Consider the following 57,671-nt stretch of genomic DNA (forward strand, 5'->3'; position numbering starts at 1 on the left):
TAACTTTCCCTTGCATAAGTGTTCATCTTTTTTTGTTTCGCAAAAACTAATTTACAAAACTTGGATGCTTATGCACTTTTACAAACATACAGCCTCTCGGGAGCTCCCCTCGCGAGGGGAGCAAGCTCTGATTATGCTTTTGTTTCATTAATGCCACTGTCCTGTCTTTGTAAAGTTTTCCCCTTTTGAGGGGAAATGGGTAAATAGTTACCTCGCATTTCTATTGCAGTCAAAATTTACTGACGTACCAATTTGAAAAGCTTCGATTTTCCGGCCCAGTTGCCGCTGGGGAAAACCATGGTTGGATTACTCAATATAAAATCGAATTCCTACCTGAAGCTCATTCTATGGTTTTTAAAATTATGAGTTAGTCGATATCATCTCAGCAATTTCAGGGCGAGTTTTTTCAATCCTGTTCGGATCAAGTTGAAGTCCGAGTGGCTCGTACACCCTGGCAAAATATTCATAAATTCCTTTCACTGCTTCAAAAGGAGCCATAACCGACTGTGCAGCAGTGGCACCTGAATTATTTACTACGGAAGTATCGATTCCTTTGTTTAATAATGCTTTAACTATTTCGGTTCGGCAGAAAAAAGCAGCGGTGTGTAAAGCCGTAGAACCATCGTTATTGGTTACGTTCAGGTCGGCACCGGATTCTATCAATACTTGGGCAATTTCTGTTTTCCCGAATACACAGGCCGTCATTAACGGGCTTGAACCACCGGCAGGTTCTTTTTCATTCAAGTCGGCTCCCGATGCAATTATGGCTTTTACAGCTTCTACATCACCGGCAATTACTGCTGCATGAATACTGTTCCCGCTTTGAGGTGCTGGGCTTGTTTCTGTTGTTTCTGTTTGCTGTTCTTCAGTGTTTGTTGTTTCGGGATAAGCAGTAAAGGCAGCCATTACAATTACTAGCGATAGTATTGCAGTAGCAACGGTTTTTGTGTTAATCTCGCGCTGACGAATGGTTCGCCACGAGTAAATAAGCAGGTTTGAAAGGCCAAAAGTCAATATTGTAACCATCAGAAATTTTACCATGGGCGGAACAGGTAACGCCATTAGCGAGAGTGCAACCACTCCCAATACAATAGTATGAATGATATAAACCGAGTAAGAATTGCGGTTCAGTTCGTCCATTAACACATACCTTTTGTTTAGGCTGTGACGGAAACCATAAAGGAATATATACAGCAAAGTAAATTGCGAAGCCAGGCCAAAAGCATAATATGCAACGCGGTCGGCAAACTGCGAAATAAAATAGTAATTACGTTGCGGATCGATAATATTGAAAAAGGTATTCAATGCAACGGCGGTAAAAATTCCCAGAGTGAATGTCAACACAACATTGGCAATAATATAAAGTCGTTTGTTCTTTTTAGTTGATTCGAACACCTTTAGTTTGTAGCAAAGTGAGCCAAGCAAAAACGACATAAAGTAAACCAGCAAACGCTCGCGTTGAAAATGCAGAATAGCGGAATCGTACCAGCCGTTAAGGCCCAGTTGAGCAATGATTACACTTGATACTACACCAACCACAAACATTACTATGACCGCTGTTTTCAGATTTATTTTTAACAACAGCACTTTGGTTTTTGCCAACGCCAAATAAATCACCTGAAACATAAAAAGGACAGGCAAAAACCACAACCAGTTCTGTGCCGGGTTGTTGGCATAAAAACTCAGGTCGCTACCGGCCCGTTCAAAAAAGTGGAAGTACGAAAACCATTCTTCCTGTGGTAAACCACGTGAATATAAAAAGATGAATTTATAAGCCGGTATCAAAGTAAAAACGGCGATTACCCACGGTATCAAAATACGTTTCACTTTCGATTGAATAAATTCGATTGCTGTTTTCGACTTCAGCGACATCGGAACCAGATAGCCGGAGATAAAGAAGATCGTAAACATTATAAAAAGGTCGAGATACAAACGGATCATTCCGATTGAATTTGCTTTTACAGGATCAACAACGATCCATGAGTTTTGCAAAACATGTTCATAAACCAATCCTGAGTGTAAAACAACAACCAGGAAAATCATCAGAGTTCTTAAATGGTCGAGAAAATAAATTCGTATTTTCATGATTTTTATTTTGCCGGACAACGGAAGCCCGAAGTCCGAAGTTTTTCGTTAGTGTAAAGGTCGGGTGAAGCGCGATGCAAGTCTAATGAACTATGCAGCCAAGAATATGAAGTTTGCTGAAGGCTTAAAACTTATGACGCAAGCCTGTAAATTATGATGCAAAACGTGACGCAAAGCCCTGAAAAGCCTGCTAATGCAATGTATTTAGTAGCACATGAAAGCATCGAGAGAACACGCTGCAGAAAATAGATTATGACCAAAAGAACGATTGAAATAGGCAACAAACAAACAGTTTTTGTATTTTTAGAATCGTAATTATCCGCAGCTGACAACTATGCCAAATCTTAACACCGCAGAAAAAAAATTTCTAGACCAAATTACTCAGCTTGTTGAGGAGAACATATCCAACGAGCAGTTTGGTGTTTCGGAGTTGGCCGATGCGGTTGGAATGAGTCGCTCGAACCTGTTACGAAAAATCAAAAAATTAACCGAATTGTCGGCCAGCCAGTTTATTCGCAATGTGCGTTTAAAATATGCCGCCGAGTTGCTTCAGGAAGGCTCGTACACCGTTTCGGAAATTTCGTATAAGGTTGGTTTTGGCAGCCCCTCGTATTTTATCAAATGCTTCCGCGAATTGTATGGTTACCCTCCGGGCGAAATGGGCAATCGAAAGGAGCTGGAGGAAGAACAAGAAGTGGAACCTGAGCAGGAATTACAGGCACCCGTTCCGAAAAAGAAGTTTCCGTTTTTATTACTCTCTTTTTTGGCAATTGCCGTTATCGCGGTGGTGTTGTACTTTGTATTGCGCCCTGCTTCCGACACTGGTAATAAGGTAAAATCAATTGCCGTGCTACCCTTTTTAAACGACAGCAACGACACCACAAACGTTTATATCATTAACGGACTGATGGAGGCAACGCTGAACAACCTGCAACAAATAAAGGATCTGCGGGTAATTAGCCGAACATCGGTTGAGCAGTATCGCAACAATCCGAAACCAACACCCGAAATTGCACGCGAACTAAATGCCACCTACCTGATTGAAGGCAGCGGGCAGAAAATTGGCAACCAGATTCTGCTGAATATTCAATTGATAGAAGCTAAAACCGACAAACATTTATGGAGTCAGCAATACCGCCGCGATACGGAAGACATTTTTACACTTCAGGCCGATGTGGCAAAAAGTATTGCCGAACAAATTGAAGCAATCGTGACACCTGAAGAAATAAAACGCATTGAAAAGGTACCAACCAATAACCTGGTAGCTTACGACCTGTTTCTGAAAGGATACGATTTGCTTGGTAAACCAACCGAGGCTAACCTGAGAACAGCAATTCCTTATTTCAAACAAGCCATCCAGCACGATGAAGAATTTGCACGTTCTTATGCCGCAATTGCTATTGCCTTCTATCTTTTAGACCAAAATAAAACAGAAAAACAATTTGCCGATTCGATAAATTTTTATGCCGACCAGGCACTTTTTCACGACTCGAAATTGCCACAGAGTTTGACGGCTAAAGCGCTTTTTTATATGGAGCACAGCGAGTACGAACTGGCTCTTCCCTATTTTGAAAAGGCGTTGGAAATCAGCCCTAATTCGGATGTGGTTTTAATTTTTCTGGTTGAATTGTATGTGAACTACCTGCCCAATACCGAGAAATACCTGGAATATGCTTTGAAAGGGCTAGAAATTGATATTGTTGCGGCCTACGATTCTTCGGCGGCGAGTTACAGTTACCTGCACATCAGCAATGCTTTTATTCAATCGGGTTTTGTTGATGAAGCGGAAAAATACATCGATATTTCACTGGAATACCTTCCCGAAAACCTTTACTCGCAATACGTAAAAGCCTATATCGATTATGCGAAGAATGAAGATCTGAACCAGCTAAACCAATCATTGTTGGCTACTTTTGAAAAAGACAAAACCCGTCTCGATATTTTGCAGGAAGTGGCGAAATCATACTATTACCTGCGCGATTTTGAAACAGCGGCGGTTTATTACAAAGCCTTTGTTGAAGCCCGTGAAATGTACAACCTTGAAATCTACCGGTCGGAAAACGGCAAAATAGGCGTTACTTTTGATAAAGTGGGCGAGCAGGAATTGGCAGATAAATATTTGGAGCAATACAAAACATGGGCAGAAAATGATCCTTCCATTTACAGTAATTTTTCGCTGGCATTTTACAATTCCTATAAAGGAAACACCGATAAGGCTATCGACTATTTAAAAGCGTTCACAAAGCAGGATAACTTTCATTACTGGACGGTTCTGTTTACACCAATCGATCCGCTAATGGAGAATTTGCAGAAGCATCCGCAGTATAAAAAGGTATTTCGTGAAATTGAAGATAAATTTAATGCGAATCACAAACGGATAAAAAAATCGCTAAAGGAAAAAGGACTTTTGTAAAAAGAAAGGATCCGATCCGTAAAGTTTAGATTTACCAATCGGATCCTTATCCAACTGCTATAATTTGCTAAAATATTCTACTATACCAGTTGTACATCTTCCACAATCTCCTGGCCTTTTTTAATGGCTTCCAGGTTTAGCGGAATCAATTTATGGTAACGTTCCGGAAGCGATTTTTCCAGTCCTTTTTCCACGTTATCCAACGATAGAATTGGTCGTACTTTCAGGTAACTTCCAAAAACAATCATATTGAATACTTTTGGGTTACCCATCTCTACCGCTGTTTTTGTGGCTTCAACTTTAAAAATGTTGATATCGGTACGCGTTGGTGGATGGATTACACCATTCGGATCGTACAATAAAGTTCCGCCCGGTTTTACTGCCTTTTCAAATTTGTCCATGCTTTGTTGGTTCAGAATAATGGCTGTATCAAATTGCTGTAAAATTGGCGAACTAATGCGGGTATCGCTAACAATTACAGTAACGTTGGCCGTTCCACCGCGCATTTCGGGGCCATACGACGGAAACCAGGTTACTTCCTTGTCTTCCATAATGCCCGAATAAGCAAGAATTTTACCCATCGAGAGAACACCTTGTCCGCCAAATCCGGCAATTATCATTTCTTCTGTCATAATTTCAATGCTTTAATTCGTTAATGCTTCAATGCTGAACTTTTAATTATCCGAATGTTCACCTTTAACACTGTCTTTCAAATCGCCCAACGGATAATACGGAATCATATTCTCTTCCATCCAGTTATTGGCTTCCACCGGACTCATTTTCCAACCCGAGTTACAGGTTGAAACCACCTCTACGAATGAAGTTCCCTTTTTATCCAGCACATTCTGAATGGCTTTTTTCAACGATCGTTTGCACTTGCGGACCGTAGCTGCAGTGTGCACCGCCTGGCGTGTTACATACGATGTTCCGGGCAGCTGAGCGATCAGATTAGTAATCTTCATTGGGTAACCGTTCAAATCAACATTACGTCCGAAAGGAGTGGTAGCGGTAACCATTCCTTCCAGTGTGGTTGGTGCCATTTGTCCGCCGGTCATTCCGTAAATTCCATTATTAATAAAGATCACAAGAATATTCTCTCCGCGGTTACAGGCATGCATTATTTCACCTGCACCTATCGATGCAAGGTCGCCATCGCCCTGGTAGGTAAAAACAAAATTATCAGGATTTACGCGAACAATACCGGTTGCCACTGCCGGTGCACGACCGTGCGCTGCTTCCTGCCAATCGATATCAATATAATTGTAGGCAAAAACGGCACATCCTACAGGTGCAACACCAACGGTTTTTTCCTGAAGGCCCATTTCCTCTATCAATTCTGCCAATATTTTATGAACTACACCATGAGAACATCCCGGGCAGTAGTGCATAACATCGTCGTTCAGAACTTCCGACTTTTGGTAAACCAGATTTTCCGGCTTTATAATTTCTTTAATGTCCATAATTTCCTCCGGTTTAGTAACTACGTTTAACTCCATAACTTAACTCCCACGAAAACTTTTCTTCCAGCGCCTCAACCACCTCGTCGGGTGTTGGAATAATTCCTCCCATTCGTCCGAAATGGTTCACACGGGCATTGCTTCCGGCCTCGTAAACCGACAATTTAATGTCTTCCACCATTTGTCCGGCACTCATTTCAACCGAAAGGAATCCTTTAGCTTTGCGCGCCAGTTCCTGTATTGCTTTTTTCGGGAACGGGAACAAGGTAATCGGACGAAGCAAACCAACTTTCAATCCTTTTGCGCGGGCAATTTCCACTGCCTTTTGGCACACACGCGCCGATGTTCCGAATGCTACAATTACAAATTCTGCATCGTCGCACTGAATGGCTTCGTAACGCACTTCCTCTTCTTCCATTTTCTGATACTTCTTCTGGAAACGCAGGTTGTTTTCTTCCATTTTATCGGAATCCATCTCCAGCGAAGTAACAATATTCTTTTTGCGGTTGGCAGTTTTTCCGGTAGTAGCCCAGTCGCTGCTCATTTCCACAATCTGTTCTTTTGTCCAGCGTGGTTTTTGGTCGGCCAGTTCTACTTTTTCCATCATTTGTCCAATGGCTCCATCGGCCAAAATCATTGCCGGATTGCGGTATTTAAAAGCCAGCTCGAAACCAAGATCCACAAAGTCGTTCATTTCCTGAACCGATGCCGGTGCCAACACAATCATTTTATAATCGCCGTGACCACCACCTTTTACACTCTGAAAATAATCGGCCTGCGATGGCTGAATAGTTCCCAGTCCGGGGCCGCCACGTTGCACATTCACTATTAAACAAGGTAGTTCGGCTCCGGCAATGTATGAAATCCCTTCGGCCATAAGGCTAATACCCGGGCTCGACGATGATGTCATTACCTTTTTACCGGTTGCCGCAGCACCGTAAACCATGTTTATCGAAGCAACTTCACTTTCGGCTTGTAGTACCGTCATTCCTGTTTCGTTCCAGGGCTGGCGTGCCATTAGTGTTTCCATCACTTCCGACTGAGGTGTTATGGGATAGCCAAAATAACCGTCGCATCCGCAGCGGATGGCAGCCTCGGCCAACACCTCGTTTCCTTTCATTAATCTTAATTCTCCCATATCTAATTTTTTAATTGTCGATTGTTGATTGATTAATCCTTCATCCTTTTAATTAATCCTTTTCTAACTGGCTTTTACACGATAAATCGTTATGCACGTATCCGGGCAAACAACACCACAATTGGCGCATCCAATACAAGCATCGGGATTTTCCATGTACGAATAATGATACCCTTTGCTGTTTACCTCTTTGTGTAATGCCAATACATCGTGCGGACAAGCTTCCACACACAGACTGCAGCCTTTGCAGCCTTCCTTATCAACAACAACTGCTCCTTTTACTTTTGCCATTTTTATAAAGATTTTCTAACAAAATTAACAATCTGAACAACTTAAAAAACCTATAAAAATCAGCTTATCAGACTTTTATAGACGACGGTTTGAGTTCTTAATTTTTAATGGTTTTTTTCTTTCAGATTCGAATTTTATCACCGTAAATTATTTTGAGTTTCTACTCGATTTACAAAACTATTTTATACAACATAAAATGTGTGCAACAATAGTTGCTTTATGAACATGCATTTTGAACAGCATTTATACTTTATACCGGCTCAGGAAGTTATAAACTTTCAAGCATAAAAAAATCCGGGCAAAACCCGGACTTTTCTGATATGGTTACATTTGATTGTAAATTCTGTTATTCAAAATCACCTACATCAACATTTATTGCTTTGGTGATTTTTCCAATATTTTGCGGATCAATTATTCCACTGATACTGATCAGTGCATTGTCGTCTCCTCCTACCACAAGAATAAGATCTGATATTTTACCGTTACCGGCATCGCGTGCCAGGAAGCGAACAATTTCGTCGTCCTCAGTTACTTCCATTAACACTTCAAAATCGTTGTTTTTGAAAAAACCATCAGATTCCAATTCCTTGTAGAAGTCGAGTTTTTCATTTAAGGCGTCATCTTCCACCGACAAAATGCGAATTCCGTTTAACCCTGATAATAAATCCTGCGTGTCTTTATCGCCGGTTTCAATCTGGGCGGCAAATCCCAGTAATTTACCGGAAATATTTACGGTGGTCATTCCCTTTTGATTGGCATATTTCTCGAATAACTTGTCAACCGGGCTTTTTTGTGCAAGCACTGCCATGGGCAATACAACTGCTAAAATCAATAATAACTTCTTCATGATATTCGTTTTTTTATTGTTTATACTTTTCTGTTTCCACCCGAAACTTGCAGAATGCGCGCCAGCTGCATCGTTTCAGAATGTTTTTATCACTATTTCAAGTTGAAGCTGTTGGCTGGTTACAGGCTGTCGATATCCTGCAACGGGCTGCTTGCTTCTGCTGCTTCAATTTTTTCAATTCCTTCGTAAAACTCTACAACCGGATCGGTGGCTTTTTTTACAGGTTCACTACCTTTCCTTAACTTTTCGAACTCTGACAGGTGCGCCACTCCCTGGTTATATTTACTGCCCACAAACTGTAGCGTTTTGGCTGCGTAAGCATAAGCTTCTTCCGGATCGCTGAACGTATCGTCGAAAGGTTTTTGCTGCTCCTGGAAGAACAGGAAACCACCCAAAACAATGATTACTGACGCGGCAATTCCGGTTACAGCTTTCCACATGGTTCGGTACTTTGTTTTATCGCGGTGCTCGTTTTCCAGAATGTAATCCATCACATCGTCTTCGATGGTCGGATCATCGGCTTTTTCCGCCAACTCTGCTATACCGCCGAAAAACTCAGTGTACTCAGCCAACTCATCAGCTACCTCGCCCGACTGGAAATAAGCATTCAGTTGTTGCTCTTCAGCCTCGGTGGTTTCGCCATCAAAGTAGCGTTGCAGTAATCGTAGTATTTCTTGTGTTTCCATCATTTCTATTCATTTTTAAATATTCATCGCGCACTTTTTTTCGTGCTCTCGAAAGGTTTACCCTTATCGCATTTCGTTGAAGTCCGGTAGCCTCTTCAATCTCGTCGTACGAGAGTTGTTCAATGTCTCGCATGTGCATTATATTCTGCTGCAATTCGGGCAGTTGCCCAATCAGCATTTTAATCTGCCTGGCCGACTCACCTAGCTCAACTTTTGAATGAACGTCTATCGTTTTCGCCTTTAATCTTCGGTCGGTGTCTTCATCAATCGGAACGGTTCGGTTTGCTCTAATTACATCGAGGCAACGGTTCCGTGTCATTCGCATGGCAAAGGCCTCAATGTTTTCTACTTCGTCGAGCGTTTCCTTTCGTTGCCATAATTTCAGGAACACATCCTGAACCACATCGCGTGCCTCGTCTTCGTCGTGTAAAAAGTGCGTTGCAAAGCGAAGCAACTTATTACTGACCGGCAGTACACTTGTTTTAAAATCCCTGGCAACCATGTGCTCCTTTGTTTTTGTTTTTGCTTGTTTTCAAAGTTAAGACGCGGGGATAATAAAAGCATTACATCGTGTAGTTATTTTTTTTGAAAGATCACCCCCACCTGAAAATATATTGGAATACAGAAGCGATTCTGCCTTGCCCCCCTTTTGAGGAGAGCTCCCGTCGGCTGACGGGTGAGGGGTAAATAAAACGAGGTACTCTACCCTTTTGTCTATCGACATTTTCCCTTCAAAAGGGAAAACAGCTTCAATGATGGTTGCAGAAGGAATTGAATCCATTGATCGTCAAAACAAAAAAGGCCGCCACTGGCGACCTTTCTGTCTATCTAATCATTGAACTTATCAATACTTACATCAATCCTCTGCCTTTCAACAGTGGCTCAATTCCCGGTTCTTTTCCGCGGAACTGCAGGTACAGTTTCATCGGATCGTCTGATCCACCTTTCGACAATACATTTTCGCGGAATGAAGCTGCTGTTTCCTGGTCGAACAAACCGTTTTCTTTAAACGTCTGGAAAGCATCTTTATCCAATACCTCGGCCCACAAATACGCATAGTAACCTGAAGAATAACCTCCTGAGAAAATATGCGAGAAGTAAGTACTGCGGTAACGTGGTGCAATTTGCGGAATCAATCCGTATTTGTCCATCGATGCTTTTTCAAAAGCTGCAACATCCATGTTCGGATCCACTTCATTTAAAGTATGGAAATCCATATCCAATAACCCGGCAGCCAAAAATTCAATAGTTGCAAATCCCTGGTTGAAATGAGATGCATTGTTGATTTTCTTCACCAACTCCTCAGGAATTACTTCGCCCGTTTTGTAGTGTTTGGCGTACAAAGCCAGCATTTCAGGTTCGAAAGCCCAGTTTTCCATAATTTGCGATGGCAGCTCCACAAAGTCGCGTGAAACCGAAGTTCCCGACAATGTATGTGTTTCGCATTTCGAAAGCAAACCGTGCAAGCCATGACCAAACTCGTGGAACATTGTAGTTACCTGGTCCAGGCTTAACAATGAAGGCATATCCTCAGTTGACGCCGGGAAGTTACAAACGTTTGTAATTACCGGAATAACGTTTTCGCCATCCACCATTTCCTGTTTGCGGAACGAGCTCATCCACGCACCACCGCGTTTGCTCGAGCGGGCGAAATAATCGGTGTAAAAAATACCGATTGTACTTCCATCGGCTTCTTTCACCTCAAAAACTTTTCCGTCTTTATGGTATTTTGGTAAATCAGTTCTTTCAGTAAAAGTGATTCCCCAAAGTTTATTGGCCAAAGTAAAAATTCCCTGTTGTACGTTGTCAACCTCAAAATAAGGTTTAACATCTTCTTCGCTCAAAGCATATTTTGCCTGGCGAACTTTCTCGGCATAGTACCACCAGTCCCAGCCTTCAATTTTAATATTTGCGCCTTCTTTGTCGGCAATTGCCTGCATATCCGCCACCTCTTGTTTGGCTACCGGAAGTGCTTTTTCCCAAACCTGAGTTAAAATATCGTACACATTTTCAGGATTTTTTGCCATGTTTTCAGCCAGAATATATTCGGCGTGGTTGTTATACCCAAAAAGCTTTGCACGTTCGCTGCGCAATTCCACAATACGGGCTACAATTTTATTGTTGTCGTATTCGTTGCCATTATCACCTTTCAAAATGTAACCTTTGTACAACTTCTCACGCAATTCGCGGTTTGGCGAATAAGTAAGGAACGGATACAAACTCGGGCGGCTAATGGTGAAAATCCATTTTCCTTCCTGCCCTTCTTCTTTTGCAGTGGCAGCAGCAGCCGAAACAGAAGATGCCGGCAGACCTTCCAGATCAGCCTCATCTTCAATAACCAGTTTAAAAGCATTGTTATCTTTTAAAACGTGCTCGCCAAATTGTACCGAAAGCGTTGCCAATTCGCCGTTGATTTCGCGCATACGCGCTTTTTGATCGGCCGGAAGTTCAGCACCACCGCGTACAAACGACTTGTATTTTTTCTCCAGAAAACGAGCTTCCTCAGTCGTCAGGTCAAGGTTTTCACGTTGCTCGTAAACGGCTTTCACGCGTTTAAACAAACCTTCATTCAGGTTAATGTCGTCGTAGTGGGCTGATAGTTGTGGCTCAATTTCTTTTTCAATGGCCTGAATACTATCGTTGGTATGTGCACTGCTTAAATTGCTGAACACATTACTTACGCGATTTAAAAATCTTCCCGACTTGTCGAGCGCAACCATTGTATTTTCAAAAGTCGGCGCTTCCGGATTGTTTACAATTGCATCAATTTCTTCTTTGTGCAAACGCATTCCCTCTGCAAAAGCAGGGCGAAAATGTTCGTCTTCAATCTGATCAAACGGCGGAACACCAAATGGTGTGTTCCATTCCTTAAAAAACGGATTCTCCATGTTACTTGTACTTTCCTTTTGCTGTGTTTGGCACGATGTGACCACCAAACCCAGGATAAAAACAAAAAATAGCAGTCTTTTCATTTTCTAATTATTTGTAATTGTTTCGTAATAAGTTGCGCAAGATAATACTTTTCGCTCCATTCCTAAATGACGGAATTCAAGTTTTTCAAGTGATTAGCATGGCTTTTATCTGATTTTCGGAAAGAACACTGCATCTAGTTTTAATTCTTTGTGATTAGCAGAAAGCTGCTTATGTATATGTAATAAAAATCAGTACTTTTGTGCGATTCAAAAAAAATTGACAGAAAAATCATTATAAGATGAAAATTTCATATTCCTGGTTAAAAGATTACATTAAACTGGAACAATCGCCCGAAGAGATTTGCGATATTTTAACACAAACCGGCTTGGAAGTTGGCGGTTTAGAAGAGGTTGAAACCGTAAAAGGTGGTTTGGCCGGATTGGTAATTGGCGAAGTGATAACCTGCGAGCAACACCCCAATTCCGATCATTTAAGCAAAACAACAGTAAATGTTGGCACCGATGAAGTGTTGCCAATTGTTTGCGGTGCGCCCAATGTTGCTGCCGGACAAAAAGTGGTTGTAGCTACCGTTGGAACTACACTTTATGATGGCGACCAGGAATTTAAAATTAAAAAATCGAAGATCCGCGGCGAAGTGTCGATGGGAATGATTTGTGCCGAAGATGAAATTGGTTTGGGACAAAGTCACGACGGGATTATGGTTTTGGATCCGCACGCCAAAGTGGGAACACCGGCCAAAGATTATTTTAATGTCGAATCGGATTGGGTTATTGAAATCGACCTTACTCCAAACCGTATCGACGGAGCTTCATTAATTGGAGCAGCACGCGATTTGGCCGCTTTCCTGAAAAAAACGCAGGACATTGAATATACAAAACCATCGGTTGAGGCTTTTAAAGTTGACAACAACGACCGTGTAATTCCGGTTGAGGTTGAAAACACCGAAGCATGTCCGCGTTATGCTGCGGTAACAATTTCAGGCATTGAAGTAAAAGAGTCGCCGGAATGGTTGCAGAACCGTTTAAAAATGATTGGCCTCACACCAATTAACAACGTGGTTGACATTACCAATTATGTGTTATTCGAAACTGCTCAGCCCTTGCACGCTTTCGATGCCGACGAAATTACCGGCGGAAAAGTGATCGTTAAAACCTTGCCTTCAAAAACGAAGTTCACTACGCTTGACGAAGTAGAACGCGAACTGGACGAGAACGACCTGATGATTTGCAACACCGAAGAAGCCATGTGTATTGGCGGTGTTTTCGGAGGAATGAAATCGGGTATAAAAGAAATAAGCACAAACGTGTTCCTGGAAAGTGCTTATTTCGATCCGGTTTATATTCGCAAAACTGCCCGTCGTCATGGGTTGAACACGGATGCATCGTTCCGTTTTGAGCGCGGCGTTGATCCGAACGGACAAATTTATGCGCTTAAACGTGCAGCATCATTGATTAAGGAAATTGCCGGAGGAACCATTTCTTCCGACATTATTGATATTTACCCGAATCCGATTGAAGATTTTAAAGTGAGTGTTTCGTTTGCAAACATCACACGTTTAATCGGTAAAGACTTGGGTGCCGATGCCGTAAAAAGCATTCTTAAATCGTTGGAAATTAAAATTGAAAGCGAAAACGAAACCGGTTTGGAACTGCTGGTTCCGGCTTACCGTGTTGATGTAAAACGCGAAGCGGATGTTATTGAAGAAATCCTGAGAATTTACGGCTACAACAACATTGAAATTCCTACGCAGGTAAAATCGTCGTTGCAAACGGCCGACAAACCAAATCCTGACAGCGTTAAAAACCTGGTGGCAGAAATGCTGACTTCGCAGGGATTTAACGAAATCTGGTCGAACTCGTTAACAAAATCGAGCTACTACGAAGGTTTGGAGCAGTACAAAGATGAGCAATCGGTAAAAATGCTGAATCCGCTGAGTGCCGACTTAAACGGAATGCGCCAAACCTTGTTATTCGGTGGCCTTGAATGTATTGCTTACAACGCCAACCGCCAGAATAAGAACCTGAAAATTTACGAATTCGGGAACACCTATTTTTATAAAGGAACGCAGTTAAAAGACCAGCCTGCCAATAATTACTGGGAAGAAAGTCATCTTGGACTGTTCGTAACAGGTAATAAAGAAGCTGAAAGCTGGACGATGAAAGAAGAAGCTGCATCGTTCTACGGCTTAAAATCATACGCTGAAAATATTCTGAAACGCCTCGGTTTATCTGCCGAAAACATGCAGGTTGACGATTGCGAGGATGAGTTATTCAGCGAAGCACTGGCCTACACCTACAACAATAAAGTTGTACTGAAATTGGGAATTGTTGCCGGAAAATGGCTGAAGAAATTCGAGATTGAAAATCCGGTTTATTACGCCGATTTCAACTGGGACAGTGTATTTAAAGCGCACAAACAACACAAAGTATTGTTTAACGAATTACCGAAATTCCCGGCTGTTCGTCGCGATTTGGCTTTGTTGCTTGATAAATCGGTTAAGTTTAGCCAGTTAAAAGAAGCTGCCTTTAAAATGGAACGCCAACTGTTGCGCGAAGTTGATTTGTTTGATGTTTACGAAGGCAAAGGAGTGCCTGAGGGCAAAAAGTCGTACGCCGTAAGTTTCATTTTGCGCGACGATAGCAAAACGCTAAAAGACAAGCAGATTGACAAAACCATGCAAAAGCTGATTATGGCTTTCCAACGGGATTTTGGTGCAGAATTACGCTAAAAGATAAGCACATAAGGTATAGCGAGGCTGTCGCAAAAGTATTATTGTTATTACAAAACGTCACCCTGAACTTGTTTCAGGGTCTATTTCTACAAATTAAGATTCTGAATCCGTCAGCTGACGGACAGAATGACGAAAAAAGTACTTTTGAGACAGCCTTAGTTTTTAATTTATACTATGCAAAACCACACAAAGGGAATCATTTACGCTGCAATAACAGCTTTCTTTTGGGGCTTTTTAGCCGTAGCCCTAAAAGTTGCCGTTCGCAAAGTCGATCCGGTTAGCGTGGTTTGGATTCGTTTTGTGGTGGCCTTTATTATGCTCTCCATCTGGCAGGCTTATAAAACTCCGGCATCCTTCAAAATTCTTATAAAACCACCCATTCTGCTGATACTTGCCGCACTGGCACTTTCATGGAACTACATGGGTTACATGCTGGGCATCCACCACACAACTCCCAGCAATGCACAACTTTTTATACAAACCGGGCCGCTTATTTTAGCCATTGCCGGCTTTCTTATTTTTAAAGAAAAACTGCTCCGAAACCAAATCATTGGATTTTCAATAGCCCTGTTCGGATTTTCATTTTTCTACCGCGACCAGTTACAGGCCTTTTTCGACAGTGCCGACACCTACCAGCTCGGAATTCTGCTCACCATTTCAGGAGCCCTCGCCTGGTCGGTTTATGCCATTTTGCAAAAGAAACTGGTTCGTACTTATTCCGTCGAAAGCCTAAACCTTTTGCTGTTCGGGCTACCATCACTTTTATACATTCCTTTTGTTGAATTTCGGCCGTTACTCGAACTAAGCTGGGCCTGGTGGTTACTACTGTTGTTTTTAGGCGCCAACACCTTTATTGCATACACCTGCCTCGGGAAAGCCCTTAAATACACCGAAGCCAACAAAGTAAGCATCATCATCATTTTAAACCCGATGATTACTTTTATTACCATGGGAATTTTAATCCGGCTTAATGTTTCATGGGTACAACACGAGCGGTTTTCGGCCATAACAATTGTTGGTGCTGCCCTGGTATTTCTTGGCGCTGTTCTGGTAGCCCGGAAAAATAAATCACGCTAAGTACTTTTCACTCCTTATCACTCCCCGCTTTAACATCATAATTAAATATGTTTCAAATCAGATTTCTGTAACTAATTTCCCCGTTTTCGTATATAATAACACATAATCGAGCTGTTACAACGCTTTACTTATTGCATTGGGATACAATTTTTAACAAGAACAGACATGAACTATAGATTGAATAGTATTCTGGCACACATCCCTCAGAACCAAGATGGAGAAAGCATTTTAAAACAAGCTTTGTATTTTACAAATGCATTAAACATGCGTATTTTTCTTCTCGATGTAATAAAAACCGGGCCGGCGATACTTCATAACCCAAAGTCGAAACGAAACAAAATACGTCATCAGGCAGCCCTCGAAAAGTTTACAAGGTTTGTAAAAAACAGCTTAGGCACTGCTATTCCTGATAACATAATTTTAAGAATTGGCTGGGGGAAAATCATCAACACACTAATTGCCGAATCGGAACGCGGTGGTTACGATTTTGTAATGATAGACAAAAGTAAACACGCCAACAACGAGCACCTGACACCAGCCGATATTAGTCGGTATGTGAGCAAATCGTATTGTCCGGTTCTTTCGGTGAACAAAGAATATCCGATAAATGAAATCAAAACGATCGTGGTGCCGATCGATATTTCGCAGCACACAAAAAAGAGGTTGTATTGGGCAACATTTTTTGCCAAACGACTTAAAGCAAAAGTGCACATTGTTTCAGCATTATACATAAATATTGAAGAGCGAAAAAGTTTAGCCTACAAAAATGCCGAGAAGATTAGAAAGATGCTCGAAAAGCGTGGACTGGAATGTGAAGTTAAGATTTTAAAGGTTCATGACAAGGAGACCCATACAGCTGTATTAGACTACATAGAGGAAGTAAACGCCGGAATGGTAATTATTCGTACACACCAGGAATCGCGATTCACCGGAAAAAAGATTGGCAAATTTGTTTCCGCTATCGTTCACGGGTGTAAAAAACCGGTTTTTACCGTTGGCGGCGTAACCCAAAAATATGATTTGGATGCTATTTAAAATCTACAAAACCATAATCGATGACTAACCGCATTGAAGAAATAACGCAAAAAATCTATAACGAAGGCATTATTAAAGCCAAAGACGATGCCGACCAACTGATTGCTGAAGCAAAAGAAAAAGCAGATGCCATTATTCGATCGGCAAAACGTACACAGGAAGAAATTATTCGCGAAGCACAAAAACAAGCCAGCGAAGACAAAAAAAGAACGGAAGCCGAATTACAATTGGCAACACGCCAGTTTATCAGCCATTTAAAGCAACAAATTACACAGCTTATCACCACTGCACAAATCAACTCTCCGGTTAACGAAGCCTTTAACGACAGCGATTTCATCAAAAAGATCATACTCGCATTAATTGAAAAATGGGATCCAAAGGCAGGAAAAAGCATCGATCTCCACCTGCTTCTTCCATCCGATGATCAAAAAGACTTGACTGCTTTCCTGCAAAAAAATGCAACCGAAGCCATGAATAAGGGAATTGAAATTTCAACAGATCCCAAATTAAAATCAGGTTTCAGAATAGGCCCGAAAGATGGCAGTTACCTCATCAGTTTCACCGCACAAGACTTTGCAAATTATTTTAAACAATACGTTACCGACGGAACAAAAAAATTACTGTTTGATGCCGTTGAAACAGCGTAAGAACCCGGAAAGCCACATCGCAGAAGCATGATTTAAGCCGCTTACGCCGGGCTTTAACTGATTTGAGGACCATTTAAAATTCGGTTATGCTGATAAAAAGAGAATATTATTGTTTGATTGCCGGACTTCCCGATTTGTTCTTCGATGAGAACAAAATACCTGTTACCAGTAGCGTTTTCAGGGAAGAACTGCAACACCAGCTAAGTACACCCGACTTTAAGCTGGTTGAATACCTCTTTTTACCTTTCGACAACCTCAACCTGATCAACGTTTTTTTCGCACAAAACAAGCCTTACTTCTACCCCGGCAACATTACAAAGCATGAATTGGAATTTCAGTTTTCGCCCGAGAATGAAGAAATTCAACTGCCTGAGTATATGAAAACATTTATTAACTGGATGAAAGGCATGGATAAAAAACAGGCCGATCCGGAAGCAAAAAATATACTTACAACATTATTTTTCGAACACACTCTTAACTGCCCAAATTCATTTCTGCAAAATTGGTTTCGTTTCGAGCTCAACCTGAAAAATGTTTTTACCGCTTTTAATTGCAGACAATACAACTACGAACCGGAAACACATCTGCTACAAGTTCAAGGAGAAGATGCTGTCTATTCTCTGCTTATCGAAAACAAACTAAAAGCCGATTATTTCGAAGAGCTGCTCCCCTACCACGATGAACTTTTTAAGATTGCCGAATCGGACAAGGAATGGATGGAAAAAGAAAAAGCAGTTGATAAAATAAAATGGGAATACCTTGATGAGCACACCTTCTTTCACTTTTTCACCATTGAAAAGGTGTTGGCTTTTACTATAAAACTTCTGCTAATTGAGCGATGGACGAAGCTGGATAAAGAAACGGGTAAAAAGTTGCTGAACAAACTCATTGACGAATTAAAAACAAATTATGAATTCCCTGCGGAGTTCAGTCTGACTAAATAGAACAATATGGCTACAACAGGAACAGTTGTCGGAATAATATCAAACCTGGTAGTGGTTAAAGTAAATGGCCCGGTATCGCAAAACGAAATCTGCTACATTAATCACCATGCTGTAAAATTAATGGCCGAAGTTATTCGTATCGGTTCCGAAAATGCCTATATCCAGGTTTTTGAGAGTACGCGCGGATTAAAAACCGGAACTCCGGTAGAATTCACAGGGCACATGCTGGAAGCGATTCTTGGCCCCGGAATTTTATCGAAAAATTTTGACGGTCTCCAACACGATCTCGATAAAATGGAAGGCGTTTTTCTGCAAAAAGGCGACTACACCCACCCGCTGGAAGTGGATAAAGACTGGCGTTTTAAGCCGCTTGCAAAAGTTGGCGACGAAGTGGAGGCCGGATCGTGGCTGGGAGAAGTTACCGAAAACTGGATCGCCCATAAAATTATGGTTCCCTTCACTTTTGAAGGCGAATTTAAGGTAAAGAAGATTGTAGCTGCCGGCGATTATAAAATCGAGGATACCATTGCTGTATTGGAAGACGAAGAAAGCAATGAGCACAAGGTTTCGATGATCCAAAAATGGCCGGTGAAAGTTCCGATAAAGACCTACAAAAACAAACCGCGCCCGGCAAAATTCCTCGAAACAGGAATCCGTGTAATCGACAGCTTTACTCCAATAGTTGAAGGTGGAACAGGTTTTATTCCCGGCCCTTTCGGAACAGGGAAAACCGTTCTGCAACACGCCCTGTCGAAACAAGCCGATGCCGACATGATTATTGTTGCAGCCTGTGGCGAGCGCGCCAACGAAGTGGTAGAAATTTTTGCTGAATTCCCCGAGCTGGACGATCCGCGCACCGGACGCAAACTTATGGAACGTACCACCATAATTGCCAATACTTCGAACATGCCGGTGGCAGCCCGCGAAGCATCGGTTTACACCGCCATGACCATTGCTGAGTATTACCGATCGATGGGATTGAAAATATTGTTGCTGGCCGACTCGACCTCGCGCTGGGCACAGGCTTTGCGCGAAATGTCGAACCGCATGGAAGAACTTCCCGGCCCCGATGCTTTCCCCATGGATTTGCCCGCTATTATATCTAACTTCTATTCGCGCGCCGGGTTTGTACATCTGAATAACGGAGAAACCGGTTCGGTAACTTTTATCGGTACCGTTTCGCCGGCCGGTGGTAACCTGAAAGAACCGGTTACCGAAGCCACAAAAAAAGCAGCGCGGTGTTTTTATGCCCTGTCGCAAAACCGCGCCGACAGCAAACGCTACCCCGCCATCGATGCAGTGGAGAGCTACTCGAAATACCTCGAATATCCGGAGTATATCGATTATGTTTCGAAGGCCATTTCTCCGAAATGGGTTGACAATATTTTGGATGCACGAAACATCCTTGTCAGGGGACGTGAAGCCTACGAACAAATAAATATTCTGGGCGACGATGGTGTTCCGGTAGAATACCATGAAATATTCTGGAAATCGGAGGTAATCGATTTTGTAATTCTGCAACAAGATGCTTTTGATAAAATCGATGCGTCAACGCCAATAAACCGCCAGCAATACATGCTCGAAAAAGTACTCAACATCAATAAAACCCTATTTAGTTTCGAGCATTTTGAGGAAGTAAACCCCTACTTCAAAAAAATAATAAACGTACTGAAACAGATGAATTACTCGGAGTTTGAATCAGAACAATTCAAAAAATTTGAAAAGGAACTGGAAGAAATACTAAACGAAAAAGCAGTTGTTGAAACCGAACAACCATAAATGCAAAGAGAATGGAAACTACAGCTTTTCAGAAAATACATACCAAAGTTGACCAGATAACAAAAGCAACCTGTTCGTTGTATGCCACAGGTGTTGGTAACGAAGAAATGGCACTGGTAAACGATCGTTTAGCCCAGGTGGTAAAAATTGAAGGCGACCTGGTAACGCTTCAGATTTTTTCGGGAACGGAAGGAATTCCTACCAACGCCGAAGTGGTATTTTTAGGCCATGCTCCGCAACTGGCAGTTAGCGACGAACTGGCCGGACGATTTTTTAATGCCTACGGGCAGCCAATTGACGGCGGCCCCGAAGTAGATGGTAAATTGGTAGAAATTGGTGGCCCTTCGGTAAATCCGGTTCGCCGAAAACAACCCTCGGAGTTAATCGCCACGGGAATTGCAGGAATCGACCTGAACAACACCTTGGTAACCGGTCAGAAAATTCCGTTTTTTGCCGATCCGGATCAGCCTTACAATCAGGTTATGGCAATGGTAGCTTTACGTGCAAAAGCCGATAAAATTATTTTGGGCGGCATGGGAATTACCAACGACGATTACCTGTTTTTTAAAAACCTGTTTGAAAATGCCGGTGCCATCGACCGCATTATCAGTTTTGTTAACACCACCGAAAATCCACCGGTTGAGCGTTTGCTGGTTCCCGATATGGCCCTTTCGGCTGCCGAATATTTTGCCGTTGAAAAGAATCAGAATGTACTGGTGCTGCTAACCGATATGACTTTGTATGCCGATGCGCTGAGTATCGTTTCGAACCGTATGGACCAAATCCCGTCGAAAGACAGTATGCCCGGTTCGTTATACAGCGATTTGGCCAAACTTTACGAAAAAGCGGTACAGTTCCCCGATGGCGGCTCGATAACAATTATTGCGGTTACCACACTTTCGGGCGGCGATATTACCCATGCCATTCCCGACAACACCGGATACATTACCGAAGGACAGCTTTTCCTGCGTAAAGAAACCGACATAGGAAAAGTTATCATCGATCCGTTCCGAAGTTTATCGCGCCTGAAACAACTGGTAATTGGCAAAAAAACACGCGAAGATCATCCGCAGGTAATGAATGCGGCCATCCGGTTATATGCCGATGCTGCCAATGCCAAAACCAAAATTGAAAACGGTTTCGACCTGACCGATTACGACAAACGCGCCATGAGTTTTGCCAAAGATTATGCAACCGAACTGCTGGCCATCGACATTAATATCGAAATTGATACGATGATTGATACCGCATGGAAACTATTCGATAAATATTTCTCGCACGCCGAAACAGGCATTAAAGCCGAGTTGGTTGAGAAATACGGAAAACAGATAAAATGAATGATTAAATGGAGTTGTTATGGAAAACCAATTAGTTACAATCCTTAGGATTTCGACACCTCAGCTGGGATCTTTTGTAAAAGATAAGCTGGAAGAAAAAGGGATTGAAGTATTTTTCACCAACGAGGGAATGACCCCGGGTGAGCGATACAATCCCGATGAAGTGCTCCTAAAAGTGAAGGCCCGGCAATCGGAAAAAGCTATTGCCCGGCTTTTGCAGCTACACAAAGAATACGACCTCGACAAAGTTAAAGATGATGTGAGCTTTACCAACCTTAGAAAAATTCTCCTTCCGGTAAAATTAAGCGAAGACTGCATCGATTTATGCAAATATGCCATTGGGCTGGCAATAAAACAAAATGCTGAGATCAAGATTTTATACGTTTATCCCGACCCGAATTTTAATGAACCCAGCCGCCATACCACCTCGTGGGAAAAATATGTTCGGATGGAGCTGAAAGAAGCCCATAGAAAGGCACAGCAAAAATTGGTTGACTTTAGCAGGGAGCTCAAAAAGCAAGTTCCTCCGGAACTTTTTAATGCCGTAAAATTGCACTATCGCATGTTAAAAGGCACTCCTGAAAACGTAATTACAGCATCGTGCAAACGCCACAATCCCGATATAATTTTAATGGGAACGCGTGCCACAAAACATGCCGACGGTGAATTCCTGGGAAAAACACTGATTAAGGTTATCGAGCAAACTCATCACTCAGTTTTGGCCGTTCCTTTCTCTGCAGTTTTCAAAGGGAAAGAAGAGGTAAACGTATTGTACTCAACAGATTTTTACGATTCTGATAATTCATCGCTGAACAAATTACTCAAGATACTGGAGCCAATCAAGAAAAAAATCTTCTGTGTTCATTTCGACATGCAAAATGATGAGCTACACCAGCAAAAAGTGAAGGAATTAAATGCGATGCTCGAAAGAGATTACAGCGCGTACCACATCAAGTGCGAGCTTTTCGAAAGTAAGAACTTACTTAAAGGTATTGAAGAATTTGTTGACAAAAAGAACATTGATATTATTTCGCTGTCGAAAATAAAACATTCCGGATTATACAAATTGTTTCACACCGACCTGGTGGCAACATTGGTGGCAAAAGCAAATATTCCGATTCTGGTTTTTCCGGTGTAAATCGTTAAAAACAAAAAATTGGCAATAAAATTTCAATATAACAAAACAGCCCTACACAACCTGAACAAACAACTGAAGATCAGGCTTAAGGCGCTGCCTACCTTAAAAAACAAGGAAGCCGCTCTTCGTTTGGAGGTAAAAAAGGCGAAAGACCGAACCGATGTTCTCGACCAACAATTAAAAATGAGAATTAGCGAACAGGAGCTTTCGGCAGGTTTGTGGAATGAGTTTATACCCGAATTAATTAGAATTGAAAACGTTAGCATTACGAGCAAAAAAATAGCAGGAATCGCTATTCCTGTTATAAAAGAAATTGTTTTTAAGGAGAAAGATTTCAGCCTGTTTTTAAAACCCGATTGGTTTCCGGCGGGTATTTCGTTTGTAAAAGAACTGGCCGGTATTGTTACCGAGCGCGAGTTTTACGCGCGTAAAGCGGCTTTGCTCGACAGGGCCAGAAAGAAAACCACGCAAAAGGTAAATCTCTACGAAAAAGTACAAATTCCGGGTTACGAAGATGCGATCCGGAAAATAAAACGTTTTCTGGAAGACGAGGAAAACCTTTCGAAATCGGCACAGAAGATTGTAAAAAAACGTCAGCAAAAACAGAAAGCAGCGACAGTATGATTGTTCCGATGTTAAAATATACGTTTCTGGTTTTTCACAGGGAATACGAAGATTTCCTGATTGAACTGAACAGATTGGGCCTTGTGCACATTGCTGAGCGCGACGTTGAGCTTTCGGAAGAAACCACAATAAAAATTGCCGCATTAAAAAAATACGAGCAAGCCATCAACTTTCTAGAGAAAAGGGAGAATGAAACAGCGGAAAAACCTGGCTTATATTCAGCCCCGGAAATTTTGGATGACCTGACCAAAAAACAAAAGGAGCTGGAAGAACTGGAAGGCCAGCTGGAATCGTTAACAAAAGCCGCCCAAAAAGCGTTACCATGGGGAAACTTTTCGCCGCAATTAATCGAACAGCTTAAAAATGAAAGAATTCACATCCATTTTTATAGTCTCTCAAAAAAGAAATACAACGAGCTGGAACAAAACAATTTGCCCATAGCAATTATTTCTGAAACAGGCAGCCAGGTGCTTTTTATGTACATCAAACGAAACGAAGAAGACATCGAATTGGATGCCGAAGAACTGCAATTACCACCACTTCCCTACGCTGCAATTCAAAAACAAATCAGTGAAACAGCGGAACAAATTAAAGCAATTAACGAAACTTTAGACAGCTACGCCAACAACTCCGTTTATTTGCTGGAAGAAGAAAAAACGACTCTGATTCGTTCGCTGGAATTCGACAAAGTAATACGAAACACCAATAAAGAGGCTGAAGACAAATTGATGGTTCTTGAAGGTTGGGTTCCGCACACTAAAACACCGGCGCTAAACCAATTTTTAAAAGAAAGTGATGCAGTTTATTTTTCGCGCCGAGCCAAACCCGACGATAAAATTCCGGTGTTGCTAAAAAACAATCGGTTCAGTAAATTATTTGAGCCTATCGGTTCCATGTTCTCGCTTCCCGATTATGCAGAACTTGATTTAACCGTATTTTTTGCGCCGTTTTTTATGCTGTTTTTTGGTTTCTGTCTGGGCGATGCCGGCTACGGATTACTGTTTGTAATTGGCGGTGGTTTGTACAAACTAAAAGCCAAACCGGAATTTAAACCGTATTTAAGCCTGATACAGTTTTTAGGTGTTGCTACCATTTTGTTCGGAGCAATTTCAGGAACTTTCTTTGGCATAAACCTTATTGAAACAAATTTCGCGTTAACCGATCAGGTTCGCCACCTCTTTTTAGATCCGAATAAGATGTTCAACCTCTCCTTGATTTTAGGTGGTATTCAAATCATTTTCGGACTGTTTATTAAAGCCACCAACCAAACCAAACAGTTCGGTTTTAGCTACGCCCTGGCAACTTATGGCTGGCTGATAATTCTTATCGGCAGCATTGCCTATGTGTTGCTTTCCGGTGCCGGAATCATTCCTAAAAACAAAAACATTTTATACGGAGTAATAGCGCTGGGCGGATTTTTTGTACTCTTTTTCAGCGATCCGGGCGTGAATATTTTTGCACGCCTTGGCAAAGGAGTTTGGGACGTGTATTCAACCGTTACAGGCATTTTTGGCGATTTGCTTTCGTACATCCGGTTGTTTGCTTTGGGCTTGTCGAGTGCCATTCTGGGCTTTGTTATTAACGATATTGGCTTACAAATATTAGGCTCGTCGAAGCTATTGGGCCCGGTATTTTTTGTGGTTTTCCTTTTGCTGGGACATACATTAAATATTCTTATTTCATCGCTTGGTTCGTTTGTACATCCCATGCGTTTAACCTTTGTGGAGTTTTACAAAAATGCCGGATTTAAAGGCGGTGGCGAAGAATATAAACCGTTTGGAAGGATTAAAGATGAATGATTAAGGATGAATTAAATAGAAATAAACTTTAAACAACTACGATTATGACAACTGCAGTTATTTTAGCCTATATAGGTTTAGCGATAATGCTTATTTTTTCGGGAATTGGAAGTGCTGTTGGTGTCTCGAAAGGAGGAAATGCCACGGTTGGCGCTTTGAAGAAGAAACCCGACAAATTTGGTAGTTACCTGCTATTGAGCGCCTTGCCCGGAACACAAGGATTATACGGTTTTGCCGGATTTTTCATCATTAACAGCCAGGGAATTATTACAGATGAAATGACCATGCTGCAAGGAGTGGCCATAATGGCCGCCGGTTTAACACTGGGTTTTGTTGGCTTTTTCTCGGCACTTAACCAGGGAAGTGTAACATCAAACGGAATTGCCGGCATTGGCTCGGGCCACGATATTTTTGGAAAAACAATGGTACTTGCCGTATTCCCTGAACTGTATGCCATTATTGCATTTGCCGCTACTTTTTTAATTAGTATGAGTTTGTAAAAACGGGGTAAAAAAACCATAAAAAAAGGGAACAACTTTTCAGTTATTCCCTTTTGTGGGAAGAGCAGGATTCGAACCTACGAAGGCTGAGCCAACAGATTTACAGTCTGCCCCGTTTGACCGCTTCGGTATCTTCCCAAAATATTTTAAATGAGCCGAATCTCAGATTCGAACTGAGGACCCCGAGATTACAAATCACGTGCTCTGGCCAACTGAGCTAATTCGGCATAATATTTTTTTGCCAAATTTTTATTTGAGACATCAAATACTTGCTCTGGTTCCGAAACTTTGTTGCGGTGGCCAATGCCGAAAATCTTTTGGATTTTCGAGCATCCTCGATAAACTATGAAATTAAAAATTTCTGGTTTATCGGGACTGAGCTAATTCAGCATAATATTTTTTAGCCAAATTTTTATTTGATACTTCAAATACTTGCTCTGGTTCCGAAACTTTGTTTCGGTGGCCAATGCCGAAAATCTTTTGGATTTTCGAGCATCCTCGATAAACAATGAAATTAAAAATTTCCGGTTTATCGGGACTGAGCTAATTCGGCATAATATTTTTTTGCCAAATTTTTATTTGAGACATCAAATACTTGCTCTGGTTCCGAAACTTTGTTGCGGTGGCCAATGCCGAAAATCTTTTGGATTTTCGAGCATCCTCGATAAACTATGAAATTAAAAATTTCTGGTTTATCGGGACTGAGCTAATTCGGCATTATTTCATTATTTTTTTAGAACGTTGTTGTTTTAAATCAGCATCTGCAAAAGATAGAAAACCATAAAAAAAGGGAACAACTTGTTTAGTTATTCCCTTAGTGGGAAGAGCAGGATTCGAACCTACGAAGGCTGAGCCAACAGATTTACAGTCTGCCCCGTTTGACCGCTTCGGTATCTTCCCAAAATATCTTTAAATGAGCCGAATCCCAGATTCGAACTGGGGACCCCGAGATTACAAATCACGTGCTCTGGCCAACTGAGCTAATTCGGCTTATTATTCCAATCTTTTGTTAGAACGTTGCTGTTTCAAATCAGCGGGTGCAAAGGAAAGAATTAATTTTTAATTCTGCAATACCTTTTTTAAACTTTTCACCACTTTTCTGAACGCTTTTTCTTTTCGAAAAAAGTGGGTAAGCTACCTGTGTCGCACCGCTACAACCGCCTACCCTTGCTGCCTTCCGACCCTGGGGGGATTCGGCGGGAGCTGGTCGCACAGGACTTACCCGGCGACAAAAGTAGAAAATTTTGTTCTTCCGCCAAACAAAATCGTTCAGTCACGTAATTTTAAACGTCGAATAAATACTTATCAGATTGAAAATGAAATACAACTGAATGAAAATTTTTAAGCATTTTTTTACGCCACACGGGGCAATCCCAACATTTTTAGAAATTATGTGAAAAAAGCGGGCCCAAAAACCGTTGTGTAACTATACATAGTTTTACGCAAATGCTACAAAAAATCATTTATATTTGTCAAACCTATAATTAAAACAAACATCATGGAACAAAAATCTTCTCCTTTACTTAAATCATCGTTAACCTATGGCCTTTACGCGGCTTTAATCTCCATTTTCCTTAATGTAGTTATTTGGGCCGGCGGTATTATGGAATCATTAGGAATTTTTGGGTCGTTAATTGTGGCGGTATTATCACTGATAATTTCTTTTGTTGTACTATTTGTATTTGCAAAAAATTACCGTAATAAAGAATTTGACGGTTACATTAGTTTTACCGAGGCTTTTAAGTTTGTTATGTTGGTAACCATTGTTTCAACTGTAATTCTGCTTATGTACAGCTATATTTTCCACAGTTTTATTGCTCCTGATTATATGGAGAACCTGATGGCCATCATGCAGCAAAAAACCCTGGAATTTATGGAAAGCCGTGGCGTTCCGGATGCAAGTATCGACCAGGCTATGGAACAATTTAAAGAAATTCCTACTATTGCTAAAACTTTGCGCCAGGCAGCCCTTACTGGTATAATTGGCGGTGGTATAATTTCGCTAATTGTTGCGGCAATTGTTAAAAAGAAAGTTGAAGATTCATATTAATAATATACAAAAGCGTTTTTAATGGATATTTCCGTAGTTATTCCCCTGTTTAACGAGGAAGAGTCGCTGCCCGAGTTGGCAGCGTGGATAAAGAAGGTGATGGACGGGAATAACTTCTCTTACGAAGTTATGATGATTGACGACGGCAGCCACGACAACTCGTGGGACGTAATCGAACATCTTCAGAAAGAAAATCCGTGTATAAAAGGAATTAAGTTCAGGCGTAATTACGGAAAGTCAGCCGCATTATATTGCGGTTTCGATGCTGTGCAAGGCGATGTGGTAATTACCATGGATGCCGATTTGCAGGACAGCCCCGATGAAATTCCGGAACTGTACCGGATGATTAAAGAAGACGGTTTCGATTTGGTTTCGGGCTGGAAGAAAAAACGTTTCGACCCGGTTCTTACGAAAAACCTGCCTAGTAAATTATACAACTGGACCGTTCGGCGAATGAGCGGCATTAAGTTGCACGACATGAACTGCGGCCTGAAAGCCTATCGTAAAAACGTTATAAAAAGCATTGAAGTTTACGGCGAAATGCACCGCTATATCCCGGTTCTGGCAAAATGGGCCGGCTACAAAAATATTGGCGAAAAAGTGGTGGTACATGCCGAGCGAAAATACGGAGTAACCAAGTTTGGGCTCGAACGTTTTGTTCGTGGCCCGCTTGATTTGCTTTCAGTAATGTTTATTTCGCGTTTTGTAAAACGCCCCATGCACTTTTTCGGTATTCTGGGTGCACTGATTTTTATTATTGGTTTTGCCTCTGCCGCCTACCTTGGCATTCAAAAAATTATTCAGCTAAACCACGGCATAACCGGACACTTAGTTACCGACAGCCCCTATTTTTATATTGCTTTAACATCGATGATAATCGGAGCTCAGTTTTTTCTGGCCGGATTCCTTGGCGAATTAGTATCGAGAAGTTCGAGCGACCGTAACAAATATCAGATTGATGTAAAAACATTTGAGTAAAGCATTTTTTATTTCATGGAGCAAAAAGATATCCGATTTCGTAAACAGCGCGACCTAGGCGTTGTAATTTCCGATTCATTTGATTTTTTAAAACAAGAAGCAAAGCCGATCTTTCGGATGATTGGCATTTATGTTTTGCCTTTTGTTATACTATATGCCGGAGCACAGGTTTATTTTCAGCGCAATGTGTTAAGTCAGTTCGACCTTACCAATCCGGAAAGTCTTATGGCCGATATTGGCCCTTTCTACCTGAACCTGTTTATGTTCGTGTTTTTTGGCCTTTTTGTGCAGTCGCTGCTGGTGGGCACCTACTACAGCTACCTTGAAGCCTACATAAAACACGGAAAAGGAAATTTTCAATTGACCGATATCAGTTCAAAATTTTTTGCGAACAGCCTTCTGGCACTCGGAGCCAACCTCATATTTGTAATCATTGTATTTTTTGGTGCTATGATGTGCCTTCTTCCCGGATTGTATTTTGCCAATACCTTCTCGTTGGTTGTTTTCATCCTTATTTTCGAAAAGAGAGGAATTAGTGATGCACTCAGTCGCTCGTGGAAACTGGTGAATTCAAGCTGGTGGAATACACTTTTGATTAATCTGGTTGCCATAATTATTGTGTATGCTGTTGGTATTGTATTATCTATTCCTTCGATGATCATGGGCGTTTCATCCTCGATTTTATCAACTGAAATTACCAATCCGGCTGATTATCCGAACTGGTATTGGGTATTAAACGCTATTTCATCGGTGATTACTACTGTTTTATTGGTTATTCCGTTTACATTTCAGGCGTTTCAGTATTTCAATCTTGCCGAGCGCAACGATCCAACAACGCCGCTTACTCCGCTGCAATAGTCACCGGTGCTAAGAACCGCTTAATTTGGTTTTTTTGATGAAACTCGAAATACTTTTTCGATGAAATTGTAACGTGTGGCATTTTGTATCGTCTTAGTTAAAAAGCAATTAACTTTTATAACGAACAAAAGCCATAAACAATGATCAAAACAAACAAGCTCTCAAAAGTTTTTCGAACCGATGAGATTGAAACCAGTGCGCTAAACGATGTTAACCTGCATGTAAAAAGCGGCGAATTTGTAGCCATAATGGGTCCTTCCGGCTGCGGCAAATCAACATTACTGAATATTATCGGGCTGCTCGACAATCCTTCATCAGGAAAGTATTTTTTCGACAATGAAGAAGTAGGTCAACTAAAAGAACGTAACCGAACCATGCTGCGAAAAGGAAACATCGGTTTTGTGTTCCAGAGTTTTAACCTGATTGACGAGTTAACCGTTTTTGAAAACGTTGAGCTTCCACTTATTTATTTAAAAATGAAAGCCAGCGAACGAAAAGAGCGTGTTGAGGAAGTGCTGGAGCGGATGAAAATCGGTCACCGCAAAAAACATTTTCCGCAACAACTATCCGGAGGTCAGCAGCAACGTGTGGCTATTGCCCGTGCAGTGGTAGCCAATCCTAAACTTATTCTGGCCGATGAGCCCACCGGAAACCTCGATTCGAAAAATGGACTGGAAGTGATGCAATTGCTCAGTGAACTTAACCAGGAAGGAACCACCATTGTAATGGTAACACACTCGCTTCGTGATTCGGAATACGCGCACCGCGTTATCAACCTTTTCGACGGAATGGTAATTACCCAGGAAGTAAAAAAGGAACTGAGAGAAATTATGCTTTAAGCGGTTACTATACAAAAAACACTGCTCAAATTCCCTGAAACCGGATTGAGCGCCACAAAAACCAAAAACAATTACTATGTCAGAATTTAAACGTAACCTCAGACTGGGATGGCGAAACATCCTGAAAAACAAATTCTTTTCGTTCTTAAACACTGGCGGTGTAGCCATCGGAATTGCCGTTACAACGCTTATCCTATTTTGGGTGGTTGACGAGCTCAGTTTCGATAAATTTAATGCCAATCTCGGACAGATGTACCAGGTTTACGAACACCAGGAGTTTTCCGACGGACAGGATCTGTACACCGGATGCACACCTTTTCCGTTGGCTAACGAATTAAAACAAACCTACCCTGAAATTGAAAACGCCACCACTTATACCAATCTCTACGGTTTGCCCGTAAAATACGAAACCACCGAATACAAGGACATAAGCCTCACGCTCGCCGACCAGGAGTTTATGAATATTTTCTCGTTCGATCTGATTGAAGGAGATCTAAATGCAATTCAGGCTCCCGACAAAATTTTGATCACTCCTAAAATTGCCCGGTTATTTTTTCCCAATGAATCGCCAATTGGCAAAATGCTAACGATTAACGGCACGTACAGCCTAACGGTTGGAGCGATTATCGACTATCCCAAAGATCATTCATCTACTCAGTTTGATATTTTGGCATCTATAAAGTTAGCCGAACAACTGGGTGCCGATCTCACACGCTGGGGAAATAACTGGCCTTTTACCTGTCTGCTGCTAACCAAAGACGCTGACGCCAATCAACTGGAAAGCAAACTGACCGGCTTTTTGCAGGAAAAAGGACAGGAAAGTACCTCCATTTACCTGTTTCCGTATGCCAAACGCCATTTGTATAATTTCTCAGGAGAAAATAACCGCATACAATACATTTACCAGTTTTTGGCCATTGCGCTCATAATAATACTTATTGCATCCATCAATTTTGTAAATTCTTCCACTGCCAGCTCCGAAACCCGCCGGCCCGAAGTTGGAATCCGCAAAGTATTGGGAGCTACAAAAGCCAATCTAACATCGCAGTTTTTCTACGAAAAGGGACTGATGATTGGCATTAGCATTATACTGGGCGCTAGTTTAGTACTGGTGTTTACACCTCTTTTTCGGCAATTGGCCGACAAACATATTTCCTTGTCGTTACTGGGTAATAAATACCTTATTTACATGCTGATTGCCACGATCCTGACCACACTCGTTTTATCGGTGGCCTACCCGTCGTTGTACATTTCGTCGTTTGCACCGGCGCGGGTATTAAAAAAAGCTGCCCGAAAAAGTGCCAACCGAATCAGTTTCAGAAGCTTGTTGGTGGTGGTTCAGTTTACATTGTCAATCATTCTGATTATTTGCACCATAGCAGTAAATTCACAACTCAAATTCATCAATAATTACGATTTGGGGTATAACCAGAACAACCTGGTTTACATTAATCTTGATGATGCGACAAAAACAAAACACGAAGCGCTTTCGGCATCACTAAAAAATATTAGCGGCGTTGAAAACCTTACAAAAGCGGATAAACTTCCGTTTTGGGGAGGCAACTCCTCGTGGGGTTACGACTGGCAAGGCAAAGACCCGGAAAACAAAGTACTGATTTGCGCTATGCGTGTTGACCGTGAGTATTTCGAAACACTGGGAATTCCAATGGCCGAAGGACAAAGTTTCTCTCCTTCCACCGAGTTACAGGAGGATGAAGAAAGAGAACTTGCAAACGAAGTAATCCTCAATCAGGAAGCCATTCGCCGAATGAAAATGACGGATCCTGTTCAGAAATACTTTGGCAGAAATGGTGGCGACAGAGCACGAATTGTGGGAGTGGCAAAAGATTTTCATTTCGAATCGTTACGATCAGGAATTGAGCCGATGGTAATGATCCCGTTAAACGATAATCCCAATGTTCTGATCATGCGAATAAGACCCGAAAATTTTAGCCAAACGCTTGCCGCAATAAAGGAAAACTGGAAAACAATTATTCCTGACTCCAACATTGAACTCGGCTTTTTTGATCAGCGACTGCAAGAGATGTACAACTCGGAACTCCGCATCTCCGGACTGTTCCAGTACTTTTCGTTTGTTGCCATATTTATTGCCTGCATAGGTTTGTTTGGTCTGTCGGTTTTTGCCATCGAACGAAAGCGAAAAGAAATCGGCATTCGCAAAGTAAACGGATCAAAAGTTTCGCAAATTCTGGCCATGCTGAACAAAGACTTTATCAAATGGGTACTAATTTCGTTTGTAATTGCATCGCCACTGGCATGGTATGTAATGAGCAGCTGGCTGCAAAATTTTGCCTACCAAACCGAACTGCATTGGTGGATTTTTGCACTGGCCGGAATTCTGACCATTGCCATTGCATTGCTTACCGTTTCGGTGCAAAGTTATAAAGCTGCCACGCGTAATCCGGTTGAAGCACTTCGACACGAGTAACAAGAAGTGCAAAGATACTGACAAACAACGTTTCGAAAGTATCGAAGTACTCAGCAATGAGTGACGAAATCCCGATGCTTTGATCGGGATTGAGGCTTTGCGTTACGAACGTTCTTCGAATAAATAATACTTCAGGGATTTCTTGGCACTGCTTTGAAATCCCTTTTCTTTTGAAGACTTATTTTCTTGAAGTTTCTCACGAGTTATACCAGTTGAAAAACTTTTTTTTTAATTAATCCATATCCTATTAATCATTTTTGACTTTAAACGGTTTAATTGGGTAGATTTGCACCACAATTTTTAAGATGCGCAAAACCCAACAAAAAAAAGGAACCGAAGGAAAACAGCGGGCAGGCCTGTTTCAGGTGCTGGGACCATACAAAGCATTGGTAACCGCATTAATAATAATGGCACTGGCCGGTAGCGGGATTAACCTGCTTATTCCGCGAATAATTGCACGCGGAATCGACTCATTTACAGCTAACCAGTTTGATGCAAAAACGGTTATAACCGAATTTATTCTGGCGGCATCAGGCATATTTATTTTTACTTTTCTTCAGGGAGTGGTGCAAACATTAGCTGCCGAAAAAGTTGCCAAAGACCTGCGTAATAAACTGTCGGACAAGATTTCAAAACAGAGTTATTCGTTTATTTTAAAAGCTAATCCATCGAAATTATTAACCAACCTGACTTCCGATATGGATTCGGTAAAAATGTTTGTATCGCAGGCATTTGTTTCCATCATCTCGTCGTTGTTTATCATTGTAGGGGTTGCTGTTTTACTTATTTCTATCAACTGGAAACTGGCGCTGGCAGTGCTCACCATCGTACCAATTTTGTCGGTGGCCTTTTATCTTGTATTCAAAAAAGTAAAAGTGCTTTTTAAGCTTAGCCGCGAAGTTATCGATGCCCTCAACCGGGTAATAAACGAAAGTATTCTGGGCTCGGCACTTATTCGGGTTCTGAACTCGCAACAGCCCGAAATTCTCAAGTTTGCAGAAAAAAATGTGGAATCGCGCGATTTGGGGCTTGCCATTGTTCGCCTGTTTTCGGTGCTCATTCCCATTGTAACATTTGTTGCCAACTTTGCCATTGTTATCATTCTGGCGCTTGGCGGGCATTATGTGGTTTTAGGAACACTCACGCTGGGTAATTTTGCAGCATTCAACAGTTACGTTATGATGCTGATTTTCCCGATTATGATGATCGGTTTTATGAGCAATATTATCGCCTCGGCAACGGCTTCTTACGGCCGGATCAGGCAGGTTTTGGATGCTCCGCCACCGGTTGATGAGGGAACAGTTGAAACAGCTATCACCGGCAATATAAAACTGCAGAATATTTCGCTGAGTTTTGACAAAAAACCAGTGCTGAAAAATATTTCGTTCGATATAAAAGCCGGAAGCAAAACGGCGATTATCGGGCCAACAGCAGCCGGAAAAAGTCAGTTACTTTATTTGCTTACCAATCTAATTTCGCCCGATTCAGGATCGATCACCATTGACAATATTCCGGTTAAAGATTATTCCACCGAAGTTTTAAACCGGCAACTTGGTTTTGTTTTTCAGGATAATGTGATTTTTAACATGAGCCTGCACGAAAATATCGCGTTTAACGACCAGGTTTCGGATGAAGATTTAAACAAAGCCATTGCCACTGCTGAACTGGCTGATTTTATAAAAACCTTACCCGACGGCTTAAACACCATTGTTTCGGAGCGCGGAACCAGTCTTTCGGGTGGGCAAAAACAGCGAATTATGCTGGCGCGTGCACTGGCTTTAAATCCAAAAATACTTTTGCTCGACGATTTTACTTCGCGGGTTGACCGTAAAACCGAAGATAAAATCCTGGCTAATATTCATCAGAATTACCCAGAGCTTACGCTGCTCTCCATTACACAAAAAATAGCTCCGGTTACCGGATTCGACCAAATCATTCTTCTTATGGAAGGCGAAGTGGTAGCAAGTGGTAACCACGAAAGGTTGAAAGAACATTCGCCCGAATACATTCAGATTTATAACTCACAAAAAAGTACCAGCCACTATGAAACGAGCATGTAATACATTACACCCAGGAAGATTGTTAAAATACGTGCGAGTTCCATACTATACCGTTAAAAACTAACAATTTTAATAGTATGAATTATAATCTGAATCGAATACCCGATAAAAACGAGAAGAAGCTTCCGTTTCTGAAATCGCTAAAGAAACTGGTGGCGATTATTAGTGGCGAACGGCGTAACCTGATCGTCGCTTTTACAGCAATTGCGATAAATGCCGCACTAAACCTGGCTGGCGCATACATAATCGGACATACCGTTGACCATTATGTGCAAAACAAAAATTACCACGGGATTTTACTTTTTGCCGGTATATTGCTAACGATGTACGTGGTGGCATTTTTTGTGAATTACGCTCAAATGATTATGATGGGCGGCATTGGGCAACGCATGTTGTACAGCCTTCGTAATTCGGTTTTTCATAAGCTGCAGGAATTGCCGCTCGACTTCTTTAACCAAAACAAATCGGGCGACCTGATATCGCGCATCAACAACGACACGCAAAAGGTAAACGAGTTCTTTTCGCAATCGCTGATGCGTTTTATTGGCGGCATAATTACCATGACCGGTGCCGGAATTCTGCTTCTGGTAATCAATCTGCCACTGGGATTGGCAGCACTCTCGCCTGCCCTGTTTCTTTTGGTTTTCACAAGAATTATTTCGCCGTGGATACGCCGGAAAAACGAGGCCAGTTTAAAAAGTCTGGGCGACCTTTCTGCCGAAATTCAGGAAAGCCTGGCGAATTTTAAAGTGGTGGTGGCTTTTAACCGCCGCGACTATTTCAGAAAACGTTTTACCGCCGCGAACGAGGAAAATTATAAACACTCGGTTTATGCCGGAATTGCCAACAACATCCTTAACCCGGTTTATACTTTTGCCGCCAACCTTGGGCAACTAATTGTTTTGGCGCTGGGTATCTACCTCATTATTCAGGGTAATTTTAGCGTTGGTTTGCTGATTAGTTTTATTGCCTATGTAATGAACTTTTATAATCCTTTGCGGCAACTGGCCATACTTTGGGCCAACTTTCAACAAGCTTTGGCTGCGTGGGATCGCATTTCCTATCTGCTTTCGTTGGATAATAACCTGGAAGTTGCAAAGGAAACGGAAGTACAAAAAAACGCTTCGCTGGTAAACTTTAACGACGTTTCGTTTTGCTACCCAAACGGCAAAGAGGTGCTGCACAAAGTTAGCTTCGATTTGGAGCGTGGCAAAACTTACGCTTTTATCGGGCCAACCGGAGGTGGTAAAACAACTACTGCATCGTTGATTGCTCGTTTGTACGACGCTACAAAAGGCACGATCCTGCTGGATGGCAAAGACATAAAATCCTATGATCCTGCTGAAAGAACTGCAAAAATCGGGGTGATTCTTCAAGACCCCATTTTGTTCTCGGGCACGGTACGCGAAAGTATTTTATACGGAAACGAAAACATGTCGGCTTTAAGCAACGATGAGCTGCAACAATCGCTTGAAGAAGCCGGACTGGGAAGTTTGCTGCAACGTTTCGACAGTGGTTTGGAAACGCCTATACAAATGACAGGCGACGGAATAAGCCTGGGGCAAAAACAGCTGATCGCTTTTATGCGCGCCATTTTACGAAAACCGGAATTGCTCATCCTCGACGAGGCCACGGCAAATATCGATACCGTTACCGAGCAACAACTTGAAAAAATCATCAACAATCTGCCGGCATCAACATCAAAAGTTATTATTGCACACCGGCTAAACACCATTGAAAGTGCCGATGAAATTTTCTTTGTAAACTCGGGAGAAATAACTGCGGCCGGCTCGCTGGACAAAGCACTTGATTTGCTGATGCGGGGAGGAATGGAAAGTTAATATTTCTGCCAGGTAGTAATTGATTTTCAATTGCATTTTCTCATCTCCGCGAGGAATCGTATTTTTCGGAAAATTTTATTGATGAGAATTTCATTTCTGTTCCTGTTTTTGCTTTTTACGCTGGGAGGAGCCGCACAAGGCAGCAGTGTAAAAATTGCTTTGCTGAAATACAATGGAGGCGGCGACTGGTATTCCGATCCTACTGCCCTGCCCAACCTCATTGAGTTTTGCAACGAAAACCTGCACACCAATATAAATCCGGAACCATCGACCATTGAAATTGGCAGCCCCGAGTTGTTTAATTTCCCTTTTGTACATTTAACCGGGCACGGTAACATTATTTTATCGGAAAGCGACGCAATGAATTTGCGTGTTTACCTCGAAGGCGGTGGTTTTTTACATATAGACGATAATTACGGGCTGGATGAATACATCCGTCGCGAAATGAAAAAGGTTTTCCCCGATCAGGAGTTTGTGGAATTGCCTCCTTCGCACGAGATTTTTCATCAGAAATACGATTTTAACGAAGGTATTCCGAAAATACACGAGCACGATAATAAAACGCCACAGGCATTTGGGTTATTTGTAAACGACAGGCTGGTTTGTTTGTACACATACGAAACCGATTTGGGCGACGGCTGGGAAGATATCGACGTACATAACGATCCGGAAGACCTGCGGCAAAAAGCACTGAGAATGGGAGCCAATATTATCGCCTACGTATTCGGACAATAAACAATTTATCAGTTTTTCAATTTAGCAATTCAACAATTATCAATCAAATTCATGAAAGTAGTAGCCATTAACGGAAGCCCGCGACGCAACGGAAATACATCGCTATTAATAGAAGAAACATTTAAGATCTTTCAGGCAGAAGGAATAGAAACTGAAGTTGTTCAGCTGGGAAATAAACCGGTACACGGTTGTACGGCATGCGGAAAATGCCGCGAAATTCAGGACCGGAAATGCCACATAAAAAACGATCTGCTGAATCTTTGCATCGAAAAAATGATTGAAGCCGACGGCATTATTCTGGGTACGCCGGTTTATTTTGCCGATGTAAGCACCGAAATAAAAGCCCTGATGGATGTGGCCGGTTATGTTACACGTGGCAACGGCCACCTGTTAAAACGAAAAGTTGGTGCCGGAGTAATTTCGGTGCGCCGTGGCGGTGCTTTACCCACTTTCGATACCATAAACCGCTTTTTCCTGATCAACCAGATGATCGTACCCGGCTCCAGCTACTGGAACTTCGCTTTTGGCAAAAACAAAGGAGATGTTCTGCAAGACGAAGAAGGTATAAATACCATCCGAACGCTGGCGGAAAATATGAGCTGGCTGATGAAGAAGATTAAGGAAGACTGAATTAGATTGAGTTAGATTGATATGAGATTGAAGACAGATTGATATGTCAAATTGCTAAACTGCCATCTGTAACTGTGAGCCTGCGACAATTACTATTACCAAGCATTCTTAATCAATAATCCTTCCTCCCTTTTACCTTTTGCCTTTCTACTTTTTCCTTTTGCCTTTTGCCTTTTGCCTTAGCGATTACTCTTGTTTTTTAGCTTCTTCCCAAATCTCGTCCATTTCGGCAAGACTCATATCGTGCAGGCTTTTTCCCTGCATCAGGGTTTTGCTTTCGAGGTAATTAAAGCGCTTCATAAATTTTATGTTGGTACGCTCCAATGCCGCTTCCGGATCGATGTCGTACAAACGGGCGGCGTTAACAACTGCAAACAGTAAGTCGCCAAATTCGGCTTCCATTTTATCGTGGTCGGCTTTGTTGATCTCAACGCTCAGCTCGTCAACCTCTTCCTTCACTTTATCCCAAACCTGCTCTTTGTATTCCCAGTCGAAACCAACGCCCCGCACTTTTTCCTGTATTCGGTTAGCTTTTACCAGCGCAGGCATGGCAGCCGGAACACCTTCCAGAACGCGTTTATTACCCCCTTTTTCCTTCAGTTTTAAGGCTTCCCAGTTTTCGGCAACTTTATCGGCTGAGCCATCAACATCAACATCGCCAAAAATATGCGGATGACGGTAAATCAACTTTTCATTTATTCCTTCCAGCACATCGCCAATATCAAAAGCCCCTTTTTCGTCACCTATTTTGGCATAAAAAACAATGTGCAGCAGTATGTCGCCCAGTTCCTTTTTTATCTCCTGCAAATCGTTTTTCAAAATGGCATCGCCCAATTCGTAGGTTTCTTCAATGGTAAGTTTGCGTAACGACTCCAGCGTTTGTTTTTTATCCCACGGACATTTCTCGCGCAACTCGTCCATGATATCCAGCAAGCGTTTAAACTCTTCAATTTTTCGTTCCATTCTTTCGCGTTTCAAATTCCTCCGAAGTTAATTATTCAATTCTTTAACAAGAGAAAACTGATTTTAAAGTTTTACAGAGTTATTAAAGAAATAATTTTACCTTGTTAACCTAATTATTAAAATTCAGATTTATGATTTTAGGCGTATCAGAGTGGCTAAGCGGCAAATTGGGCTGGAATGTAACAACAATCAGAATTGCATTTGTAGTTGGTGTATTTATTTTTGGTGTAGGACTGGGATTGTACTTTATTCTTTGGCTCGTGAAAATGTTCTCGAAATAAAAAATATGAAAATATCTCCATCAGTCAGAAATTGACTATCAAAGCCTTTCCACATTCGATTGTGGTAATTTATTTTCGTAAATTTGCCCTACTTAAATTTTTAAGAAGATACATTGGATAAACAAATTTTACTGGAAGGAATTGATCTCCTTGAGTTTTTTGGAGTAAACAATTCGAAAATTGAACTGATAAAAAGGCTTTTCCCAAAAATTAAGATCACTGCACGGGGCCACGCCTTGTTCGTTCAGGGAGAACCAAAGGAAATAAAAGCGTTCGAGAAAAAATTCGCCCTCATCCTCGATCATTATTATCAGTACAATATGCTCTCGGAAGAAATTATTCATGAGCTATTGGATTCGGGGGTGTCATCGTTAGAAGAAAACAGCAACGGCGAACCCGATATTATTGTTTTTGGTAACAGCGGAAAACCCGTTCGTGCCCGCACACCCAACCAACGCCGTTTGGTGGAGGCCAGTGCAAAAAACGATTTGATTTTTGCCATTGGACCGGCCGGAACGGGAAAAACCTACACTGCCATTGCTCTGGCTGTTAAAGCATTAAAAAATAAAGAAATTCGCAAGATCATTCTAAGTCGCCCGGCAGTTGAAGCCGGCGAAAACCTGGGTTTTCTTCCCGGCGATTTAAAGGATAAGATCGATCCGTATTTACAGCCACTTTACGATGCGTTGCAGGATATGATCCCGCCGAAAAAGCTGGAGGAATTTCTGAAAGACGGCGTAATACAAATTGCCCCACTGGCTTTTATGCGCGGACGAACGTTAAGCAACGCCTACGTTATTCTCGACGAGGCGCAAAACACCACCGTTAACCAGCTGAAAATGTTTTTAACCCGAATGGGACTCAACGCCAAATTTATTATTACCGGCGATGTTACGCAGATCGACCTTCCGCGAAAAAGTCATTCGGGATTGATACAGGCCCTGAAAATTTTGAAGGGAATTAAAAATATTGGGAACATTTATTTCGATAAAAAAGACATTGTTCGCCACCGTTTGGTGCGCGATATTGTAGAAGCGTACGATAAACATGACGAGGAGAAAATTGAGATAAAAACGGAAGCAAAGGAAAAAAACAATCAGTAGATCAGATATTGAAGGATAAAGGTTAAAGGGAAAAGGAAAAAGGAAAAAGGAGAAATACTGAAGATCCAGTATCAAGTATCCAGTATCCAGTATCAGGCTAAACAAAAACCAGCTAAATTTGTACTAAAAGCTGAATAGCATTTTACACCTGCAATAAGTAAACTACAACAATAAATATTCAACAAAAATGGGTAACGCACTTACAAAAACAAGTTTCAATTTTCCGGGGCAAAAAAGCCACTACAAAGGTAAAGTTCGCGACGTTTACAACATCAACGACGATTTTTTGGTAATGGTGGTTTCCGATCGTATTTCAGCTTTCGATGTGGTACTGCCAAAAGGAATTCCTTTTAAAGGCCAGGTACTCAACCAGATTGCAGAAAAGTTCCTGGACGCTACTGCCGATATTGTTCCGAACTGGAAAATAGCAACACCCGATCCGAACGTAACAGTAGGTCATTTTTGCGAAACTTTCCCGGTAGAAATGATCGTGCGTGGTTATTTAACCGGAAGCTCGTGGAGATTGTACAAAAATGGCGGTCGCGATATTTGCGGCGTTCCGCTTCCTGAAGGATTGAAAGAACACCAGGCTTTTCCTGAGCCGCTGTTAACACCAACTACAAAAGCGGAGCAAGGCGCTCACGACGAAAACATTTCGCGCGAAGAGATCATCAAACAAGGACTGGTTTCGGAAGAAGATTACAAAGAACTGGAACGTATTTCACTGGCTCTTTTTAAACGCGGTAGCGAAATTGCCAAAGAAATGGGACTGATTTTGGTAGATACCAAATACGAATTCGGTAAAAAAGACGGACAGATTTACCTGATCGACGAAATTCACACACCCGATTCATCGCGCTACTTTTACGCCGATGGTTACCAGGAACGTTTTGATAAAGGCGAAAACCAAAAGCAGCTTTCGAAAGAATTTGTTCGCGAATGGTTAATGGAAAACAATTTCCAGGGCCGCGACGGCGATGTAATGCCCGAAATTCCGGAGTCGTTTGTTAACGAAGTTTCGGAAAGATACATTGAATTGTACGAAAACATCACCGGCGATAAATTCTTAAAATCAGACACTTCGAAAATTGAAGAGCGAATTGAATCGGCCGTTAATGATTTTTTGAAGCAACAAGCTTAAAAGAATAACAATCATAAACTGAAGACACCTGCTTAATTTCGAGCAGGTGTTTTTGTTTACAGTCCATATGGTTACATTAGTGCCAAATTGTAAAAAATAGCAACATGAAAAAACTGACAATATTTATTATACTGGCCTTATTCGCAATAACTACTTTTGCACAAGACGAGTTCACCCTGGTAAAAGAAGGCGACACTGCCCCCGACTTTTCCATAACATTGGAAGATGGTTCGGTAAAAAAACTCTCGGATATGAAAGGGAAAGTAGTGTGGATTAACTTTTTTGCCACCTGGTGCCCTCCATGCCGAAAAGAACTGCCGCATCTTGAAAAGGAAGTTTATCTAAAACTAAAGCAAAACGATAATTTTGAAGTGCTGGTTATTGGCCGCGAACACGATTGGGCAACAGTAAATAAATTTAAAACCGACAATAATTACACACTTCCCTTCTACCCTGATGCCGATCGTGAGATATTTTCGAAATACGCCAAACAAAACATACCGCGTAATTTTATAATCGATAAGGACGGAAAAATTGCAGTCGCTTCCATTGGTTTTAAGGAAGACGATTTCAACAAGATCATTGAGAAGGTGCATGAACTGTTGAAATAGAATTTCACTAAAATAAATTAAGGAGCTGTTTGTATTTTACAAGCAGCTTTTTTTGTTTCTACGAAAATGGAATCAACTAACACGCACGGTTTCCATAATTACCTTTTAGGAATTTAAGCTCTTTTTTGCTCTTTTTACCAAATTGTGTATTTTTGCCGCGCATTTTAAACGTAGGTAACATGTTTTTATACAACCGGGTAAATAAAGAAGAACTAAAAAAAAGGCTGGCAGAAGAAACTTTTCAGCGTAAAACCATATCATTTTATCGCTATCACATTCTTGATAATCCGCAAGAATTCAGAGACGAGCTTTTTCGCGATTGGTTTCCGTTGGACTGCTTTGGCCGGATTTATGTAGCCCACGAAGGCATTAACGCGCAAATGAGTGTCCCCGAACACCACTGGGACGCTTTTGTGGAGACCTTGAAAAACTATAAAATTCTGCAGGACATTCCGATTAAATATGCCATTGAAGACGATGGAAAATCGTTTTACAAATTAACCATTAAAGTACGTCCCAAACTGGTTGCCGATGGTTTGAACGACGATGCCTACGATGTTACCAATGTGGGAAAACACTTATCGGGTGTTGAATTTCATAATTACATTGGGCAGGAAGACACCGTTGTTGTTGACATGCGAAACTACTACGAAAGCGAGATTGGCCATTTTGAAGGTGCCATTTGCCCCGAGGCGGATACGTTTCGTGAAGAACTGGAAATTGTTACCGATCTGCTGGAAGACAAAAAAGATAAAAAAGTGCTGCTGTACTGTACCGGCGGGATTCGCTGCGAAAAAGCAAGTGCTTACCTGAAACACCAGGGATTTAGTGATGTGAACCAGCTACATGGCGGGATTCTGGAATACGCTCGCCAGATAAAAACGGCGCAGCTCGATTCAAAATTCATCGGTAAAAACTTTGTTTTCGACGAACGTTTGGGCGAAAGTGTAAATGGCGAAATCATTTCGAAATGCCATCAGTGCGGCAAACCTTGCGATTCGCACACCAACTGTGCTAATCACGGCTGCCACATTTTGTTTATTCAGTGCCCCGAATGTGCCGAAAAATACCACGGTTGCTGTACACCCGAATGTGCCGATGAGAAAATGCAGGGCACCGGCCGCCCATCCGATTTACGTATTGGTTTTGGCAACAGCCGCAAATTCAGAAAAAGCCTTTCGTTAATACAAGCAGAACAAAACAAGTTAAAGGTTTAATAAAAATTATTTTAGTCGTCATACTGAACTCCTGACTGTCAAGCAGGTATTTCAGGATCTTAATCTATCGCAAGTCAGATTCCGAACTAAATTCGGAATGACGTTAAGGCATTTATTTACATTTTCTATTTTTGCGGCATGAGTAATTTTTGGCAAGAGTTTAATGGCCCCGCTTTTTCGCTGGCTCCAATGGAAGACGTTACCGATACGGTTTTTCGTGAAATTGTTATGGGAATGACAGCACCTGGGAAACTGCACATGGTTTTTACCGAGTTCACTTCTGTTGAAGGCATGAATCATCCGGTGGGCAGAGAACGTGTTTCGGAACGTTTAATCGTTAATGATTCGGAACGGGCTTTGCTCAAAAAACTCAACATTAAAATTGTGGCACAAATCTGGGGGCGAAATCCGGAAATTTACCACAACATTGCCAAACACATTACCGAGAATTACGATTTCGACGGCATCGACATTAACATGGGCTGCCCGGTAAAAAAGGTGTTTAAAATTGGTGCCTGCAGTGCATTGATCGGCGAACCCGAGCGCGCTAAAGAAATTATTCTGGCCACAAAAGAAGCCACTCACCTACCCGTTAGTGTAAAAACCCGCACCGGAATAAAAGAGCACATCACCGAAAACTGGATTGCCAATTTGCTGGAAGTTGATCCGGCAGCCATTATTTTGCATGGCCGTACGCAACGAATGCAATCGGATGGCGATGCCAGCTGGGAAGAAATTGCCAAAGCTGTTCAACTAAAAAACAGCTTAAAACCGCATATTCCGGTTCATGGAAACGGCGATGTCATGTCGTACCAACAAGGACTTGACCGCGTAAACCAAACCGGTGTAAATGGCGTAATGATCGGCCGTGGAATCTTCCACAATCCCTGGTTTTTCAGTCCTGAAAAAGAAGAAATTTCGATGGAAGACCGGATTGCCAAATTGCTGGAACACACGCGACTTTTTGAACAAACCTGGAGCCCACACAAGAATTTCAATATCCTGAAACGCTTCTATAAAATCTACCTGAATTCGTTTCCGGGGGCAGCAAAAATGCGTGCCGATGTGATGGAAATGAAAGGCTATGACGAGGTATATTCTTATTTCAAATAACACCTCAATCTGATAAACCAGATAATTTTCATCCAAAAATATTCGCCCGGGTAAGGGAGTTTCGCTGATGAGTTGTCATAATTTAGAAAACCAAAATTCAATAATTATGACCAATCAATCCAACCGTCGGCAGTTTATCCGAAACAGTTCAGTAACGGGCTGTGCCATTTTACTTTCGGGCAAACTTTCTGCCTTTACTTTTCCACAGGATGAACTTCCCAACCCGAAAAAACTGAATTACTGTGGCTACACCTGCCCTGCCGATTGCCAATTTCTGGAAGCTTCAGAGAAAAATGATGTGGAACTAAAGAAAAAAGTTTATGCCGAGTGGCAAATAGAGGAACAGTATGGAATAGCATTCGATGCCGAAAAGATTTTTTGTTTCGGCTGTAAAAATTCCGATAAGCCGGCCGGTGTTCTTCTTTCCAATTGTACGGTTCGGGCGTGTGCCATCGATAAACAGTACGATTCGTGTATTCAGTGCAAGCAGCTAATAGATTGTGATAAAAATCTTTGGAAAAGATTTCCTGATTTTCATAAATCAGTTATTGCAATGCAGGAAAAGTATTTAGCGGGATAAGCCTAAAATTTCGTCATAAAACTGTAATTATTTGGCACTTACTTCTACTTTTATTTCTAAAAAACCGAAATAACTGTTATGAAGAATTTGTACCTGCTTTTCATCGGCCTAATTGCTTTTTCATGTGGTTCGAACAAAACCGAAATTTACCAGTGGCGCGGCGAAGACCGAAAAGGGATTTTTAACGAGTCAAACCTTTTAAAAGAATGGCCGGAAGAAGGACCTGCCGAACTGTGGTATGTCGAAGGAATTGGAGATGGTTTTGGCACGCCAACAATAACCGACAATGAAATTTTTATAACAGGAGCGATCGACAGCACTGCCACGCTGTTCTGCATCTATTTAAACGGGCAGAAAAAATGGGAAGTTTCGCTCGGCAAAGAATGGGTAAGCAGTTATCCTGGATCGCGCTCGCAACCGACTGTTGTCGGCGATTTGATTTATGTAGGATCGGGAATGGGAAATTTGTTTTGCCTGAAACGCTCGAACGGAGAGCTGGTTTGGGAAAAACGATTTGTGGAAGATTTTAATGGTATTTACCCACGTTTCGGGCACTCGGAAGCGCCTGTAATTGATGGCGACAAAGTTTTCTGGACACCCGGAGGAAAAGAGTATAATGTGGTTGGGTTAAACCGTTTTTCAGGAGAATTACTGTGGAGTAATGCCGGACATAGCGAACGATCGGCGTATAATCCCGGAACACTGATCAAACTACCAACACGCCACATCTTCGTTACTTTCTCTGCTTATAATATGATGGGTTTTGATGCTGAGACAGGTGAATTGTTGTGGACACATGCACAGGATAATGTTCCGATCGATAAACGTCAGCCGGGCATGGGCGATACACATAGCAACTGTGTTATTTACGACTCAGGTTACATTTACTACGCCGCCGGAGATGGAAATTGCGGTGTAAAACTTCAACTCTCGGAAGATGGAACGGCCATTCAAGAAGTGTGGCGCAATACAGGTTTCGACAGTTATATGGGCGGCATTGTAAAAATTGACGACCATTTGTACGGAAGTGCAACATCTAAAAAGTTTTTCAGAAGCATTGATGCAATAAGTGGCGAACTAAGCGACTCGCTGAAATTGGGTTGGGGCGCTGTAATTGCAGCCGACGATATGTTGTATTATTACGGCCAAAACGGAACATTATCGTTGGTAGCTTTCGATAATGCCGGAAAAATGAAGCCAGTCAGCGATTTTAAAATCTCTCGCGGTACAAAAGAGCATTTTTCGCACCCGATAATTAAAAACGGGATTTTATACCAGCGCCACGGGGAGGTGCTAATGGCTTTCGATATAAAGGAAAAGGCTTAAAGCTCTACATATTTCAGGAACTCTTCGCGAACACTTTTGTCTTTGAATTTACCGGAATACTCGGCAGTAACGGTACTGCTGCTTTCATCCTGAATTCCGCGCGACGATACACACATGTGTTTGGCATCGATCACAACGGCCACATCATCGGTTTTAAGTATTGATTTTAGCTCGTTGGCAATTTGCACAGTTAAACGTTCCTGTACCTGCGGACGACGTGCAAAATAATCAACAATACGGTTAATTTTGCTCAAGCCGATCACTTCGCCCGACGAAATGTAAGCCACGTGTGCTTTTCCTACTATCGGTAGAAAATGATGCTCGCAAGTGGAATTCATGTTGATGTTCTTTTCCACCAACATTTCGCCGTATTTAAATTTATTGTCAAAAACAGATACTTTAGGTTTATTGGCAGGATTGAGTCCACTAAATATCTCCTTCACGAACATTTTGGCAACACGATGTGGCGTTCCACTTAAACTATCATCGTTTAAATCGAGCCCCATGGTTTCCATTATATCGCGGAACTTGTCTTCAATAATTTCCATTTTTTGTTCATCGCTTAGCTCGAAAGCGTCATCGCGCATTGGAGTATCAATTGAGGTTGCAATATGATTATCGCCTATGGTCTCATGCTTATTATGTCCGTTTGTTTTACCATTCTTACCAGTTCCGGTATTGGTAAATATTATTTCTTCCCTGTAACTCATAATTTTTGTTTCTAGTTTCTAGTTTCTACGAGTTAATAAACAGACCAAAAACTATTTTGTTTAAACTATAAAAACAAAATATTAAACAAATTGCTCCATTTTCATAAGCCATCTATCAACTTTCCAGAACCACTCAATGAAACTATCTGGTTTTTAACCACATAAAAAGATGCTCGAAAAGTTAAAGTTTAAACGGCTCAATCCCCTACCGTCATTCGTTTACACGATAAAACAGGAATTCGATTTTTTTTGGCATTTTTTTTCATTTTTCTTTGCCAATGTAAAAACAATTTCTACTTTTGCACACGCTTTAACAAAGCAACGACGTTCTTTTTAAAAACTGATTAAGTTTTAAATACCAACGCTGAGAGGCGAGGGAGATTTAGCACTTTAATCATCTTTTGGAGAGATGGGTGAGTGGCTGAAACCACCGGTTTGCTAAACCGGCGTACGGGTAATACTGTACCGGGGGTTCGAATCCCCCTCTCTCCGCATAAATAAATTCGGGATGTAGCGCAGTCCGGTTAGCGCACCTGCTTTGGGAGCAGGGGGTCCCAGGTTCGAATCCTGGTATCCCGACCAAGTGATTAAAAGGGAGTTAGACAAGATCTAGCTCCCTTTATTTTTTATACCGGTTGAAACATAGTTGAAACAATTTATCAAAAAAGTAATATCAGTCTACAACCTTTACCTCTCTCCTACCTCATAGTAAAATCTACTTCGATCTGGATATTAACGCTGATTCAGACCTATGGATTTTGAAATACAAAAAGATTCTTTCAGTTCAACACCATTTCAATAAACTCATCATTCAAATCATCCTTCAGGCAGTAGTTAAATACAGTATGATTCTCTATTAATTTCTCCGTTACCCAGTAGTTTTCAAATTTTTGTAGTAACTCAAAGGACCACCATAATCCCCAATAACCTGAAAGTCTTTCCCAATCTACAGATTCAAAATCTTCCTCAATAAGTTTTGTTGGTATGGGAAAACGCTCAAAGGTATTGTCGTCATAATTTATTTCGCAGTCAAATTTATTGAAAAGCAAGGTTAGTTTGTCTTCCGCATTATTAGGTATTTTGTAATGTCCAAAGTGAATTTGTTTCCAGATCTCTTTGCTTTTGACAATTTCATTATTCTGTATAGCTTCATGATATTCCGGGTTCCAGCTAATTAAATTGATATTTCTAACAATGTAGTGATCATTACTATCCATGTAACCAACTATCCTTGGCTCAACAACATGCGCATTTTCTATTCTCGTTTGGAAATAATCTGACGATTCTTTATCCCACGTTATAAATTGATTGATTGCAACTCTGCTCCAATCCAGAATATCTTCGTATTGCAGCAATTGGAATTTGGTTAATGGGTATAATTCTGATATGAATGGGATGAACCAGTTGAGGTGGCTTTTCCAAAATTCATAATTGTTTACACTTCTCATGATTTTCTAAATCCTTTAATAATCCAGATTACGACCAAAACAATCAACCAGTATACTATAAAGGTAATAGGAATCAATATAAATCCAACTCATCAAAATCTTCAATGGATGGAATAATAATTATTGATGCTAATATGCTTAAAGCCAAATGAAAATGTTGATATCCTTTCCCAATTCTCTTTTATAGTACCCCATAAACTCAATGAATAATTTTATTTATTATAGATTCTGGATATTCTAACTCTAGAACTTGCGGACTAGTTTCCTTATTAAGCTGCATAAATTTCCAATTAATTCCGTTATCATTACTTATTGCAATAATTTCATCTCCCATGGATACTTCATCAAAACCATTTCTTGTAATAATACTTACTACAATCGTAAAAACTTTATCATCATTATAATTTATTCTTCTAGTAATCTCACCTATCTCAAACTCAAAAGTCATATCCTTTTCTTCATTTAACTTTTTTAACTGTTTAATCGGAGCACACAACATCTCTTTTACTAATTCAGGACTATATTCCTCTGGAAACTCTTTTTTCAAGTAATCAAACATCCCAGTATACATATATGATATCGCAGTATCCGCTTGTCCATCAATAAATGCGGTCATGAATTCGGTTAATTGCTTAACCAAATTTTCTTCAATAATTGAATCCTTCAATGTTGTTGTTGGAGTATTAATTTTGAATGGTTCAGATGTTATTTTCTTATTCTCGTAAGTACATGACGATATGAGAATAATTATTAAGATTAAAATTGAATATTTCATGGTTTGATTATTTATTAACTACGTCCAAATAATGCTGCAAACAATCCAAATACAATAAGATGTCCAATTTTTGACAATATTCCCCAAGCAAAAAGAAATCCAAAAAATCCCCAGAAATTATCTGGTTCAATCCAGTTCCATGTTAAGACTCCAGCACCAATGCTTATTGCAATTGTCAATAGCCACATAAACAATGTTACAGATCCAGTGTTAAAATCATCACTCATAATAATAAGGTTTAGTTCATTCAGTTCCTAAATGATGTTTATATTTTTTTAGCGTGGAACTGTAGCTCAATTTGAAGGTTCAAGCTAACGCTTTTGGTTTTTATTAATCTTTTATGCATCGAATACTTAATGAAGTACCACTTACACCTACTAATCTTCTTTCAAAATCAGGCCTATAGCTTGAAAGTGTCCTTGCAAATACACCAGTCCGAACTACTATGCCTTCTGATTGGCCCTGCGTAGAACTCCAAAATTCTGTACTTGTTCCAACTCCTAAAAAATCATGGTTATTATCTGGTATGTAGTGCCCTGCAGGAAGGGCTGTAAAACCAAATTCATCTATCCCATTGGATTCAATATCAGAATAACCGGATGGCAACTCCCAACCATTATTAGATTTCAAATGCTTTCCTACTTCTTTCCAATCATCAGCAGTTCCTGACTCGTCATATGCACTTTCATATTTATAATAATCTTCGTTCTGCGAACTAATATATTCTGCAAGTTGCTCCCATTCATTGTCGGATGGGACATGCCAGCCTTCTGGACAGGCTTCAAGGGTGGCCATGTAATTGTATAGCACACCATATTTTTCAAAGTTGTCAGTTGCTTTTGCTTCTTCGACGCTTGCTCCAAAATAATCGTAAACGAAATAGGCAGCAGTCAGTGGCTGATCTTCACGGGTAAAATATGTAAATGGCAGATATTTCAGGTTTTCAGCCATCCAAATCTGTTCACCAATCTTTACCCATTTATATTCGTGACCATCCCTTTCATCTATGAAAGTTCCTGAGTCACCGGAAAAGACGTCCTGTTCTTCAGGATTAGTACTATCATCCGAACATCCTAACAAAAGAATACTGGAAATTAAGAATAGAATTATTTTTTTCATCGTAGTTAATTTTATATTTCTGAAAAAGAGATGTGTGTTATTATTTTGAGATTGTTTTGTCGGATTATTAAAATTCAAGGTTTACGTTTTTATTTACAGTTGTCATATATGATAACCACTTATCAAATATAAAAATAAAAATTAGTTGTCAGAAATGATAACTAATGAATATCAGTCAGCTTCAACAAAAAATTGGTAACAGAATCAGAGAATTGCGTGAATCCAAAGGGGTTTCACAGCAGAATCTGGCTGCTATCTGTAATTTTGAGAAAGCTAATCTTTCCAGGTTAGAAGCTGGCAGAACCAATCCCACAATTTCCACCCTGTATAAAATAAGTGAAGCATTGGAGGTATCATTATCAGATTTGGTTAATGTTTAATCAAGGGGGAAGTCCATTCAATTTAATATCCTGTAGCTCGTTAAAAATTATTTCTGACCACTTTGCCAGTTTTTCATCCATGTCATGATATGAGGTGTCTTCTACTGCCTTTTCTATTAGCTCAAAATATCGTTGATACAGTCTGTCAGCAGTGATATTAAAGCCAGCAAGCTTTAAAACTACTTCACTTATGTTTAAAGTGTAATTCGTACAATCAAATCCTAGTTTCTCAAGAGCGAGTATTAGCACCTGATTACGAATTTGCTCACCAATCAGGTGAATTATTAATTGTTTCGTGTTCATGATTAATGATTTAAGTTTTGATAAATAGTTTTCTCTGTAACTACTGTTATATAAATCAGTTATCATAGTAGTAGGTATTTGGAGTGTTCAAATTTCACAATGCTTTAGGAGCAAAAAAAACAGCCTATATCTGAAAGACACAGGCTGTAAGGCTTAAACTTTTTTGTAATGTTTTATGGTAGTACCTCGATTTTTAACTGAGTATTCTAATGAATAATCAGCGATACACGTATGTTAAATAGACGGTTTCATTATCAGAATCGGAAAGAACTTGAATAGTAGTGTTTGTGGCATAACCATCTTCATCATAAACAGATTCATATTGAACTTCGGTTTCAATTTGATTATCCATGGAATTTCTGAATATCATACCTCTAACATTGTTAAAAGGCAATAAACGATACGCTTTTACAATTGTTGGAGATGATGAATTAAAATTTAAGTCAACGTTATTCAGAACATCAATAATCCCACCTGCTTCTAAAGTATAAAAGAATGGATTTGGTTTTTGATCGTAACTAATTTCACCAACTAGGATTTCTGGATCATTGTAATAGTCTCCATCATCATATACTTCGATTTTTATTGGATTACCTTTATCATCGTATTCTAAAACGTCTCCTTCTTCAAATGCATCATAAGGTGCTTCATAAAGTTCACTCATTTCAAATGGCTCATCTGATCCTGATATACTTGTTAGATTACCATCTGAATCGTAATTAAAGAAACGGGTATTTTCGCCGTCTGTAACACTTGTCAAACGATTGTCTCCATCATACCCAAACTGATAAGTGTAGTCGTCTTCATAAGGATCTGCATAATCAATCCGAATTTGTTTTAAAAGTTTCTCCGATACATTATCATTTGCATCTTCAAACCCTTCTTCCAAGCTTTCTCCTCCACATGAAAAGAGAGTAACGGTTAAAAGTAAATAGAAAAAATTTTTCATTGAATTTTAGTTTTAAGGTCAACACGAATATTGTGTTGAGGTTAATAATTGATTTTTAAATTTATGAAATTAAAACTAAATATTGAACCATCATCCAAGAAATATTTGAACAATGGTTCAACGTTTTTAAATCAGCTTACAAACCAATGATGCCGATTAAGTCCAATAGCTTCATTTAATCCACCGACAAACTGTTGACAACCTACATTTCTGTCAAGAAATGAATCAATGTAGCTCATTTTATTAGCCCCTGTAAACAGGTTAAATAACTTCCACAGGTTGATATTCCCTATGTCGTTTCGGCAAAAAGACTCATCGGAATAGTAGTCCTTAACTACCAAATTCACCTGACTGTCCATTAATGGAAACTGAGGAATATCTTTCCGTTGTTTATACGGCATATTCTGAAACATCCTTGCCCGTCCGATAATCTGTGCAAATTGCTGCTCGGTAATCATCGTCTGTGGCAATGACGAAAACTTCTCAATCTCTTTGTAGACGTTGAAATTCCCCATCAGGTTAAATGCAGCATTGGCCAGTTCCGCAACTGTTCTGACTTTTACATCCGATTTAAATCCATCGGTACTGATACAAAGGTTAGTACATACCTTGTTCTGAAATCCGATAAAAAGTTTAAACCTTTCCTCAGATTTTTTGGAATACAGGTTTTCAAGGTTGTAAGCACGTACACCTCCTATGGTTAAATTTAAGCCATTTTCAGCTACTCTATCATTGATGGAGGGTATTTCAATGGCAAAAGCTATGCGCTCAAAATAGAGGGTTTTTTCATGTTCCAGAAGCTCTTTGGCAGGTTTCCCTACAGCTGTTGGAACCCTACCTTTTATGGGGTGTGAAACCCTCACCGCAGGTTTTAAAATCTGTTCACCACCAAATATTTTTTCAGTAACTATTGATACTGTTTCAATAAATTCCTGATGGCTGATGGTGCTTTCGTTGTCTTTTGCAAATACCGGAATTGTATGCTTCTTTTGCAGATCATCCAGTTTTACAGGCTGCGTATTGGCCGCCATAAAATGAATATCTGACGTTTCCTGAATCGGTTGGATATCTTCAACCTCCACAGGCTTACTGTTTACCCGTACCAGGGTTATGTTGTTGTTTTCCATTACTGCTAATAGGATTTAGATTAATAATATTTGTTGATAATTGCTCTTTTCGGGCAATGGCAAGAGGTTCAAGCCTTTTTTTATACTCTGGATAGGTTCGTAAAATGGTTCGGAGTTCATCTATTGTATTCGCAGAGGAAATCTCTTCTTTTATTTCAGTAACGCTTTTTCCCGAATTACACCAATCCAAAATCTTACGACCATGGTTTCGTGTTATTACTTCCTCCGACTGATCCATAAAAAGTCCGGTTCTATCTTTTGACGCTTTTGCCTGGTGTTTTATATCCAGGTCGAACACAACTGTGAATTCGTAGTCCATACCATCACGAGTAATACCTTTTAATCCTACTTTCTCAGGAACCATTTTGCCATTCTTTTCAGTCAGGGTATAATCTGTTTTGGTTCTGATGGTAGAAATGATGTGGCAGTTGGATTGCAGAATTTTCTGTACAAAAGCATTGTGACGAGGTGTAACCTTGTTCCAGTTGGTAAAGCTGTTACCAGCCATTTTCCCATGTAGATCCAGAATGCCACCACTGCCTTCCCACTCATGGCTGACACTATCAATAATTACAACTTCCATCCCTGCTTCTTCACAGGCTTCAATGGCTTTGATATAGCGTTCAGGCGTGAACGGCTGAGAGAGCTGGAGAACATTATAATCTCCAAGGTGTGCATACAAATCAGCTGAATGATTCTCTGTATCAATTACAGCAATTTTTGACCAATCAGTGATCCCTGATGCCAGCAGTAATGCCGACATAGTTTTGCCAGACCCACTTGGGCCTTGCAAGGCAAGCTTAATTTTAGCCTGTTTGCGCTGGGCTTGTCTTAATTCCATACTTTTAATTATTTGATTATTAAAATGCAAAAAGGGCGAATCAAAGTTGATTGCCCTCTCTTTCCATTTTTTCAGTGGATTTTAATTTAAACTACACTCCAGGGAAAAATCCGTCTCAGAAAATGTGAACAAAAAATACAGCATAAATACCTGTTGATTAGTGTAGTATTGCAATTTCTTCAAACAAAAAAGGAGACAAATTCAGCCTCCTTTTCTGTGGTTAAACCAGTTCCGGTTCTTCCTGGTGCTGCTCATGATGAACTACATCATCAACAGTTTCGCCATCTTTCACATAAACCCAACGATGGCTTAACTCCATAATTTCACCTGTTTCTTCGTTGGTGAATTCATACGGATCACATTCCATTTTCTGAACTGTGCCTTCCAACTCCTGACCGATCAGACTTTCAGCGGTCTTTTCATCGAATGTTGAAGGAATAGATGCCTTTTTTGCTGTGGCGTAATACATGCCTGTCTCTTTGGATTTAACAAGCTCAATACCACCTTGAACGACCAAAGCCAGAAAGGGTTCTCCTTCGGCATTCATTCTTGTTTTGAAATCTACAATGGTTACCATACTAATAATTTTTAAGATGAATAATTAATGGTTGCCCCAGTGGTTCTATTACAAAAGACCTGGCGGGCTACCGACCATTAGGAAAGGTGGAGGGAGCCTTTATATAGGATAGAATCAGCACACACCTGCTCATAAAATAATTCGCGTTGGAATTCAACCTGAAATAAATGAGGGGGGGGTAGCACCAGTTTTTAAAGTTTTTTGTTTTGAAAAACGAATTGGCTGTATATTTTAAAATAATTGAAATTTGAAGGACATGTAGTTGCTTAGATTAATGAGGGGGTACCACCAATTCTGTGGAGATTTACTTTTTAAAACAATCGGGTGCGATATATTTTGGGAAATTTGGAGGAATCAATAGTACCACTGCCAGATTTACGTGCCTGAGGCGCAAATACATTGCAATAGATTTATTCCGCTAAAGTATATTATACATAAATACAGGGCACTACTATCGCTGAATTTCAATAATTTTATTCAAAACAGGGTTTTATTGCTGAGGAAAATTTGTGAATACCTTGAACCCGTGGCTTAGAAAATTGGGTAAAGTTTATTTATTATATAATGGTGAGATTTTTGAAGTTAGTGGAGGATTGCTGATATGAACTGGTATTGTTTACGGTAGGATTTAGCACCAAAATATAATTTACATAATTGGCAAATAACATATGTAAAAATCTATATATGTTCGAAAATTTTTGATTTAGAAGAAAACTTCTGTACTCCTTTACTGACAATGCTTTTAGAAGGTTTTTACACATTTATATTAGGACACATAAGGGAAAGTACCTGGGGAGAGGTAGATGATATGACAGATAAAACTATCAGAATAAACTAAGCTCTAGTTTCGGCTCAATTCCTTCAAGCATGAAACATTCCTGCATAACTTGTTTAGCCTCTTTCAGTTTTGATGCTTTAACAACAATACTGTCGTGAATGGTGCTGACAAATTCCTGTGTCGTTGAATTTCTTTGTATAAATTCCGGAACTACCTTACCAATTACGAATCTGCTCTCAGCTTTCTGTAACAGGATTGCGAATTGTTTGTAATCGGGATTTTTAATCTGGTTAATAAACCCAAGTATGTTAGGGAATTTTTCGCTGAATATGTTTAAATACTTTTTATCAATATTTCTGCTCTCTCCGTAAAAAATGTATTTGTACGTCATTTCCTTTACCTCTTTTCTTTTATCCGCAGTTAAATTCAGTTTTTCCATAAACATTTCATAAAACCTTCCTTCTTCAACCAATTGCCTGTATTCCTGCTTTTCTGTATCAGGTATTTCAGGATTATCTTTTATTACCAGGTAAAGAAATAACGGCTGTGAATTTCTTATATCTACCTGACCAAGCTTTTCTCCCTGTACTGACAGAAACCTTCTGAAATCACTTTTAAGATTCGTTAAATTGGTGTGTATGCGATTGGATTTGTCTATTTGAAATTTATGGTTTAAATCTCTGTAATTGCATATTGAATAAAAATTCGCATTATAAGAATCTGGCTCTGTAAAATAGAACGCATTATTATATGTGGAGGCAGTCGAGTAATCCATTTTTATCCATGTATTCGAGATGTGGAGGTAATTGTAGGATTCGGGCATCTTCTTTAATTGTTGTAATGATTTGTTTTTAAACTGTGTAAGCTTCATATTAATTTTATCGTCTTTTATTATAATGGTCTTGTTTGGTATGTCATAAGGAGGTAATAATTTAAATCCCTTACTTTTAAAACCAGCCTGATATTCACCGTCTGTAGCAATAATTCCCCACGATAAGAGATTTGATACTATTTCAGAATATTTGTATTTGCTAATAATTGAAACCATTGTTTTGTAATGAATATTAGCGTATTCAGTATCCTTGAATTTTTTATGGCTGTTTTTAAGGTAACCAATGACGTGACAGAAATAAAGATAATGATAGGTAAAGTCATGTTTTTTTCGGGATTTTTTCAGTTTAAACTTGATTAATTTTATCAGATCAGAATTTACAGTAATCGTATTTACTGTATTTATTTCAACTTCGGCAGTTGTGTTTGGTGTATTGAAACCTGAATGAATTGTGCTGTTGGAAGAATATTCATTTCTAGTCATGATTACTCCTCCTGTAATTATCTATATATACACTATTCAAAAGTTCGATTCTCATCAATATAAATACCATCATAAATGAATTTTTATGACCCGATTTGACCAGTGTTTACTGGCTAGGAGGCATTAGATATGGTGTAAATGATATTGTTAAATTGATGAGTTGTATGTGCTAATTTGATTATATTATTGTGCCACCTTTTTCAGGTCGATTTATTTATACAAAGGTACGAAAACAAAAAACAGCCTCCAAATTACTATACTGACAGTCAATAGTTTATATAATTTTCTTATATATATTATATAATGTAATTCTATAATAAGAGGCAACAAAAAATCCAATTTGATTCAAGAATCAGAATTGGAATATACAAATTATAATAGATGAGTCCTCTGTGCCCAAGAAAAACCCGCCAACATCCCTTTATTTATGCATGTTTGGACGTTTGGATTTATGGTTTCTATAAAACTTTATAATTGAAAATATTAAACGAATTCAAAAGGGATACAGAAGTACAAGAGAAGAAGTTTAAAAAGTTGTTTTCTGCAATTCCTGCGTCCATACGCCCAATCTCTTTTCTGGCAAGGTTTTGAGATGGGTTTTAGTTGGACACTAAGGATTTGTATTAATCGACACTATCTGTACTATCGAATATTTGAAATTTGAACTTAAAGGCTTCATAACTTTCCAGCATCTTAACAAATTCCTCAATGGTTATTCTTTTCCCATCAATTTCAAATACAGTGTTAAATTCACTATCGGATAATTTATCTGTGCTGTCAATCGTTCCACGTAAAGTATTTTCTGATATTTGCCATTCTCCGTAATCTTTTATCAGATGCACCTGATTGATTGCTTTTTTAATTTTGGCTTTCAGCAACATTTCTACCTTCTCCACATCTTCATCAAAATTTGAAAGTACATGAAATTTTCGGGGTAAATTTTCTAAATCCTCTTCTTTTACTTCAATGGCTTCTGATAATAAACCTGATGGAACTGCAAATGAGGCTATTTTAAAATGGTATTCTTTCGACTTTTTATCGTTAATGAAAAAGTCATAACCATCGTCTAAAGTGCTATGTATTTTGCTTTCATTCATTTTATGGCAAGTGAT

Annotated in this window: 53 protein-coding genes, 6 tRNA genes and 1 other RNA gene (1 of these 60 running past the window's edge); 32 read left to right on the forward strand and 28 right to left on the reverse strand. The window is 40.4% G+C overall.

Annotation, left to right across the window (positions count from 1 at the left end; genetic code table 11):
* Nucleotides 1-360 precede the first annotated feature (360 nt).
* Nucleotides 361-2,085 carry an acyltransferase family protein gene (locus BMW53_RS20655; RefSeq protein WP_081804880.1) on the reverse strand — a complete coding sequence of 575 codons (1,725 nt, stop codon included), beginning with the start codon at nucleotides 2,083-2,085 and terminating at the stop codon, nucleotides 361-363.
* 334 nt (nucleotides 2,086-2,419) lie between these two features.
* Between BMW53_RS20655 and BMW53_RS12940 the strand changes: the two genes are divergently transcribed.
* Nucleotides 2,420-4,498, forward strand: coding sequence for a helix-turn-helix domain-containing protein (locus BMW53_RS12940; RefSeq protein WP_038560831.1), 2,079 nt, complete (start codon nucleotides 2,420-2,422; stop codon nucleotides 4,496-4,498).
* An 80-nt stretch (nucleotides 4,499-4,578) separates the two neighbouring features.
* Here the strand turns inward: BMW53_RS12940 and BMW53_RS12945 are convergent, their stop codons facing one another.
* The 8 genes from BMW53_RS12945 to BMW53_RS12985 all read right to left on the reverse strand — a co-directional run bounded on the left by BMW53_RS12945 (nucleotide 4,579) and on the right by BMW53_RS12985 (nucleotide 11,889).
* Entirely contained in the window at nucleotides 4,579-5,130 is a 552-nt protein-coding gene (locus BMW53_RS12945; protein WP_038560829.1) for a 2-oxoacid:ferredoxin oxidoreductase subunit gamma family protein, read from the reverse strand.
* Nucleotides 5,131-5,172: 42 nt separating this feature from the next.
* Nucleotides 5,173-5,994: a thiamine pyrophosphate-dependent enzyme gene (locus tag BMW53_RS12950; protein ID WP_245749044.1), complete on the reverse strand. Its 822-nt coding sequence runs from the start codon at nucleotides 5,992-5,994 to the stop codon at nucleotides 5,173-5,175.
* Nucleotides 5,972-7,093, reverse strand: coding sequence for a 3-methyl-2-oxobutanoate dehydrogenase subunit VorB (locus tag BMW53_RS12955; protein ID WP_051567941.1), 1,122 nt, complete (start codon nucleotides 7,091-7,093; stop codon nucleotides 5,972-5,974). Before BMW53_RS12955 ends, BMW53_RS12950 begins: the two co-directional genes overlap by 23 nt.
* A 63-nt stretch (nucleotides 7,094-7,156) precedes the next feature.
* Complete coding sequence (locus BMW53_RS12960; protein ID WP_038560826.1) at nucleotides 7,157-7,384, reverse strand: 4Fe-4S dicluster domain-containing protein; 228 nt, start codon at nucleotides 7,382-7,384, stop codon at nucleotides 7,157-7,159.
* Between the two features lie 346 nt (nucleotides 7,385-7,730).
* On the reverse strand, nucleotides 7,731-8,231 hold the full coding sequence (locus tag BMW53_RS12965; RefSeq protein WP_074780742.1) for a DUF4252 domain-containing protein: 501 nt from the start codon (nucleotides 8,229-8,231) through the stop codon (nucleotides 7,731-7,733).
* Nucleotides 8,232-8,350: 119 nt separating this feature from the next.
* The gene (locus tag BMW53_RS12970; protein WP_139178150.1) at nucleotides 8,351-8,920 is read right to left on the reverse strand and encodes a PG0215 family putative anti-sigma factor; all 570 of its coding nucleotides are present in this window, start codon (nucleotides 8,918-8,920) and stop codon (nucleotides 8,351-8,353) included.
* Nucleotides 8,874-9,419, reverse strand: coding sequence for a GFO_1088 family ECF-type sigma factor (locus BMW53_RS12975; RefSeq protein WP_038560818.1), 546 nt, complete (start codon nucleotides 9,417-9,419; stop codon nucleotides 8,874-8,876). The genes BMW53_RS12970 and BMW53_RS12975 overlap by 47 nt, the downstream gene beginning before the upstream one ends.
* Nucleotides 9,420-9,768: 349 nt before the next feature.
* On the reverse strand, nucleotides 9,769-11,889 hold the full coding sequence (locus tag BMW53_RS12985; protein ID WP_074780747.1) for a M3 family metallopeptidase: 2,121 nt from the start codon (nucleotides 11,887-11,889) through the stop codon (nucleotides 9,769-9,771).
* Nucleotides 11,890-12,128: 239 nt separating this feature from the next.
* Between BMW53_RS12985 and pheT the strand changes: the two genes are divergently transcribed.
* From pheT to BMW53_RS13040, 11 genes are all read left to right on the forward strand, one after another.
* Complete coding sequence (gene pheT, locus BMW53_RS12990; protein ID WP_038560812.1) at nucleotides 12,129-14,579, forward strand: phenylalanine--tRNA ligase subunit beta; 2,451 nt, start codon at nucleotides 12,129-12,131, stop codon at nucleotides 14,577-14,579.
* A 177-nt stretch (nucleotides 14,580-14,756) separates the two neighbouring features.
* Entirely contained in the window at nucleotides 14,757-15,659 is a 903-nt protein-coding gene (locus BMW53_RS12995) for a DMT family transporter (protein ID WP_038560810.1), read from the forward strand.
* A gap of 165 nt (nucleotides 15,660-15,824) precedes the next feature.
* Entirely contained in the window at nucleotides 15,825-16,694 is an 870-nt protein-coding gene (locus BMW53_RS13000) for a universal stress protein (RefSeq protein ID WP_038560808.1), read from the forward strand.
* Between the two features lie 20 nt (nucleotides 16,695-16,714).
* On the forward strand, nucleotides 16,715-17,341 hold the full coding sequence (locus BMW53_RS13005; protein WP_038560795.1) for a hypothetical protein: 627 nt from the start codon (nucleotides 16,715-16,717) through the stop codon (nucleotides 17,339-17,341).
* 86 nt (nucleotides 17,342-17,427) lie between these two features.
* Nucleotides 17,428-18,285 carry a DUF2764 family protein gene (locus BMW53_RS13010; protein WP_038560792.1) on the forward strand — a complete coding sequence of 286 codons (858 nt, stop codon included), beginning with the start codon at nucleotides 17,428-17,430 and terminating at the stop codon, nucleotides 18,283-18,285.
* Between the two features lie 6 nt (nucleotides 18,286-18,291).
* The gene (locus BMW53_RS13015) at nucleotides 18,292-20,064 is read left to right on the forward strand and encodes a V-type ATP synthase subunit A (RefSeq protein ID WP_038560789.1); all 1,773 of its coding nucleotides are present in this window, start codon (nucleotides 18,292-18,294) and stop codon (nucleotides 20,062-20,064) included.
* Between the two features lie 11 nt (nucleotides 20,065-20,075).
* Entirely contained in the window at nucleotides 20,076-21,401 is a 1,326-nt protein-coding gene (locus BMW53_RS13020) for a V-type ATP synthase subunit B (protein WP_038560786.1), read from the forward strand.
* A 19-nt stretch (nucleotides 21,402-21,420) separates the two neighbouring features.
* Entirely contained in the window at nucleotides 21,421-22,539 is a 1,119-nt protein-coding gene (locus BMW53_RS13025) for a universal stress protein (RefSeq protein ID WP_038560784.1), read from the forward strand.
* An 18-nt stretch (nucleotides 22,540-22,557) separates the two neighbouring features.
* Entirely contained in the window at nucleotides 22,558-23,163 is a 606-nt protein-coding gene (locus BMW53_RS13030; RefSeq protein ID WP_038560781.1) for a V-type ATP synthase subunit D, read from the forward strand.
* Nucleotides 23,160-24,962 carry a V-type ATP synthase subunit I gene (locus BMW53_RS13035; protein WP_038560778.1) on the forward strand — a complete coding sequence of 601 codons (1,803 nt, stop codon included), beginning with the start codon at nucleotides 23,160-23,162 and terminating at the stop codon, nucleotides 24,960-24,962. Before BMW53_RS13030 ends, BMW53_RS13035 begins: the two co-directional genes overlap by 4 nt.
* 44 nt (nucleotides 24,963-25,006) lie before the next feature.
* Nucleotides 25,007-25,462 (forward strand): ATP synthase subunit C-like protein, encoded by a 456-nt coding sequence (locus BMW53_RS13040; protein ID WP_038560775.1) that lies wholly within the window; start codon nucleotides 25,007-25,009, stop codon nucleotides 25,460-25,462.
* Nucleotides 25,463-25,518: 56 nt separating this feature from the next.
* Here BMW53_RS13040 and BMW53_RS13045 read toward each other — a convergent pair.
* The 5 genes from BMW53_RS13045 to ffs all read right to left on the reverse strand — a co-directional run bounded on the left by BMW53_RS13045 (nucleotide 25,519) and on the right by ffs (nucleotide 26,686).
* Nucleotides 25,519-25,600: transfer RNA gene (locus BMW53_RS13045), tRNA-Tyr, on the reverse strand.
* A gap of 15 nt (nucleotides 25,601-25,615) precedes the next feature.
* A tRNA-Thr gene (locus BMW53_RS13050) sits at nucleotides 25,616-25,689 on the reverse strand.
* Between the two features lie 591 nt (nucleotides 25,690-26,280).
* Nucleotides 26,281-26,362, reverse strand: a tRNA-Tyr gene (locus tag BMW53_RS13060).
* A 16-nt stretch (nucleotides 26,363-26,378) separates the two neighbouring features.
* Nucleotides 26,379-26,452: transfer RNA gene (locus BMW53_RS13065), tRNA-Thr, on the reverse strand.
* Between the two features lie 134 nt (nucleotides 26,453-26,586).
* Nucleotides 26,587-26,686, reverse strand: an RNA gene (gene ffs / locus BMW53_RS13070) — signal recognition particle sRNA small type.
* Between the two features lie 274 nt (nucleotides 26,687-26,960).
* On the opposite strand from ffs, the gene BMW53_RS13075 reads away from it, so the two are divergent.
* The 9 genes from BMW53_RS13075 (at nucleotide 26,961) to BMW53_RS13115 (ending at nucleotide 37,902) form a co-directional block, all read left to right on the forward strand.
* Nucleotides 26,961-27,512, forward strand: coding sequence for a DUF4199 domain-containing protein (locus tag BMW53_RS13075; RefSeq protein ID WP_038560768.1), 552 nt, complete (start codon nucleotides 26,961-26,963; stop codon nucleotides 27,510-27,512).
* Between the two features lie 21 nt (nucleotides 27,513-27,533).
* Complete coding sequence (locus BMW53_RS13080; protein ID WP_074780753.1) at nucleotides 27,534-28,490, forward strand: glycosyltransferase family 2 protein; 957 nt, start codon at nucleotides 27,534-27,536, stop codon at nucleotides 28,488-28,490.
* Nucleotides 28,491-28,607: 117 nt separating this feature from the next.
* The gene (locus tag BMW53_RS13085) at nucleotides 28,608-29,348 is read left to right on the forward strand and encodes a DUF7847 domain-containing protein (RefSeq protein ID WP_139178152.1); all 741 of its coding nucleotides are present in this window, start codon (nucleotides 28,608-28,610) and stop codon (nucleotides 29,346-29,348) included.
* Between the two features lie 140 nt (nucleotides 29,349-29,488).
* Nucleotides 29,489-30,187, forward strand: coding sequence for an ABC transporter ATP-binding protein (locus BMW53_RS13090; protein WP_038560762.1), 699 nt, complete (start codon nucleotides 29,489-29,491; stop codon nucleotides 30,185-30,187).
* Between the two features lie 76 nt (nucleotides 30,188-30,263).
* Nucleotides 30,264-32,636 (forward strand): ABC transporter permease, encoded by a 2,373-nt coding sequence (locus BMW53_RS13095; protein ID WP_038560759.1) that lies wholly within the window; start codon nucleotides 30,264-30,266, stop codon nucleotides 32,634-32,636.
* 305 nt (nucleotides 32,637-32,941) lie between these two features.
* On the forward strand, nucleotides 32,942-34,696 hold the full coding sequence (locus BMW53_RS13100; RefSeq protein ID WP_038560756.1) for an ABC transporter ATP-binding protein: 1,755 nt from the start codon (nucleotides 32,942-32,944) through the stop codon (nucleotides 34,694-34,696).
* Nucleotides 34,697-34,773: 77 nt separating this feature from the next.
* Nucleotides 34,774-36,537, forward strand: coding sequence for an ABC transporter ATP-binding protein (locus BMW53_RS13105; RefSeq protein WP_038560753.1), 1,764 nt, complete (start codon nucleotides 34,774-34,776; stop codon nucleotides 36,535-36,537).
* An 81-nt stretch (nucleotides 36,538-36,618) separates the two neighbouring features.
* Nucleotides 36,619-37,272 (forward strand): DUF4159 domain-containing protein, encoded by a 654-nt coding sequence (locus tag BMW53_RS13110; protein WP_038560750.1) that lies wholly within the window; start codon nucleotides 36,619-36,621, stop codon nucleotides 37,270-37,272.
* A 51-nt stretch (nucleotides 37,273-37,323) separates the two neighbouring features.
* Nucleotides 37,324-37,902 carry a flavodoxin family protein gene (locus BMW53_RS13115; RefSeq protein ID WP_038560748.1) on the forward strand — a complete coding sequence of 193 codons (579 nt, stop codon included), beginning with the start codon at nucleotides 37,324-37,326 and terminating at the stop codon, nucleotides 37,900-37,902.
* 186 nt (nucleotides 37,903-38,088) lie between these two features.
* Here the strand turns inward: BMW53_RS13115 and mazG are convergent, their stop codons facing one another.
* Nucleotides 38,089-38,865 (reverse strand): nucleoside triphosphate pyrophosphohydrolase, encoded by a 777-nt coding sequence (gene mazG, locus BMW53_RS13120; RefSeq protein WP_038560745.1) that lies wholly within the window; start codon nucleotides 38,863-38,865, stop codon nucleotides 38,089-38,091.
* Between the two features lie 131 nt (nucleotides 38,866-38,996).
* Here mazG and BMW53_RS20780 point away from each other — a divergent pair, with 131 nt between their 5' ends.
* From BMW53_RS20780 to BMW53_RS13155, 8 genes are all read left to right on the forward strand, one after another.
* Nucleotides 38,997-39,146, forward strand: coding sequence for a PspC domain-containing protein (locus tag BMW53_RS20780; protein WP_082063913.1), 150 nt, complete (start codon nucleotides 38,997-38,999; stop codon nucleotides 39,144-39,146).
* Nucleotides 39,147-39,259: 113 nt separating this feature from the next.
* Complete coding sequence (locus BMW53_RS13125; protein WP_038560742.1) at nucleotides 39,260-40,249, forward strand: PhoH family protein; 990 nt, start codon at nucleotides 39,260-39,262, stop codon at nucleotides 40,247-40,249.
* A gap of 187 nt (nucleotides 40,250-40,436) precedes the next feature.
* Nucleotides 40,437-41,390 carry a phosphoribosylaminoimidazolesuccinocarboxamide synthase gene (locus BMW53_RS13130; protein ID WP_038560739.1) on the forward strand — a complete coding sequence of 318 codons (954 nt, stop codon included), beginning with the start codon at nucleotides 40,437-40,439 and terminating at the stop codon, nucleotides 41,388-41,390.
* Between the two features lie 104 nt (nucleotides 41,391-41,494).
* Nucleotides 41,495-42,001 carry a TlpA family protein disulfide reductase gene (locus BMW53_RS13135; protein ID WP_038560736.1) on the forward strand — a complete coding sequence of 169 codons (507 nt, stop codon included), beginning with the start codon at nucleotides 41,495-41,497 and terminating at the stop codon, nucleotides 41,999-42,001.
* 179 nt (nucleotides 42,002-42,180) lie between these two features.
* Nucleotides 42,181-43,218, forward strand: a complete 1,038-nt coding sequence (gene trhO, locus BMW53_RS13140; protein ID WP_051567939.1) for an oxygen-dependent tRNA uridine(34) hydroxylase TrhO — start codon at nucleotides 42,181-42,183, stop codon at nucleotides 43,216-43,218.
* Between the two features lie 138 nt (nucleotides 43,219-43,356).
* A complete protein-coding gene (locus BMW53_RS13145) occupies nucleotides 43,357-44,331 on the forward strand; it encodes a tRNA dihydrouridine synthase (protein WP_038560730.1) in 975 nt (324 codons plus the stop codon).
* Between the two features lie 106 nt (nucleotides 44,332-44,437).
* Nucleotides 44,438-44,911 (forward strand): DUF3795 domain-containing protein, encoded by a 474-nt coding sequence (locus BMW53_RS13150; protein ID WP_038560727.1) that lies wholly within the window; start codon nucleotides 44,438-44,440, stop codon nucleotides 44,909-44,911.
* A gap of 78 nt (nucleotides 44,912-44,989) precedes the next feature.
* Entirely contained in the window at nucleotides 44,990-46,237 is a 1,248-nt protein-coding gene (locus tag BMW53_RS13155; RefSeq protein ID WP_038560724.1) for a BamB-related PQQ repeat family beta-propellar protein, read from the forward strand.
* On the opposite strand, the gene folE is transcribed toward BMW53_RS13155, so the two are convergent.
* Nucleotides 46,234-46,947, reverse strand: a complete 714-nt coding sequence (gene folE / locus BMW53_RS13160; RefSeq protein ID WP_081804877.1) for a GTP cyclohydrolase I FolE — start codon at nucleotides 46,945-46,947, stop codon at nucleotides 46,234-46,236. The two genes, BMW53_RS13155 and folE, sit on opposite strands and share 4 nt — an antisense overlap.
* A 403-nt stretch (nucleotides 46,948-47,350) precedes the next feature.
* Between folE and BMW53_RS13165 the strand changes: the two genes are divergently transcribed.
* A tRNA-Ser gene (locus BMW53_RS13165) sits at nucleotides 47,351-47,439 on the forward strand.
* Nucleotides 47,440-47,451: 12 nt separating this feature from the next.
* Nucleotides 47,452-47,529 (forward strand) — tRNA-Pro (locus tag BMW53_RS13170).
* Nucleotides 47,530-47,726: 197 nt separating this feature from the next.
* Here BMW53_RS13170 and BMW53_RS13175 read toward each other — a convergent pair.
* From BMW53_RS13175 to BMW53_RS13190, 4 genes are all read right to left on the reverse strand, one after another.
* Nucleotides 47,727-48,395 carry a hypothetical protein gene (locus tag BMW53_RS13175; protein WP_038560712.1) on the reverse strand — a complete coding sequence of 223 codons (669 nt, stop codon included), beginning with the start codon at nucleotides 48,393-48,395 and terminating at the stop codon, nucleotides 47,727-47,729.
* Nucleotides 48,396-48,594: 199 nt separating this feature from the next.
* A complete protein-coding gene (locus BMW53_RS13180; protein ID WP_038560710.1) occupies nucleotides 48,595-49,170 on the reverse strand; it encodes a hypothetical protein in 576 nt (191 codons plus the stop codon).
* A gap of 14 nt (nucleotides 49,171-49,184) precedes the next feature.
* Entirely contained in the window at nucleotides 49,185-49,397 is a 213-nt protein-coding gene (locus tag BMW53_RS13185) for a hypothetical protein (protein ID WP_038560707.1), read from the reverse strand.
* A 103-nt stretch (nucleotides 49,398-49,500) separates the two neighbouring features.
* Complete coding sequence (locus BMW53_RS13190) at nucleotides 49,501-50,289, reverse strand: fibrobacter succinogenes major paralogous domain-containing protein (RefSeq protein ID WP_074780757.1); 789 nt, start codon at nucleotides 50,287-50,289, stop codon at nucleotides 49,501-49,503.
* A gap of 164 nt (nucleotides 50,290-50,453) precedes the next feature.
* On the opposite strand from BMW53_RS13190, the gene BMW53_RS13195 reads away from it, so the two are divergent.
* Nucleotides 50,454-50,669, forward strand: coding sequence for a type II toxin-antitoxin system RelB family anti-toxin (locus BMW53_RS13195; RefSeq protein WP_038560701.1), 216 nt, complete (start codon nucleotides 50,454-50,456; stop codon nucleotides 50,667-50,669).
* Here BMW53_RS13195 and BMW53_RS13200 read toward each other — a convergent pair whose 3' ends face one another.
* The 8 genes from BMW53_RS13200 to BMW53_RS13235 form a co-directional block, all read right to left on the reverse strand.
* On the reverse strand, nucleotides 50,670-50,972 hold the full coding sequence (locus tag BMW53_RS13200) for a hypothetical protein (protein ID WP_139178154.1): 303 nt from the start codon (nucleotides 50,970-50,972) through the stop codon (nucleotides 50,670-50,672). It lies immediately after the preceding gene.
* 217 nt (nucleotides 50,973-51,189) lie between these two features.
* Nucleotides 51,190-51,921: an RHS repeat protein gene (locus BMW53_RS13205; RefSeq protein ID WP_038560696.1), complete on the reverse strand. Its 732-nt coding sequence runs from the start codon at nucleotides 51,919-51,921 to the stop codon at nucleotides 51,190-51,192.
* Nucleotides 51,922-52,052: 131 nt separating this feature from the next.
* Complete coding sequence (locus BMW53_RS13210; RefSeq protein ID WP_038560693.1) at nucleotides 52,053-53,048, reverse strand: DUF3871 family protein; 996 nt, start codon at nucleotides 53,046-53,048, stop codon at nucleotides 52,053-52,055.
* Nucleotides 53,008-53,889 carry an AAA family ATPase gene (locus tag BMW53_RS13215; protein ID WP_038560690.1) on the reverse strand — a complete coding sequence of 294 codons (882 nt, stop codon included), beginning with the start codon at nucleotides 53,887-53,889 and terminating at the stop codon, nucleotides 53,008-53,010. The genes BMW53_RS13210 and BMW53_RS13215 overlap by 41 nt, the downstream gene beginning before the upstream one ends.
* Nucleotides 53,890-54,109: 220 nt before the next feature.
* Nucleotides 54,110-54,466 (reverse strand): hypothetical protein, encoded by a 357-nt coding sequence (locus BMW53_RS13220; RefSeq protein ID WP_038560686.1) that lies wholly within the window; start codon nucleotides 54,464-54,466, stop codon nucleotides 54,110-54,112.
* An 824-nt stretch (nucleotides 54,467-55,290) separates the two neighbouring features.
* Complete coding sequence (locus BMW53_RS13225; RefSeq protein WP_074780761.1) at nucleotides 55,291-56,559, reverse strand: hypothetical protein; 1,269 nt, start codon at nucleotides 56,557-56,559, stop codon at nucleotides 55,291-55,293.
* Nucleotides 56,560-57,182: 623 nt separating this feature from the next.
* The gene (locus tag BMW53_RS13230) at nucleotides 57,183-57,656 is read right to left on the reverse strand and encodes a DUF7713 domain-containing protein (RefSeq protein ID WP_038560677.1); all 474 of its coding nucleotides are present in this window, start codon (nucleotides 57,654-57,656) and stop codon (nucleotides 57,183-57,185) included.
* Nucleotides 57,653-57,671, reverse strand: the 3' end of a protein-coding gene (locus tag BMW53_RS13235; protein WP_217642947.1) for a hypothetical protein. 674 nt of this gene lie beyond the right edge of the window; only the last 19 of its 693 coding nucleotides appear in the window; the start codon falls outside the window, past its right edge; the stop codon is at nucleotides 57,653-57,655. The genes BMW53_RS13230 and BMW53_RS13235 overlap by 4 nt, the downstream gene beginning before the upstream one ends.

Origin of the sequence: Draconibacterium orientale, assembly GCF_900111425.1 — a bacterium.
GTDB classification, from domain to species: domain Bacteria; phylum Bacteroidota; class Bacteroidia; order Bacteroidales; family Prolixibacteraceae; genus Draconibacterium; species Draconibacterium orientale.

Bases quoted from the DNA above. Each gene is read 5' to 3' on its own strand.
- BMW53_RS20780 (WP_082063913.1), top strand. From the start codon at position 38,997: ATGATTTTAGGCGTATCAGAGTGGCTAAGCGGCAAATTGGGCTGGAAT.
- mazG (WP_038560745.1), bottom strand. From the start codon at position 38,865: ATGGAACGAAAAATTGAAGAGTTTAAACGCTTGCTGGATATCATGGAC.
- BMW53_RS13005 (WP_038560795.1), top strand. From the start codon at position 16,715: ATGACTAACCGCATTGAAGAAATAACGCAAAAAATCTATAACGAAGGC.
- BMW53_RS13025 (WP_038560784.1), top strand. From the start codon at position 21,421: ATGGAAAACCAATTAGTTACAATCCTTAGGATTTCGACACCTCAGCTG.
- BMW53_RS12940 (WP_038560831.1), top strand. From the start codon at position 2,420: ATGCCAAATCTTAACACCGCAGAAAAAAAATTTCTAGACCAAATTACT.
- BMW53_RS13150 (WP_038560727.1), top strand. From the start codon at position 44,438: ATGACCAATCAATCCAACCGTCGGCAGTTTATCCGAAACAGTTCAGTA.
- BMW53_RS13090 (WP_038560762.1), top strand. From the start codon at position 29,489: ATGATCAAAACAAACAAGCTCTCAAAAGTTTTTCGAACCGATGAGATT.
- BMW53_RS13130 (WP_038560739.1), top strand. From the start codon at position 40,437: ATGGGTAACGCACTTACAAAAACAAGTTTCAATTTTCCGGGGCAAAAA.
- BMW53_RS12975 (WP_038560818.1), bottom strand. From the start codon at position 9,419: ATGGTTGCCAGGGATTTTAAAACAAGTGTACTGCCGGTCAGTAATAAG.
- BMW53_RS13015 (WP_038560789.1), top strand. From the start codon at position 18,292: ATGGCTACAACAGGAACAGTTGTCGGAATAATATCAAACCTGGTAGTG.
- BMW53_RS13115 (WP_038560748.1), top strand. From the start codon at position 37,324: ATGAAAGTAGTAGCCATTAACGGAAGCCCGCGACGCAACGGAAATACA.
- BMW53_RS13230 (WP_038560677.1), bottom strand. From the start codon at position 57,656: ATGAATGAAAGCAAAATACATAGCACTTTAGACGATGGTTATGACTTT.
- BMW53_RS13075 (WP_038560768.1), top strand. From the start codon at position 26,961: ATGGAACAAAAATCTTCTCCTTTACTTAAATCATCGTTAACCTATGGC.
- BMW53_RS13200 (WP_139178154.1), bottom strand. From the start codon at position 50,972: ATGAACACGAAACAATTAATAATTCACCTGATTGGTGAGCAAATTCGT.
- BMW53_RS13020 (WP_038560786.1), top strand. From the start codon at position 20,076: ATGGAAACTACAGCTTTTCAGAAAATACATACCAAAGTTGACCAGATA.
- BMW53_RS13215 (WP_038560690.1), bottom strand. From the start codon at position 53,889: ATGGAATTAAGACAAGCCCAGCGCAAACAGGCTAAAATTAAGCTTGCC.
- BMW53_RS13040 (WP_038560775.1), top strand. From the start codon at position 25,007: ATGACAACTGCAGTTATTTTAGCCTATATAGGTTTAGCGATAATGCTT.
- BMW53_RS13190 (WP_074780757.1), bottom strand. From the start codon at position 50,289: ATGAAAAAAATAATTCTATTCTTAATTTCCAGTATTCTTTTGTTAGGA.
- BMW53_RS12965 (WP_074780742.1), bottom strand. From the start codon at position 8,231: ATGAAGAAGTTATTATTGATTTTAGCAGTTGTATTGCCCATGGCAGTG.
- BMW53_RS13105 (WP_038560753.1), top strand. From the start codon at position 34,774: ATGAATTATAATCTGAATCGAATACCCGATAAAAACGAGAAGAAGCTT.
- BMW53_RS12950 (WP_245749044.1), bottom strand. From the start codon at position 5,994: ATGGAGTTAAACGTAGTTACTAAACCGGAGGAAATTATGGACATTAAA.
- BMW53_RS13205 (WP_038560696.1), bottom strand. From the start codon at position 51,921: ATGAAAAATTTTTTCTATTTACTTTTAACCGTTACTCTCTTTTCATGT.
- folE (WP_081804877.1), bottom strand. From the start codon at position 46,947: ATGAGTTACAGGGAAGAAATAATATTTACCAATACCGGAACTGGTAAG.
- BMW53_RS13210 (WP_038560693.1), bottom strand. From the start codon at position 53,048: ATGGAAAACAACAACATAACCCTGGTACGGGTAAACAGTAAGCCTGTG.
- BMW53_RS13180 (WP_038560710.1), bottom strand. From the start codon at position 49,170: ATGAAATATTCAATTTTAATCTTAATAATTATTCTCATATCGTCATGT.
- BMW53_RS12970 (WP_139178150.1), bottom strand. From the start codon at position 8,920: ATGATGGAAACACAAGAAATACTACGATTACTGCAACGCTACTTTGAT.
- BMW53_RS12995 (WP_038560810.1), top strand. From the start codon at position 14,757: ATGCAAAACCACACAAAGGGAATCATTTACGCTGCAATAACAGCTTTC.
- BMW53_RS13135 (WP_038560736.1), top strand. From the start codon at position 41,495: ATGAAAAAACTGACAATATTTATTATACTGGCCTTATTCGCAATAACT.
- BMW53_RS13225 (WP_074780761.1), bottom strand. From the start codon at position 56,559: ATGACTAGAAATGAATATTCTTCCAACAGCACAATTCATTCAGGTTTC.
- BMW53_RS13095 (WP_038560759.1), top strand. From the start codon at position 30,264: ATGTCAGAATTTAAACGTAACCTCAGACTGGGATGGCGAAACATCCTG.
- BMW53_RS13035 (WP_038560778.1), top strand. From the start codon at position 23,160: ATGATTGTTCCGATGTTAAAATATACGTTTCTGGTTTTTCACAGGGAA.
- BMW53_RS13080 (WP_074780753.1), top strand. From the start codon at position 27,534: ATGGATATTTCCGTAGTTATTCCCCTGTTTAACGAGGAAGAGTCGCTG.
- BMW53_RS13145 (WP_038560730.1), top strand. From the start codon at position 43,357: ATGAGTAATTTTTGGCAAGAGTTTAATGGCCCCGCTTTTTCGCTGGCT.
- BMW53_RS13100 (WP_038560756.1), top strand. From the start codon at position 32,942: ATGCGCAAAACCCAACAAAAAAAAGGAACCGAAGGAAAACAGCGGGCA.
- BMW53_RS20655 (WP_081804880.1), bottom strand. From the start codon at position 2,085: ATGAAAATACGAATTTATTTTCTCGACCATTTAAGAACTCTGATGATT.
- BMW53_RS13010 (WP_038560792.1), top strand. From the start codon at position 17,428: ATGCTGATAAAAAGAGAATATTATTGTTTGATTGCCGGACTTCCCGAT.
- trhO (WP_051567939.1), top strand. From the start codon at position 42,181: ATGTTTTTATACAACCGGGTAAATAAAGAAGAACTAAAAAAAAGGCTG.
- BMW53_RS13185 (WP_038560707.1), bottom strand. From the start codon at position 49,397: ATGAGTGATGATTTTAACACTGGATCTGTAACATTGTTTATGTGGCTA.
- pheT (WP_038560812.1), top strand. From the start codon at position 12,129: ATGAAAATTTCATATTCCTGGTTAAAAGATTACATTAAACTGGAACAA.
- BMW53_RS13195 (WP_038560701.1), top strand. From the start codon at position 50,454: ATGAATATCAGTCAGCTTCAACAAAAAATTGGTAACAGAATCAGAGAA.
- BMW53_RS12955 (WP_051567941.1), bottom strand. From the start codon at position 7,093: ATGGGAGAATTAAGATTAATGAAAGGAAACGAGGTGTTGGCCGAGGCT.
- BMW53_RS13085 (WP_139178152.1), top strand. From the start codon at position 28,608: ATGATTGGCATTTATGTTTTGCCTTTTGTTATACTATATGCCGGAGCA.
- BMW53_RS13000 (WP_038560808.1), top strand. From the start codon at position 15,825: ATGAACTATAGATTGAATAGTATTCTGGCACACATCCCTCAGAACCAA.
- BMW53_RS12985 (WP_074780747.1), bottom strand. From the start codon at position 11,889: ATGAAAAGACTGCTATTTTTTGTTTTTATCCTGGGTTTGGTGGTCACA.
- BMW53_RS13155 (WP_038560724.1), top strand. From the start codon at position 44,990: ATGAAGAATTTGTACCTGCTTTTCATCGGCCTAATTGCTTTTTCATGT.
- BMW53_RS12960 (WP_038560826.1), bottom strand. From the start codon at position 7,384: ATGGCAAAAGTAAAAGGAGCAGTTGTTGTTGATAAGGAAGGCTGCAAA.
- BMW53_RS12945 (WP_038560829.1), bottom strand. From the start codon at position 5,130: ATGACAGAAGAAATGATAATTGCCGGATTTGGCGGACAAGGTGTTCTC.
- BMW53_RS13220 (WP_038560686.1), bottom strand. From the start codon at position 54,466: ATGGTAACCATTGTAGATTTCAAAACAAGAATGAATGCCGAAGGAGAA.
- BMW53_RS13175 (WP_038560712.1), bottom strand. From the start codon at position 48,395: ATGAGAAGTGTAAACAATTATGAATTTTGGAAAAGCCACCTCAACTGG.
- BMW53_RS13110 (WP_038560750.1), top strand. From the start codon at position 36,619: ATGAGAATTTCATTTCTGTTCCTGTTTTTGCTTTTTACGCTGGGAGGA.